Raw genomic sequence first — 57,145 nt, 5'->3', positions numbered from 1 at the left:
AACAAACATTTTAGTTCCATTAATTATACTTTCTTCTTTCAATGAAAACAAGAAATACAATAATAATTTCTACGCGTTAATTCTGTTAATGCAGTTTGGTTTAGTAGGTGTTTTCACCGCTTTAGACGGATTATTATTCTACGTTTTTTGGGAAGTAACTCTTATCCCAATTTGGTTCATCGCTGGACTTTGGGGAGATGAAGAAAAGAGAATTAAAGTTACCACCAAGTTTTTCGTATATACTTTTGTAGGTTCATTATTTATGTTCATTGGTTTGATTTATGTTTACAACCATGCTGCATCTTTTGAACTAACAGATTTATATAACGCTAACCTAAACGAAGTACAACAAGTAGTGGTTTTCTGGTTAATTTTCTTAGCTTTTGCTGTAAAATTACCGATTTTTCCACTTCATAATTGGCAACCAGATACGTATACCTTCTCTCCAACTCAAGGAACGATGTTGCTTTCTGGTATCATGCTTAAAATGGCTATTTATGGTGTTTTAAGATATTTATTACCTATTGCACCAACTGCTTTACTCGGAACTTCTGGGCAAGTCGTGATGATTCTTTCTATTCTAGGAGTGGTTTACGGAGCGCTTATTGCGATTGTACACCATGATATTAAGAAAATTATCGCTTACTCATCGCTTTCACACGTTGGATTAATGGTGGCAGGTATTTTTGCTTCTGCTATTCTTACTGCTCAAGGAAATTTCACTTTCGAAGGAGCGCAAGGAGCTTTAGTTCAAACTTTTGCACACGGTATAAATGTGGTAGGTTTATTCTACTGTGCTGATATTTTAATCAAACAATTTAAAACAAGAGACATCAGACAAATGGGAGGTTACGCTAAAGCGGCTCCTAAATTTGCTACACTTTTCATGATTTTATTACTTGGTTCTATGGGAGTTCCATTAACGAATGGATTCATCGGCGAATTTATTTTATTAAAATCTATTTTTGATTATGACAAAGTGGTAGTCGTTTTTGCAGGTCTTACTATTATTCTAGCCGCAGTTTATCTGCTAAGAATGTATGGAAAAGCCATGTTTGGAACCGGTGATGAAAGAGTGGTAAGTACCTTAAAAGACATTTCTAATGTAGAATTTGTAGTATTGGCAAGTTTAGCTGTTGTGGTAATTGTATTAGGAGTTTTCCCAAGCGGTGTTTTAGAAATGGTGAATAGTTCGTTGAAGTTTATCTACTCTTCTATTAAGGGTTAAAAAAATAATAAATTTTAGAATTTGTTTTTTGAGAATCTCAAATCTCAAATCTTAAATCTCAAATCTATAAATAATGAGTGTTTTAGTAGTTTTATTCCTTACGGCAGTATTAGCATTATTTTCTGGAGTTTATAATCAAGGAAAATTTGCAAGATATATCGGAATTTTGGGACTTTTGGTTGCACTTTGTGTAAGCTTCTCTCCTGATTTAGCATTTTTTAATCAATACAAATCTATGTTTGATTTTAATGAAAATGCGGCTTTATTTACCAAAATTTCTTTAGTGGTTACATTGTTAATTTTCTTCTTAGGAGGTTTTGCATTTAACAATCACCGTAGTCACCAATCAGAATTATATTCGTTAATGTTATTTTCATTAATTGGAGCAGTAATTCTTTTCAGTTTTACAAATTTAGTAACACTATTTTTAGGAATCGAAATCTTATCTATTCCGCTATATGTAATGGCTGGAAGTAACAAGACTGATTTACGCTCAAACGAAGCTTCAATTAAGTATTTTTTAATGGGAGCATTTGCTACAGGATTTCTTCTTTTCGGGATTGCATTAATTTATGGAAGCACAGGTAGTTTTGATGTTCTTGTAATCAATACTTTCAGCGTAGCAAATCCTAAAGATTTAATGTTTGTAATGGGAATTATGTTAATGTTGGTAGCAATGGCATTTAAGGTTTCTCTAGCTCCTTTCCACATGTGGAGTCCAGATGTTTACCAAGGTGCTCCATCATTAATTACAGCATTCATGGCTTCTGTAGTAAAAATTGCTGCATTCTTTGCATTCTTCAAGGTTATGAATCTTGCTTTTGCAGGAAGCATCAAAGAATGGATTAACATTCTAGGCGTTTTAGTTATCATCACGCTTTTATTAGCCAATGCAATGGGATTAGCACAAACCAATGCTAAGAGAATGTTGGCTTATTCATCTGTTTCTCATGCAGGTTATTTAGGTTTAATTTTCTTCGGAGCAAACAGCTTATCTGTATATAATTTAGCATTTTACTTATTCGCTTATTCACTCGCTACAGTTGGAGTATTTATGACTTTAATTTGGGTAGAAAAACTAAAAAGAGAAACTTCATTTGAAGCCTTCAAAGGTTTGGCAAAATCTGAACCTTTATTAGCAGTTGTAACAGCAGTTTCATTATTATCAATGGCAGGAATTCCATTAACAGCAGGATTCGTAGCGAAATTTAACATTTTTGCTCAAGCGATGAATGGAGCTGCTTTCCTAGTTTTGATTGCTGTAATTGGTTCTGCACTAAGTATCGCTTATTATTTAAAACTGATTATATCTATGTTTTTCCATACAGAAACTACATTTAAAAGTTCAGAAAAAGTAAGCATTACGTATAATATTATTGCAGTTTTCATCATTGTAGCAATTCTTGCAATAGGTATTTATCCAGACCTTTTCAAAGTACAATTCGGACTTTAATTAGCAAGTCTTAATCATAAAATAAACACAATTCAGAAATGGGTTGTGTTTTTGTTTTAATTTTATTAATATTAAAGTAAATAAAAAACTCTAGCGTATCAATATTTATATGAAATTCTTAAAAAAAATGATAATTACATTTACCATACTCATTGCAGCTATTGCAATAGGAACATCTCTTTTTATGCAAGGCAAACAATTTGGAGAGTTACCTTCTGGAAAAAGATTAGAAAGAATTCTAAAATCTCCTCATTACAAAAACGGAAAATTTCAAAACCTCAATCCCACTCCACAATTGGCAGAAGGAACTTCTATGACACAAGTTCTATTCAATTTTTTCTTTTCTAAAGTTGAAAATGCGGTACCAAAAAAAAAATTACATTTCACCAAAACGGATTTAAAAAATTTAAAACCAAACGAAAACATCTACGTTTGGATGGGACATTCCTCTTATTTTCTACAAATCGATGGCAAAAAAATATTAGTTGATCCTGTTTTCAGCGGTAGCGTTTCTCCTTTAAAAATCACCAATAAAGCTTTTGAGGGAACAGATATTTACACCGCAAATGATATTCCTGAATTAGACTATTTGGTGATTACACATGATCATTGGGATCATTTAGACTACGAAACGGTTACTAAAATTCGTTCAAAAGTAAAACAAGTCATCACAGGTTTAGGAACTGGCGCGCATTTAGAATCTTGGGATTATGAACCAACCAAAATTATAGAATTAGACTGGTTCGAAAGTTCTAACTTAGGAAACGGTTTTAAAATTAATGCAGAACCAGCTAGACATTTTTCTGGTAGAGGATTCAAAAGAGACCAAGCAATTTGGGCAAGTTTTGTTTTAGAAACACCAAATTCTAAAATTTATATCGGCGGAGATTCTGGTTATGACAATCACTTCAAAAAAATTGGAGAAAATACGGAAAACTTGACTTGGCAATCCTAGAAACTGGACAATATAACGCTGCTTGGAAATACATTCACATGCTTCCTGGTGAACAATTACAGGCGATGAAAGATTTAAATGCCGACAGAATGATTGCAGTTCATAATTCTAAATTCAAACTAGCGCTTCATTCTTGGTATGGACCTATCGAAAAACTCCACGAACTCAACAAAGAGAATTTACGAGTAATCACTCCAAAAATTGGCGAAAAAGTCTTTTGGCAAGATGACAACAAAATTTACCCAAAATGGTGGGAAGAATATAAATAAAAGAAACGCAATTCAGCAATGAGTTGCGTTTTTCTTTGAAAAAATTTCCGCTCGCTTCGCTCGCGCCAAAATTCAAAATAAATTTTAATCATATGATTAAATAATTTGTTTAAATCAAATATTTAATTGTACATTTGTTTTATGAAAAGTGAAAAACAGACGATTGAACAAGAACAAACCACTGAAGAAAAAATTTTAGAAGCAGCTTCAGAAGTCTTTACCGAAAAAGGATTTGCAGGAACCAGAACCAGAGATATTGCCGAAAAAGCAGGAATAAATCTAGCACTACTTAATTACTATTTCCGAAGTAAAGAAAAACTTTTTGAACAAGTGATGAAGATAAAAGTAGTGCTACTATTCGGAAAAATTTTCCCAATTTTAAGCAACGAGAAAACATCTTTAGAAGAAAAAATAGACTTGGCTTCAGAAAAGTATTTCGAAATTTTGTCTAAAAACCCTAATCTTCCTCTTTTTGTAATCAGTGAAATTCAGAAAAAAAACTCTAACATCACAAAAATTATTCCTGTCAATAAAATTTTTGAAAATTCTGTCATCATCAAACAAATCAAAGAAAAAAGACCAGAAATAAATCCATTGCATTATTTAGTCAATTTCTTAGCGATGACTATTTTTCCTTTTGTAGCTAAACCCGTTTTTAACGCTTTTGAACTGACTAATGAAGAAGAATACCACCAATTCATTAGCGAAAGAAGAAAACTCGTTCCAATCTGGATGAAACAACTTTTAGAAATAAAAACTGAAAATCTTTAACACGATGGAAAAACTTAAATACATTTTCCTCTTATTCATAGGGCTCATCAATGCCCAAGAAATCATTACCCTTGAACAATGTTACCAATGGTCACGAGAAAATTATCCTTTAATCAAAAAGCAAGAATTGATTAAAAAAGCAGAGCATTACACTACAGAAAATGCACTGAAAGGCTGGCTTCCTCAAGTCAACATTACAGCGCAAGCTACTTACCAAAATGATGTGACTCAATTTCCCGTGAAATTGCCAAACGTGAATGTAGAACCACTCAGCAAAGACCAATACAAAGTTTTTGCAGACGTTTCTCAAACCATTTACGATGGCGGAAACATTAGAAATCAGAAAAATTTAGCAAAAATCCAGTCCGAAGTTCAAACCATACAAACTGAAGTAGAATTAGACAAACTGAAAGAGCGAATTAATCAACTCTATTTTGGGATTCTTCAAACCAATAAACAATGGACTCAACTGCAATTCACAAAACTCGACATCAAAGCAGGCATCAAAAAAGCAGAAGCTCAATTGAAAAATGGGGTTATTTTCAGAAGTAATTTAGATGTTTTAAAAGCAGAATTGGTAAAAATTGAACAAAAAGAAGTTGAACTTCAAGCCATAAAGCAAAATTTCGTGCAAATGCTTTCTTACTTCATCAAGAAAAATATCGACGAAAATACTCAATTAGAAACTCCTGAAAAAATTCTATTAACGAAGAATAATAACCGTTCAGAACTAAAACTTTTTGATGCACAGAAACAACTTCTAGAAACGCAAAGAAAAATCATCAACACTAAAAACACTCCAAAATTAGGAGCATTTTTCCAAGGTGGATACGGAAAACCGGGCTTCAATATGCTGAAAAATGAGTTTGACATTTTCTATATTGGCGGAATTAGACTTAACATCCCGATTTCTGGATTTTACACTCAGAAAAACGATTTGGCTTTGTTAGAAAATCAGTCACAAGAAATCGAAATCCAAAGAGAAAACTTCTTGTTTAACCAAAATTTTATTGAAATCCAACAAAGAAATGACCTTGAAAAGATTCAAAATTTAATTGACAAAGACAATGAACTGATTGAACTAAGAAAAAACATCAAAACAGCTAGTCTTGCCCAATTAGAAAATGGTGTTATCAATACCAATGATTATCTGCGAGAAGTAACCGCCGAAGAACAAGCAATCCTCACAAAAATTACCCACGAAATTCAATATTTATTGACACAATATAATTTGAAAGCTCAATTGAATAATTAAGAATCCTGCAAAAATTTAAACATGAAAAAAACATTAATATTTTCAGCAATTGTTTTAACAATATTCTCTTGTAAAAGAGCAGACCAAGATTATGATGCTTCCGGGACTTTCGAAGCAGATGAAATCATCGTTACGGCAGAAGCTACAGGAAAAATTCTTGAACTCAATCTCAATGAAGGAGATGCATTAACAGCCAATCAAAACATAGGTCTTATTGACGGAAAAGGTGTAGAATTACAAAAAGAACAAGTTTTGTCTTCTATCAATGCCATCGAACAAAAAACCAATGATGCAGCACCTCAAATTGCAATTCTGCAATCTCAGTTGGCTACACAAAATTCTCAAATTGATGTGCTGAATGAACAATTAAACAATGCAGTGAGAGAAAGAAACAGAACCGCCAATCTCGTAAAATCAGATGCTGCAACTCGCAAGCAATTAGATGATTTAAACGGAAATGTTGTGGTGATTCAAAAACAAATAGCAACGGCAAAATCACAATCAGAAATTTTGAAACAACAGATTTCTTCTACTTTAGAACAAGTGAAAATCCAGAATAGGGCTATTTTAAGTGAAAAAAATCCTACCGAGAAGAAAGTTTTGCAAATAGATGAACAGCTAAAACATAATGTTATTTCTTCGCCCATTAAAGGAATTGTACTTACAAAATACATGAATAAAGGTGAGTTTGCCACCATCGGAAAACCAATTTATAAAATGGCGAATTTAGATGAAATGACTCTGAGAGCTTACATTACAGGAGATCAATTGGCAAAAGTAAAAGTTGGTCAAAATGTAAAAATTTTAGTTGACGCAGGAAATGGCGAAACCAAAGAAATGAACGGAAAAATCTACTGGATTTCACAAAAATCTGAATTCACTCCCAAAACCATTCAAACCAAAGATGAGAGAGCCAATCTAGTATACGCTACCAAAATACATGTTAAAAATGATGGCTTTCTAAAAATTGGAATGTACGGAGAAGTGAAACTTTAATTATGAATAGTGAATTTAAAAAATTTGTGGACTTTGCTAATCATCTTTGATGATTATTTGCAATCTTAAAAAATATTTTCAGAGTTGTAAAAATAATTCTTTGCGCACTTTGCGTTAAAAACAATGATAAAAGTAGAAAACATATCAAAATCTTACGGCGAAAAAAAACAAAAAATTCTGGCGGTAGATAACATTTCCTTTTCGGTAGAAAATGGAGAAATTTTCGGGTTGATTGGTCCCGATGGAAGTGGCAAAACCTCTATTTTCCGAATGCTGACTACCCTTCTTCATCCAGATTCTGGTTCTGCTGAAATTGAAGGACTTGATGTAGTTAAAGATTACAAAAAAATCCGAAAGATTCTTGGTTATATGCCAGGAAAATTTTCACTGTATCAAGATTTAACTATAGAAGAAAATCTAGAATTTTTCGCGAGTGTTTTCAATACAAGCATACAAGAAAATTATGATTTAATCAAAGATATTTATCAGCAGATTGAACCATTTAAAGACCGAAAAGCAGGGAAACTTTCTGGCGGAATGAAGCAGAAATTAGCCCTTTCTTGCGCTCTGATTCACAAGCCGAAAGTTTTATTTCTAGATGAACCTACAACAGGAGTTGACCCAGTTTCGAGAAAAGAATTTTGGGAGATGCTGAAACGCTTAAAACAACAAGGCATCACCATCGTGGTAGCAACTCCTTACATGGATGAAGCCACACTCTGTGACAGAGTCGCGCTCATGCAAAACGGAAAAATTTTAAAAATTGACACCCCACAAAACATTTGCGATAGCTTCCCTGAAGATTTATACGAAGTAAAAACCGAAAATATTCCTGCACTCATCAAAATCCTTAAAGAATACGAAACCACTAAAAACACATATGCCTTTGGCGAATTTGTACATGTGGTGATTAAAAAAGAAAAAGATTTTAAAAAGGAAACTCTTGAGAAATTCTTACAAGAAAAAAGATTTAACAAAATTGAAATCAACAGAATAGAAGCTACCATAGAAGATAGTTTTATTTTATTGCTTTCTAACAATGAAGAATTGAAAGTTGAAAATTGAAAATTATTTTTTTCACTTTCAATTATCAATCTTAAATTAAATAAGGTTTCCATTTAATAAAATTTTCAATTCTCCATTTTCAATTTTCAATTGATTAAAAAATGAACAATACCATAGCCATACAAGCCGAACAAATCACTAAAATCTTTGGAGATTTCACTGCGGTAGACCACATTTCCTTTGAAGTAAAAAAAGGAGAGATCTTCGGATTTCTAGGTGCAAATGGCGCTGGAAAAACCACTGCAATGCGCATGTTTTGCGGACTTTCTAAACCCACTTCTGGTAAAGCGATGGTTGCTGGATTTGATGTCTACAAAAACGCTGAAGAAATCAAAAAAAACATTGGTTACATGAGTCAAAAATTTTCTTTGTATGAAAACTTATCCATTTTAGAAAATTTAGAATTTTTTGGCGGAATCTATGGTTTAAGCATGAAGGAAATCAAACAAAAAAGCAAAGAACTCATTGAAAAATTAGGTTTAGAACAAGAAAAAAACAAGATGGTCTCCGAACTTCCATTGGGATGGAAACAGAAACTGGCATTTTCAGTCGCTATTTTTCATCAGCCAGAAATCGTTTTTCTAGACGAACCAACTGGTGGTGTAGACCCCATTACCAGAAGACAATTTTGGGACTTAATTTATGATGCTTCAGAACAAGGAATTACCATTTTTGTCACTACGCATTATATGGATGAAGCCGAATATTGCAACCGAGTTTCCATCATGGTTGACGGAAAAATTGCAGCAATTGATTCTCCTGAAAATTTGAAAAAAAGTTTTCAAGCCAGAACCATGGACGAAGTATTTTATCAATTAGCCAGAGGCGCAAAAAGAAGTGCTGATTAATGAAAAATTAATAATTAATAATAAAATAAACACTTGTCATTCTGAACGTAATTTAATAAATTGAAGAATCTGTTTAAATAATAGATTCTTCATTACGCTTCGCTTCATTCAGAATGACAAAATAAAAAATGAAACAGTTATTTCCATTTATCCGAAAAGAATTTTATCACCTTCTGCGTGATCGAAGAACTTTATTCATTCTTCTTGCAATGCCAATTATACAAGTATTGCTGTTCGGTTTTGCACTTTCTACGGAGATTAAAAACACCAAAGTAGCTGTTTTTGATCAAGATAAAAGCATCATTTCAGCACAATTGGTTTCTAAAATTCATGAAAATCAATATTTTGACATTGAAAAAAATCTGACTTCTAACAAAGACTTTGAAAACGCTTTTAAAGACGGAAAAACAAAGCTAATTCTCGTTATTCCTTCTGATTTCTCAGAAAATTTAACGCTAGGGAAAAAAGCAAAATTGCAGATTTTAGTTGACGGAACAGATGTAAACCTCGGAAATCAAATCGCGAATTATTTCCAAAATATTGTACTCGATTTCTATCAAAATCAACAAAAAGAAACGTTGCAAACGTTTTCTGTTTCTCCAGAAATTAGAATGCTCTATAATCCTCAACTTAAAGGAGCGCCTAATTTCGTTCCGGGAGTTGTTGCACTCGTTTTATTGATTGTTTGCGTGATGATGACTGCAATTGCCATCGTAAAAGAAAAAGAAACAGGAACGATGGAAATTCTATTGGTTTCACCTATGAAACCTCAATTTATCATTATTTCTAAGGCTATCCCTTACTTTATTTTAGCGATGGGAATTCTTGGAGTGATTCTACTTTTAAGTTATTTTTTACTGGATTTACCCATAAAAGGAAGCATTATTTTATTGTTTTTTGTGAGCACTATTTTCATCATCACCAATTTACTTATCGGGATTTTAATTTCTATTTTTTCAAAAACTCAACAACAAGCTATGCTTTTTTCGATGATGGGAACTATGCTTCCCACACTCATGTTGAGCGGATTTATGTTTCCAATCGAAAATATGCCCATTCCACTACAAGTGATGTCTAATATTATCCCTGCAAAATGGTATTATATCATGATTAAAAATATTATGATCAAAGGAACAGGACTCGCCGTAATCTGGAAATCTCTTTTAATTTTAACAGGAATGATGATGGTTCTTTTCACGATTGCTGTGAAAAAATTTAAAATAAGGTTAGAATGATGCAAAAAATTACATTTTGTCATTCTGAACGAAATGAGGAACGAATCAAAATGTTGAAATTGCAATAGCAAGAGAAAAACAACTCAAAGGTTGGACAAAATTAAAAAAGAAAATTTGATAAAAGATGTTAATCCTGATTGGAAATTTTTAAATAAAGAAATAGAATAGATTCTTCATTACGCTACGCTCCATTCAGAATGACAAAACGCTAAAATTTAAAATGAAACAGCTACTCTTCTTACTTCGTAAAGAATTCCGACAAATTTTTCGGAACAAATCTATATTGGCCATTATTTTCGTTGCACCGATGATGCAGCTCATCATCTTGCCTTTAGCTGCAAGTTATGAGATAAAAAACATCAATCTATCTGTGGTAGACCATGACCACTCTAGTTTTTCAAGGGAATTAATTCAAAAAATTACCTCAAGTAACTATTTCAAATTACAATATTACGGTGAAGACTACCAAAAAGCTTTTGAAACCATAGAAAGCGAAAAATCAGATATTATTTTAGAAATTCCACCAAAATTTGAACAAAATTTGGTGAGGGAAAATCAACAAAAAGTATTGGTTGCTATTAATGCAATAAACGGCACTAAAGCAGGTTTGGGAGTAAGTTATCTAGCACAAATTTTACAAGATTACAACCAAAATATTCAAACAAAACTCTCCCCACAATTGGTAGAATTTCAAAAAAATGCAGGATTAGAACTCAATGTTACCCTTTGGTTCAATAGATTTTACAACTACAGATTGGCTCTGGTTCCAGGTATTTTGGCATTTCTAGTGACGCTAGTTGGCGGAATGCTTTCTGCGCTAAACATTGTCTCTGAGAAAGAAATTGGCACAATTGAACAAATTAATGTTTCACCCATCAAAAAATCTACTTTCATCCTAGGGAAACTTATTCCCTTTTGGATTTTGGCAAATGTAGCTTTTACCATGGGACTTTTGGTTTCCAGATTTGTCTATGGGATAGAAATTTACGGAAGTTTACCACTGCTTTATTTCTTTGTAGGAGTTTATCTTTTAGCCATTTTAGGATTCGGCTTATTGATTTCCACCTATAGTGAAACGCAGCAACAAGCGATGTTTACCATATTTTTCTTCATGATGATTTTTATAATGATGAGCGGTTTATACACGCCCATTGAAAGCATGCCAGAATGGTCTCAAAAATTGACGCTTCTTAATCCGCTTACATATTTAATAGAAGTCATTCGATTCATTATGCTCAAAAATTCTGGATTCAAAGATTTAATTCCTCAGTTTATCTCCATTTTAGGAATGGCCGTTTTCTTTAACTCTTGGGCTGTTTGGAATTACAGAAAGACGTCCTAATTTGGGGAAAAATCTAGATTTTCTTACTATTTTTCATTTTTGGAGTTAAAGAATTCATCTTTTTAAAATAAAATTCAGTTTTAGCAATCATAATAACGATTAATTATTATTTTTGTTAAAATTTATTTGACTTATGAAGAAAATACTTGCACTTTTAGCAATTTTCAGTATTGTTTGGCTTTCTGCTCAAAACACTTTTGTAAAAGACAATTACACCAAAAAAGAAGTGTACATCACCATGAGAGATGGTGTAAAATTATTCACCTCCATCTACATTCCAAAAGATATTTCTTCTAAAAACAAATATCCTTTTTTAATGCAGAGAACGTGCTATTCTGTAGCGCCTTACGGTGAAGATCATTATAAAAGAAGCCTAGGTCCTAATAAATTTTTACAAAACGATAAATATATTTTCGTTTATCAAGACGTTCGCGGAAGATACATGAGCGAAGGTACCTTTACCAACATGACGCCTCAAGTAGACCATAAAACCAAGAAAGACGTAGACGAAAGTACCGATACTTATGACACGATTGATTGGCTCATCAAAAATATTGAAAACAATAACGGAAATGTAGGTCAATACGGAACTTCTTATCCAGGTTTTTACGCTGCAGTTGGTACTTTAGCAAATCACCCCGCTTTGAAAGCTTCTTCTCCTCAAGCTCCAATTTCTGATTTTTGGTTTGACGATTTTCATCACAATGGTGCTTTTATGATGGGATATTTTAGAACTTTCCCTGTTTTTGGAGTACAAAAATCTAAACCTGAGAATTCTGCTTGGTACACAGAACAAAGCAAAAATTTAGCTGCAAAATCTGAAGATGGTTCACTTTTCTTCAATGAAATGGGAACTTTAAAAGAAGGCATTGACAAATATTACGGAAGAGATAATTTTTTCATCAATGAAATTGTAGACCATCCTAATTATGATGATTTTTGGAAAAAAAGAGACCTTTTACCTCATCTCAAAAACATAAAACATGCCGTAATGACAGTTGGCGGTTGGTTTGACGCAGAGGATTTGAGAGGTCCGCTTCACATTTACAAAACCATTGAAAAAAACAATCCTAAAGCTAAAAACTCTATTGTAATGGGGCCTTTTTCTCATGGTGGTTGGTCTTATGAAATGGGAAAACATTTTCATAATGAAGTATATTTCGGGGATAGCATTGCAACTTTTTATCAAAAAAATATAGAAACTCCGTTCTTTAATCATCATTTAAAGAACACTAAATCTGCAGTTGACCTTCCTGAAGCCTATATGTTTGATACTGGTAAAAAGGAATGGAAACAATTTGCAGAATGGCCACCGAAAAATGCTCAAAAAACTGCTTTTTATTTAAGAGAAAACGGCCAATTTAGCTCAGAATCTCCAAGTTCTGCATCTTTCACAGAATATTATTCTGACCCAAACAAACCTGTTCCGAGCAGTACTAATTTGAAAGAATTCAATGGTTTTACGCCTAGAAATTACATGAGTGAAGACCAAAGATTTGCGGAAAATAGACCAGATGTAGCTTCTTTTACCACAGAAATCCTTGCAGAAGACCTTACTTTGGCTGGAGAAATTAAAATAAAATTAAAAATAGCAACTACAGGAACAGATGCAGACTTTTTCGTTAAACTCATTGATATTTATCCTGCAGACGAAAAAGGAATGAAAGAAAAACCGGGCGTAATCTACGGAAATTATCACCAAATGGTAAGAAGCGAAATCATGCCTGCGAGATTTAGAAATTCTTTTGAAAAACCAGAAGCATTGGTTCCTAATCAGGAAACAGAAGTGGTTTTTAACCTTCAAGATGTATTGCACACTTTCAAAAAAGGTCACAAAATCCAAATTCAAGTGCAGAGTACGGCTTATCCATTATTTGCTGTAAATCCACAGAAATTTTTAGAAAATCCTTACAAAGCAGAAAAATCTGATTATACCAAAGCTTTCCAAAAAATCTTCAACAACTCAGTAATTGAAGTGGAGATTTTAAAATAAGAAAAATGTAGAATTGGCAGAAGAAATCTTCTGCCAATTTATTTTCAATCAAAAAATAATAGCTAACTTGTCAAGAAAAATTGGTTATGCAACCCGAAAAACCTAAAAACCTTAATGACCACCTTGCTAATGAAAGAACTTTTTTAGCGTGGTTAAGAACGGGAATTGGAGTGATGGCGTTTGGTTTTGTAGTGGTGAAATTCTCTCTTTTTCTGAAACAATTTTCATTGATATTTGGAAACCAAAACATCATTCACAACAAAAGTTATTCGGCAGAAATTGGGATTTTACTGGTCGTTTTTGGACTTATAATTTCCATTTTTGGATACTTCCGTTATAAAAAAACCGAAAAACAGATTAATGAAGATTCATTTAAAAACAATTCTTTTTTAATCGGGCTTTCAACCATTATATTGATTGTTTTTACCTTGATTCTCATTTGGTATTTGATTACCAGCGTAGAATCTTATGCGAAATAATTAAACCGTTTTCTTAGCTTCTTCCCAAAGAATATCCATTTCTTCTAAAGACATTTCTGCAAGGTTAAGGTTCTTTTCTAAAGCCAATTTTTCTAGCGTTTGGAAACGTTTGATGAATTTAAGATTGGTTCGTTCCAAAGCAGAATCCGCATTAAGACCAGAAATTCTAGCATAATTAATCAGCGAAAAGAAAACATCTCCTAATTCTTGTTCCTTTTTTTCGGGATTGGTTTCGGCATGAAATTCGGCTAGTTCTTCATCTACTTTTTTCCAAGCATCTTCGGCAGAAGCAAACTCAAAACCTATTCCTTTTACTTTTTCCTGAATTCTGTATGCTTTGATAATCGGTGGCAAACTTTTCGGAACTCCTGCTAAAATAGACTTGTTGCCTTCTTTCAGCTTGAGTTTTTCCCAATTTTGTTTCACTTCTTCTTCGTCTTTCACTTCTACATTTCCATAAATGTGAGGATGACGGAAAATGAGTTTCTCGTTAAGTGAATTAATCACATCTGCAATATCAAAACTCTTCTTTTCGGAACCAATTTTAGCATAAAAAACCAAATGCAACAAAACATCGCCCAATTCTTTCTTAATTTCTGTAAGATTTTCTTCGAGCAAAGCATCAGAAAGTTCGTAGACTTCTTCTAGCGTCAAATGTCTCAAAGATTGTAAATCTTGCTTTTTATCCCAAGGACATTTTTCTCGCAAATCGTCCATAATATCGAGTAATTTAGAGAAAGCTTCTAGTTTTTGTTCTTTGGAATTCATACCATAAGTTTAAGGTTAAGGCAAAGGTAAAGATTGAACATAAAAAATCCCGCAGATTTCTTAGAAAAACACCAATAAAATGTCTTAATCTTTGAAATCTGCGGGAAAATATAAATTGTTATCCTTGTTTTCTTTGAGTAGATTTTACAGTAGTTTTAGCAGATGAAGATGCTTTAGCTTTTGGCGCAGCTGGTTTTTCTGCTTTTGGGGCCGCTTTTTTAGCTGCTGCTTTCTTTTCTACAGATTTTTCTTCTACTATTTCAGCGTCTTCTACTGCTGGTTCTTCTGCTTTTACAAAAGCTTCTGGCTTAATATATCCTGCTTTTTGCAATAAGTTATACCATTGTACCAATTTCTTGATATCTGAACCATAAACTCTATCTACGTCATAGTTTGGTAAAACTGAAGACATGAAAGATTTTAATTCATTATCAGAAGATTTGTGGTTAATGGCTTCTTTATAGTCAAATTTTTCAGCAATGTTTTTCATTACTTCAAAAAGTGGAACTTCTTGGTCAAAAGTATAAATAGCAATATTGTCTAATAAACTTACTTGAGAAGTATTAGAAATGCTTGCTTTTTTTCCTGTAGAAATATCTTCTACGATAAAACCTGATCTTAATTGCGTTACTAGGGTAAACAAACCTGGTTTCCCAGAAATCGAAATTATTTTTTCTAACTGCATTTTATTTTTATTTTTTTAAGTTCAATAGAGTTGTGTTCAAGATTTTTTGGTGATTCAATGAGTCTCGAACTTGAAGCGTTTGTTACTTCGGAAATCTCATTTTATATCCTACATGAATATCTCCTGAAGTAATTTTAGTTAATTTTCCTTTGATGATTTTTTTCTTTAGAGGACTGAGTTTATCTGTAAAAAGTACGCCTTCTATATGGTCATACTCATGCTGAATTACTCTGGCCCTAATATCTGAAAAAGTTTCGATATGTTTAACGAATTTTTCGTCAAAATATTCTATCAAAATCGTTTCTTTTCTGCTTACATCTTCTCTCACATCTGGAATCGAAAGACAACCTTCATTAAATTTCCATTCATTACCGCTTTCTTCTAAAATTCTAGCATTAATGAACACTTTTTTGAAATCTTTCAATTCATCTGCAATATCTTCATAATCTTCATCATCTGCTAATGGAGTTACATCTACGATGAAAAGACGAATGTCTAAGCCAATTTGAGGCGCAGCAAGACCTATTCCATGTGCTGCGTTCATGGTTTCGAACATATTGTCTATAAGTTCTTTAAGCTCAGGATAATCTGGCGAAATATCATGGGCTTTTTTTCTTAAAACTGTGTCTCCGTATGCTCTGATTGGTAAAATCATCTTTGTTTTTGTTCTAAAAAATTCTGTAAAATTATGGTAGCACTCACTTTATCAATAAGCGCTTTTTCTTGTCTCTGTTTTTTATTTTTCCCACTTTGAGAGATAAAAAACGAAGCCATTTTTGAGGTAAAACGTTCATCAAATCGATGAATTTCTACTTCGGGAAAAAGTTCTTTCACTTTTTCTATAAATTTTAAAATATCCGTCTCAATTTCTGATAAATTTCCCTTCAAATCAGTAGGTAATCCTATTACCAAAGTTTCAACTTTATTTTCTGAAAAATATTTTTCTAAAAAAGAAAATATATTTTTGGTTTCCACAGTAGTTAATGCACTAGCAATCAACTGCATATCATCTGTAGCTGCAATTCCGCAACGCACTTTTCCGTAATCAATAGCAACTACTTGACTCATAGTTTGCAAATTTACTAAAATTTTTCAGCTTGTAGAAATTCAAATTTTTGCTAATTTTAAACTCAGAAACTTTTCTACCCTATGAAAACACTTCTTTTAGTAAGACATGCCAAAAGTGATTGGCCAACGAACATAGATGATTTTGACCGACCACTGAATGAGCGCGGACACAAAGATGCCCCTAAAATGGCGAAATTCCTCAAAGAAATTTCTGTAACCATAGATGCATTTGTGACCAGTCCTGCAAAAAGAGCATTGACTACTTGCAGATATTTTGCCGAAGTGTTCGAGAATAAAAACATTCAAAAAATAGAAGAATTATACAATGCTTCGCCTACAGAATTTTTAGAAGTGATAGAACATCTGAACGATTCTTTAGATCATGTTGCCATTTTCTCTCATAATAACGGGATTACTTATTTTGCCAATTCTCTAACTAATGAAAATATAGAACACATGCCAACTTGCTCTGTTGTCGCTTTTAAAATTTCTGCCGATAGTTGGAAAGATTTTAAAAACGCAGAGAAAAATTTCCTATTCTTCCACACACCAAAAGAAATATAAAACATGAAAATTGCAGCAATAGACATAGGAAGTAATGCAGCGAGGTTGCTCATCAATGAAGTAAAAGAATCTAAAAAAGGAAAGCCAGAATTCGTAAAATTGAATCTTCTGAGAATTCCTTTTAGATTAGGGATTGATGTTTTTACCACTGGCGAAATTGGCAAAGAAAGAAAGGAAATGGTCATTAAATCTATGAAAGTTTTCTCTCAATTAATGGAGATTTATGGCGTAGAACATTACCGAGCTTGTGCTACAAGTGCGATGCGTGATGCCAGAAATGGCAAAGAAATTATAGATTTGGTCAAAAAAGAATCGGGCATAGAAATAGAAATTATTTCTGGAGACGAAGAAGCTACTCTTATCTACGAAAATCACGTAGCAGAAGGACTTGACAAAAATTTTGGATATTTATACATTGATGTTGGTGGTGGTTCTACAGAATTGACATACTACGAAAATGGCAAAATGAAATACGAACATTCTTTCAATATTGGTACGATTAGATTGCTGAATAATCTAGTCACCAAAGAAAATTGGGAAGAAATGAAAACCCAAATCAAAACCAAAATTGTGAGCAAAAAACCTATGGTTGCCATTGGTTCTGGCGGAAATATCAACAAAATTTTTAGCATGAGCAAAACTAAAGACGGAAAACCAATATCTGCGAATATGCTCAAAACTTTTTATAAAGATTTAAAAGAACTTACCGTAGAAGAAAGAATGCTGAAACACAACCTAAGAGAAGACAGAGCAGATGTAATTGTTCCAGCATTAGAAATTTTCAATAAAGTATTAGGTTGGGCAGAAATATCACAGATTTTCGTTCCTAAAATTTCTGTTGCAGATGGATTAATTCACAGCATTTATGATAAAATGAAAAAGAAATAGTTATAATTTTGCTAAATTAATATACATTTCTAAAATCATTTAAGAATTCTTTATACCTTTATTCTACCTTTCTGAAAAGAAAGGTTTTTTTCTTACAAAAATATAAAGAATGAATACTCAATTATCCTATGTTCACGGCGATTCTTCTATTCCACTTTTAGGAGAATCTATTGGCGAAAATCTAAAGAAAACAGTAGAAAGATTTCCTAAAAATGATGCTCTAATTTGTTCACATCAGAATTATAGAGCTACTTACGAAGAATTTTATGAGCAAACTTCGCAAGTAGCCAAAGCAATTCTACATCTAGGTGCAAAACCAGGGGATAGAGTTGGAATTTGGTCTCCCAATCGTTATGAATGGGTTTTATTGCAATATGCAACTGCCAGAATTGGGGTGATTTTGGTTAACATTAATCCTGCTTACAGAACCAGTGAACTGATTTTTGTATTGAATCAATCTCAAATCAAATATATTTTTGCTTCCTTGAGTTTCAAAACCAGCAATTATAAAAAAATGGTAGATGATGCTCGAGAATTTACCTCAACACTAGTAGATGAAGTCTTTTTTGATGAAAATTGGGATGATTTTCTAAAAGGGGCGGCTCACATTTCTGATGAAGAACTTCAAAATTATGAAAACCAAATTCAGTTTGACGACCCTGTAAATATTCAATACACTTCTGGAACTACAGGTTTCCCAAAAGGAGTTACGCTTTCTCATCATAACATTTTGAATAATGGATATTTCATTGGCATCAGACTTCATTATACCGAAAAAGATAGAGTTTGTATTCCTGTTCCGTTTTATCATTGTTTCGGAATGGTGATTGGAAATTTATGTTGTACCGCTCACGGTTCTACCATGGTAATTCCAAATGACAGTTTTGACCCAAAACTTACACTAGAAGTAGTAGAAAAAGAAAAATGCACTTCACTTTATGGCGTTCCTACTATGTTTATCGCTACTTTGCATGAACTGGATTTAAAAAATTATGATCTTTCGAGCCTTAGAACGGGGGTTATGGCAGGAGCAGTTTGTCCACCAGAAGTGATGAAAAGAGTAGAAAACCAAATGAACATGAAAGAAGTTACCATTTGCTACGGAATGACGGAAACTTCGCCGGTTTCTACTCAGACTAAAATTGGAACTCCTTTTGAAAAACAAATTCACTCAGTAGGAACCATTCATGACCATTTAGAAATTAAAATCATCAATCCAGAAACGGGTAAAATTGTGAACAGAGGCGAAAATGGAGAACTCTGTACTAGAGGTTACTCTGTAATGTTGAAATATTGGGATAATCCAGAAGCAACCCATCAAGTTTTAGACAGCGCAAGATGGATGCATACTGGCGATCTTGCCATGATGGACGAAGAAGGCTACATTCATATTTCTGGAAGAATTAAAGACTTGATTATACGAGGAGGGGAAAACATTTCGCCTAAAGAAATTGAAGATTTTTTATATCAATATCCTAATGTTTTAGACGCTCAAGTTATTGGCGTTCCGAGTGAAAAATTCGGGGAGGAAGTAATGGCTTGGATTAAAGTAAGAGAAGGATTTTCTTTAACCGAAGAAGAACTTGTCAACTTCTGCAAAGGACAAATTGCCCATTATAAAGTTCCCAAATACTGGAAATTCGTACAAGAATTCCCAATGACGATTTCTGGAAAAGTAAGAAAAGTAGAAATGCGCGAAATGGCAATTAAAGAACTCGGGTTAGGCAAAAAATAAATCGAAATATTCAAAAACAAAAGGCTGCAAAATTGCAGCCTTCATTTATTTTATTGTGAAAAAGATTACTCTACACTCACTACTTCTTTGATGCTTGGTACAAATTGTTTGATGGTATTTTCTACACCTAGTTTCATGGTAGAAAAACTCATAGGACAACCAGAACAGTTTCCTTGCAGTTTTACCATTACTCTATTATCAATAACATCTACCAATTCTATATCACCACCATCATTATTTAGAAACGGACGAATACTTTCCAAAGCTTCCATTACTTTGGTTACTATTTCTTCGTGAGTGAGTTTATCTTTATTCATAATTTATTCAAAATTTGTATTCAAAAATTGTAATTGCCCTAATTATTTCTTAGGCGAACAACCTGCCATTGTTGTAATTTTCACCGCTTCAGTTGGTGGTAGATTTTTATTTCTTTCCACTAAGCTTTCTGTCATTTTTTGTGCAGTTTCTTTATAGATTTCTGCAATTTTAGAACCTTCTTGCAGCGCTACTGGTCTACCAACATCTCCCGCTTCTCTGATGCTTTGAATTAAAGGGATTTCACCTAAAACTGGAATTCCTAAATCTTCCGCCATAAACTGAGCGCCTTGTTTTCCGAAGATGTAATATTTATTTTCTGGCAATTCTTCAGGTGTAAAATACGCCATATTTTCAATTAAACCTAAAACTGGAATATTAATGCTTTCCATCGTAAACATAGCGATTCCTTTTTTCACGTCTGCTAAAGCCACATGTTGCGGTGTAGAAACAATTACAGCACCCGTTACAGGAACTTCTTGAATAATCGAAAGGTGAATATCTCCTGTTCCTGGAGGAAGGTCAATCAATAAGAAATCTAGATTTCCCCAAGCTGCATCACGAAGCATTTGGTTCAATGCTTTACTTGCCATAGGTCCTCTCCACACTACTGCTTGATTCGCTCCAGAGAAATAACCAATCGAAAGCATTTTCACGCCGTAATTTTCGATAGGTTTCATCATATTTTTACCATCTACTTCTACAGAAATTGGCTTTTCTGCTTCGGTGTCAAACATGGTAGGAACAGATGGACCATAAATATCAGCATCAAGAACACCTACAGAGAATCCCATTTTTTGTAAAGTCACGGCTAAGTTTGCAGTTACCGTAGATTTTCCTACGCCACCTTTACCAGAAGCAATGGCGATAATATTTTGAATTCCTGGAATTTCTTTTCCTTTGATTTGGTTTTGTTGAACTTGTGAAGGTTCAGGTGAAGTAATTTTAAGTTTCAGCACTACTTGGTCACCAAATTCCGTAGCAAAAGCCTGCTTCATGGCTGCTTCTAGCTTCTTTTTTTCGTGCATTGCTGGAGAATGTGCAATCATATCAATGTACACATCATCACCCATTACTTGGAAGTTTTGTACTAAATCATCTACTTCTATTTCTTTCAGAAACTCCTGAACTCTGGTTTTCGTCAACATAATTTATTGAAATTTTTTGAGATACAAATTTACGTAAAAATAATTAATTTGGAATGAATAAAAATAACAATAATGGTAATTGATAGAATTGATTTACAATAAAAAAACTTCAGATAGTTCCGAAGTTTTTAATTTTATATTTAAATTTTTATAACTCACCACCGTGATTATCGAGCTGTCCTTCCCATTTAGAAACGGCAGAAGTTGCAAGTGCGTTTCCTAAAACATTGGTCATACTTCTTCCCATATCGCAGAAATGGTCAATCGGTAAAATTAAGGCAATTCCTTCTGGCGGAATTCCGAACATAGAACAAGTCGCCACAATAATCACCAAACTCGCTCTTGGAACGCCTGCAATTCCTTTTGAAGTGAGCATTAACACTAAAAGCATAGTAATTTGTTGACCAACTGTCATGTCGATTCCATAAATCTGAGCAATGAAAATAGAGGCAAAAGTCATGTACATCATGCTTCCATCTAAATTGAAAGAATATCCTAATGGTAAAATGAAAGATACAATTCTGTTATTACAACCGAAACGCTCTAATTCTGTTACCAATTTCGGGAAAACTGCTTCTGAACTGGTAGTAGAAAAGGCGATAAGTAAAGGTTCTTTGATTCTTCTTAATAATTCGAATAATCTATTTCCTAAAATGAGGTAACCTACAATACATAAAATCAACCATAAAATAGCTAGTGCAAAGAAGAAATCTCTCAAATAAATTGCGTAAACTTTGAAAATTTCGAAACCATTGGTGGCCACAACTGCTGCAATAGCTCCCAAAACACCAAGTGGAGCAAACCACATAATATAACCTACCATTTTTAGAATAGCATGCGCACAAACATCTAAAAATTTGATTACAGGTTTAGAATATTCATCTCCCAAATGAGAAAGGGCAATCCCAAACATGATAGAAAACAATACAATTTGCAAAACTTCATTGGTAGCAAAAGCTTCGAAAACGCTTTTTGGCACTACGTGTTTCACAAAATCTTCCAGAGAAAATCCTTTAGAATTATCCAAGATTTCTTTAGCAGAATTGGCATCTTGAATAGGCAATTTGGTAACGTGACCAGGTTCTAACCAATTTACCAAAACCAAACCTAACAAAAGCGAAACCAAAGAAGCGGTAATAAACCAGAGCATTGCTTTACCACCAACTCTGCCAATCATTGCAGTATCTCCCATTTTTGCAATTCCCACAACCAATGTAGTGAAAACCAATGGTGCGATAATCATCTGCACTAATCTAATGAAGATGGTTCCGAGAAGTTTTATATTTTTAGAAAAAGATTCTGTATTTTCTGGAAACTGAGTGTGAACTACTCCACCAATAATTACCCCTAAAACTAAAGCAATGATAATTGCAAAGAAAAGTTTGTTTTGTCCTTTCATATATTGATTTTCTATAGAATACAAATATAGTTTTTTTAATGAAATATTGGTAATTGTTTTGAAGCGGTATTTCTGGACAAGCGATAGCAGTGGAAATCCTTTTTCGGTGGCGGCAGCTTTGCTGCCGCCACCGAAAAAGATTGTAACGAATAGCGCGGTCCCGAAAATTTCTTGATTGGCAAAAGCTTTGGATAAATTTTCGGGATGGCCCAAAATAAAAAATCCCGAAAAAATTCGGGATTATAAATTTATATTCGAGACTTGAATTAAGCTCTTAAATATCTAGCATATGCGTAACCTTCTTCTCCGTCTTTGGTTTTAATTTTCCACCAATCACTAGAAGATTGTTCTACTAGAGTTACTACTTCGCCTTTTGCAGCTTTTCCTAAAATTACTCCTTCTATAGAAGGTTCCTGCCTGATGTTCAAATTAGAATTTTCTGTATCTACAGTTAATGGAGTTCCTTTAGCTAAACTTGTAATCTCTATATCTATATTAATATCAGAAGCTGAATAAGAGGCATCTATCTCTCCATAAGCATCCCAAACTTTATTTTTTGCAGCGCTTGTAGAAGTATTTCCAGAAATGTAAAGAATGCCATCTTGCTCCACTACCTTTAAGTCATTAATTTCAGCGGACTGTGCAGCCGAAACTACCTTTGAGTATTTATCTTGTAATGACATGGTAATTATTTTTTAACGTTATAATCATAATTTACTTTTCCTACTTTCAGGGCATCTACAGATATTTTAATTTTTCTTGCTTGTTCTGCTGTAACTTCTCCAGTTAAAGTAATTTCGCCATTCACCACGTCCATTTTTACCGATGGAAAATCCTTAATAGCATCTGCTACTTTTTGTTGGGTTTCTTGGTCAATCGCTGTAATCGTCTCCATTACAGGATCAGCAGCTTCTACACTTGCCATATCCATTACATCTCTTACTCCTTTAATATTTTTAATCGCAGCAATGGCAGCATCTTTATCTCCTTGAGAAACAAAAGTTCCGCTTAAATGTGCCACTCCATCTTTTACCTCAACGGAAGTTTCAGGATACGCAGAGATAGCTGTAGTAGATTGTGTAGTCAGTTCTGCATCTGAAACAGATTTTTGACATGAGATGGCTGCAAAAGAAACCACGAAAGCTAAAGCAGTGATTTTAATCGTTTTTTTCATAATGAGAGGATTTTAATGATTATTGTTTCCAAATGTAAAGATAAAAACTAGGTCTGCTTTATACAATTTTTATAAAGTTTTATAAAATTTTTAAAAATTCAAATGAGATTCCAACAAAAAAGCACCAGAATTCTGATGCTTTTTAAATTTATTTTGAATAAATCAATTTTTTATTTTTTTGTTTAAATGATATGATAGTAAACAAACATTTTATAGTACAACTTAGCTGCTAAAAACGCAGTAGGTTTCACGTAAGGAGAATCCATTAACTCTACAATATCAAAATTCTATTAACCAATTATTTATACCCTAAAAGATGCAATACATCTTCTGGTTTTTGCTCTTCGCTGAAAACTTCATATTGTAATTTTCCGTTTTTAGCTTTTTGGATGAGAATATGTTTTGGCTGAGGCAATAAACAGTGATGAACTCCACCAAAACCAGCAATACTCTCTTGATAAGCTCCTGTGTTAAAGAAACCGATGTATAATGGTTTGGTATCGCTGAACACTGGCAAATAAATCGCATTGGCATGTTGCTCAGAATTGTAATAATCATCTGAATCACAAGTTAATCCGCCCAAGAAAACTCTTTCGTAAGAATCTTCCCAACGATTCAGCGGAAACATAATAAAACGCTTTGAAATAGCCCAAGAATCTGGAAGTGTAGTCATGAAAGAAGAGTCTATCATGTTCCATTTTTCTCTGTCGTTTTGGCGTTTTTGAGAAATGATTTTGTATAAATTTCCAGCACTTTCACCTACGGTAAAACTACCAAATTCAGTATAAATGTTTGGTTCTTCTACTCCTTCTTCTTCACAGAATTTTTTGATTTGATACACAATTTCATTTGCCATGTATTCATAATCATAATCAAATTGAAGAGAATTTTTAATTGGGAAACCACCACCAATATTTAGTGAATCTACTTCTGGAGCAATTTTTTTCAATCTTGCATACACTCTCAAACATTTGAAAAGCTCATTCCAATAATACGCAGTATCTTTAATTCCGGTATTGATGAAAAAGTGAAGCATTTTCAACCTTGCATTCGGGTGTTCTGCAATTTTTTGGCTGTAATAAGGGATAATATCTTTGTACCCAATTCCTAATCTGCTGGTATAAAATTCGAATTTCGGTTCTTCTTCCGAAGCAATTCTAATCCCAATGTCAAAGGTAGTATCTATACTTTCGGTTAATTTATCTAATTCTCTGTAATTATCTAAAACAGGAATCACATTTTCAAAACCATTATTGATTAAATCTGAAATTTTAGCCAAATAATCATCGGTTTTGAAACCATTACAAACCACTTCTATTGTCTTATCAATTTTCCCTGTTTCGAATAGGTTTTTAACAATATTCATGTCAAAAGCAGAAGACGTTTCGATAGAAATATCATTCTTAAGTGCTTCTTCTAATACGAAAGAAAAGTGCGAAGATTTGGTACAGTAACAGTATCTGTAAGAATTTTTATATCCATTCTTTTTGATGGCATCTTTAAACCACGTTTTTGCACGCTGAATGTTTTGCGAAATCTTAGGTAAATAACTGAATTTCAACGGAGTTCCGAATTTTTCTACCAAGTCCATCAAAGGAATATCATGAAAGTACAACTGTTGATCCTCATACTTAAATTCCTCTTGCGGAAAGTAAAGTGTTTGGTCAATAAGTTCAGCATATTTTATCTTCATTTATTGCAAAAATTTAAGACTACAAAAATGCGAAAAAAGATTGGATTTTTTGAGTTAAAAATTCACAAATTTAGTTTCCGATAAAAATCAATACATCACCATTTTCATACGTGATTTCTACGGTGTTTTCTCGGGCAAAATTTCGGGTTCCTACTCTTCTGGTTAAGCTCAATTCTTCGTTAAAGAGCTCCCAGTTAAGACCTTTAGTCGAAATTTTTTCTGCAAAAGGAAATGGCAAAAGCGAAATCATCTTTCCTTCTACCTCGTGAATTTTAAAATTTTTTGGAATGAAAAAATATCTGGAAAACTCGTCAAAAAAAGTGATTTCCATTTCATTTTTAAAGAGAAAAGCTACGTGAAGATTTCCTAAAAAGTGGTCTTGTTCACCACCGCTTCCTCCGTAAACGTCTACTTTTTTTACTCCATTTTTTTTGAGAATATCTAAAGCTTTTTGAAAATCTGTAAAATCTTGGTCTGGAGTATGAATGAATTTTTCGTGGTAAATATTTTCGTCACTGCCTTCATGAGAATCAAAATCTCCTGAAATAAAATCAAGTTTATCCAGAGGGAAATTTTTATCTTTTAAATAATGAAAAGCTCCATCGCTACAAGCCATCACATCATAACCTTCCAAATGAGGAAGTTCATTAGGAGGCGTTCCGTTGATGAAAAGTAGGGCAGATTTTATCACAGATTTTATAATTGTTTAGAGCGTTTTACTTAGCTCTTTCTGAAGGATTCCAGTATTCTTCTTTTTCTCCAGAAATTTTAGAAATATATCTTGCCAAAATAAACAGATAATCAGACAATCTATTGAGATATTTGATGAGTTCTGGTCTTACTTCTTCGGTTTCATTGAGATGAACCATAGCGCGTTCTGCTCTTCTGCAAACCGTTCTACAAACGTGAATACATGCAACAGCTTTTCCACCGCTTGGTAAAATAAAGAATTGTAAAGGTTCTAATTCTGCATCTAAATCATCCATCCAGTGTTCTAATTCTGATATTTCTTCTTCAGAAATCATTAAATCTAAACGATTTTTTCCGTTGGCTAAAATCAGTTTATCTGTTGGTGTTGCTGCTTCTGAACCTACAGTAAACAAATCAAACTGAATTTTTTGCAGCTGATTCAATACTTTTTCATCAGAAATTTCGGCTTTTGCCAAACCAATAAAAGCATTGAGTTCGTCTAAAGTCCCGTAAGATTCTACTCTTGCAGCAGCTTTAGAAACTCTAGTTCCTCCGTATAAAGAAGTTTCGCCTTTATCGCCAGTTTTGGTGTAGATTTTCATAAAATTGATGGATGTTGAAAGTTAGATGATGGATGTTTAGAATTTTTCAAATCTAAAATTCTCACCCAAATAAGCTTGTCTTACTTGTGGATCATTGGCTAAATCTTCTGGAACACCTTCTTTTAAGATGTTTCCTTCGAACATGATGTAGGTTTTATTGGTAATCGCTAAAGTTTGTTGTACGTTGTGGTCGGTTATCAAAACACCGATGTCTTTTTTCACCAAACTTCTAATGATTTTCTGAATATCTTCCACAGCAATTGGGTCTACTCCTGCAAAAGGTTCGTCAAGAAGAATAAAATCTGGGTCTGTTGCGAGACATCGCGCGATTTCGGTTCTACGTCTTTCACCACCTGAAAGTAAATCTCCACGGTTTTTGCGAACGTGTTCTAAAGAAAATTCTTCGATGAGTTCATTGGTTCTGCGGATTTGTTCTTCTTTAGATTTATTGGTGAGTTGTAAAACTCCCAAAATATTATCTTCTACTGACAATTTTCTAAAAACAGATGCTTCCTGAGCCAAATAACCAATTCCTTTTTGCGCACGTTTATACATGGCATCATTGGTAATATCTTTTCCGTCAAGCGTAATTTTGCCAGAAGTAGGTTTTACCAATCCCACAATCATGTAGAAAGTTGTAGTTTTTCCCGCACCATTTGGTCCAAGTAAACCTACAATTTCTCCTTTTTTTACTTCTACGGAAACGCCTTTTACTACTTTTTTGGGTCCGTATTCTTTAATTAAATTTTCGCCACGTAAAATCATAGAGACAAAGATATGAAAAAAGTCAGAAGTATGAAGTTGGAAGTTGGAAGTCTTAAAATTGCAAATCTTAAGTTAAAAAAATGGAAGTTTTCAAATTACGAAACCCTTTCTGCGTTTTTTGTATGTACATAAAACGCAGAAAGGGTTGGTTATATTTTTTACTGTAAGTTATTTTTAGAAAAATAGGTTCTAAAAAATCCTGAACTTGCGCCCCGACTTGAGTGGAGCTCTTTTTGTTTTTTATAGATTCTTCGACTTCGCTCAGAATGACAAAAAAACAAAAAAGCGGGAACGGAAGGCGGATTAAGGCGCCCTATTGATTTAAAAGAATAGCAGCTTCTTTGGCAGCATAAGTGAAAATCATATCTGCACCAGCTCTTTTAATACAAGTAAGGCTTTCTATAATGGCTTTGTCATTATCTAACCAACCATTTTGAGCAGCCGCTTTCAACATTGCGTATTCTCCGCTTACATTATAAACTGCGATTGGCAAATCTATCTCTTGACGAACTTTTGCTACAATATCTAAATACGGAAGACCCGGTTTTATCATAATAATGTCTGCACCTTCTTCGATGTCTTTGTACACTTCATTTAAGGCCTCTCTAGAATTATGAAAATCCATTTGGTAACTCTTTTTATCCTTTGGAATTTCCTGAAAATCTTTTGGAGCAGAATCTAACGCACTTCTGAAAGGTCCGTAAAATGAACTTGCATATTTTGCAGCGTAGCTCAAAATTCCTACGTTGGTATGACCTGTTTCTTCTAAAGCTTGACGAATTGCAGCAACTCTACCATCCATCATATCACTTGGCGCTACAACATCTGCACCTGCTTCTGCGTGAGAAACAGACATCCTTGCCAAAGCATCATTAGTGGCATCATTATCTACTTGTCCGTTGGTAATAATTCCGTCGTGACCATAGATTGAATAAGGGTCTAAAGCAACATCTGGCATTACAATCATCTCAGGAATAGCATTTTTAATTTCTCTGATGGTTCTTTGCATCAAACCATGCGGATTCCAAGCTTCGGTTCCGAGATTGTCTTTTAAATTTTCTGGAACTTTCATGTATATGTTCACCGCTTTCACTCCCAGTGAAAAAAGTTCTTTACATTCTTTCACCGTTAAATCTACTGTTCTGCGGAAAATTCCCGGCATTGATGGAATAGCTTCCTGTGCGTTTTCGCCTTCCATTACGAACATGGGCATTACAAAATCATTGGTAGTGAGTACTGTTTCTCTCACAAGACTTCTGATGCTTTCGTTAGTACGTAATCTTCTATTTCTTGAAAAAATTATCATTTTTGGAACAAAGTTTGTTTTATACTTTGCAAATTTAGTTATTTATAACTATTGTGTATATCAATTCGTTTAAATAAATTTGTATATTCTTTGAGATAAGAATGAATTAAGTAAAATGAAAAAAACTTTATATTTTATATTATTTTCGGTAGGTCTATTAATGTTTTCGGGCGAAGCAAAAGCTCAACAAACATTAAGAGAACCTCTTTCTGATTCTCAAAAATCTGATGATGGAGTTTTAGTCGCTTATCCTAATCCTACAAGAGATTTTATCATTGTAAAAGCTAAAAACCCAATGCTAAAGGTAAAATCCGTAACTTTTTACTCTATTATCGGGACTCAAGTTTCAGAAACAATGGTGAACATGAACACCGCCGAAATTAGATTAGACAAACTGAAACCTGGCAAATATTTAATGAAATACACTTTGTCAGACAATACCCAAAAGGTAACGCAAGTAGTAAAACAGCAATAATTTTTTAAATCATAAAAAAGAAAAACCATCGAAGTTCGATGGTTTTTTATTTTTGGAAATTTCTAAAGATTAGTAACCTCCAGAAACTTCTTCGTTTTTAATTAATGCTTTTGCAGAAGATGTTCCTATTCTTTTTACGCCTAGGTTAATCATATATTCTGCTTCTTCTGGTGTTCTAACACCACCTGCAGCTTTTACAGGAAGTGAACCTGCGTTTTCTAGCATGATTTTAATTCCTTCTACAGTTGCTCCATTTGGTTTTCCGCCTTCAGTTTGGTAGAAACCTGTAGATGATTTCACAAATATTCTGTGTAAATCTTCTGCTATGAAGTTTTCTTCAGCCCAAGTTGAGATTTTTTTGGTAATATCTGCAATTTGCTCATCGGTAAGCGCTGCGATTTCAATAATCCATTTTGCAATTTTACCATTATCTAAGCAAAGTTTTGTACAATCTACAAATTCTGATTTCACAGCATCTACTTCACCATTTTTGTACGCTTCATAATTGATTACGAAATCTAATTCATCTACTCCATCTTCGATTGCTTTTTGAGCTTCAGCTAATTTATGTTCTTTAGAATAAGTTCCTTCGTGGAAACCGATTACAGTACCGATGACTACGTTAGAATTTTGTTCTGTAAGGAATTGCTTCATTTTTTTAACATAATCAGGTCTTATCATTACTGCAAAAATGTCATTTTCGATGGCTTCTTTGGCAAGATTAATTACCGTTTCTAGCGTTTGTTCTTCGGTAAGACCAGATTGAGCTGGAGTTTTTAGATAAGTAGAATCTAAATAAGTGTTGATTTTCATAACGTTACACTTTTAATTGTCTGTTAATACTTTGCTCCAAAGATATGAAAGTTTCTGTTCTTGTAACGCCTTTTAGCTTCTGTATTTTGCTTAAAATTTGCATGAGATGATCATTATCAATACAAAGTACTTTAAGGAAAACCGTCCAATTACCTGTAGTATAATGAGCTTCTACGATTTCATTAATTTCGTTCAGAGATTTAATCAGTTCTTGGAAATGACTTGGTTGATCCATGTAAACGCCGATGTAAGAAACTACTTTGTAACCTATTTTTCTTGGATTAAGAAAAGATACAGAATTTTCTATTACGCCTGCGGTTTCTAGTTTTTTTATTCTCTGATGTACAGCAGTGGTAGAAATACCAATGTTTTTAGAAATTTGAGCCAAAGATGTTTTGGCATTGTCCATGAGCATATAGATTATTTTTTTATCTATTGCATCTAGCTTGTAACCTACTTCTGTAACGCTTTTCATTTTTAATTTAATTGTCTTTTGTTTCTAAAATTGTATAAACGGGATAATGATCACTATACCCACCAAGATATCTGGTCCCTGCAAAAGTTCTAAAAGGCCTTCCTTTAAACTTTTTGTCCCAATTACTTAATTTTTCTGAATTAAAGACTACAGCACTTTTAAATGCTAATGAAGAAATAGGCAAAAAGAAATGATTAGAAAATAGAATCTGATCGAACAACAGTCCCTGGTTGTAGTGAAACGTAGAATAGATTTTATTATTGTACAATTCTATGTATGGATTCACTAAGATTTTATCAACTCCATTGTCATATAATAAATTATTTAGATTTTCTTCAATCGGGTCATCGTTAAAATCTCCACAAATTATTACAGGTTCTTCTTTTTCTAATAATGTGAGAACTCTTTCTTTAATTGAATGAAGAATGTAATCTCTTTTGGGTTTGTTTACATCTTTTTCTCTTTTTGAAGGAAGATGTGCCACAAAAACATTGAGCAATTCATCATTGTATTTCAATTTACAAAAAAGAACATCTCTTGTCGTATCATAATACTCATCTTGCTCTTCATTCACTCCCTCGAAAATAAAAGAAATAGCTTCAGAATCTACTAATTCTATTTTTCTCTTATCATACAGAAGCGCTGTGTCTACGCCTCTTTCATCTAAAGAATTATAATGAACAAAATCATAATTTTGAAGGGGTTCTTGTTGAATTAAATCTTGTAAAACTTCTTCATTATTCACTTCACACAAACCTACAATCATTGGAAGCACCGCTTCTTTTTCTTCGATTAGCCTAAAAACATTGGCAATTTTTCGAAGTTTATTCTGATACTTTCTTTCGTCCCAATTCCTTAATCCAGAAATGGTAGGATCTAAAAAATGTGTTGGTTTAGGGTCTGGAGAAAACAAGTTTTCTACATTATAGAACATGACAAGTTCTTTTTTCAAAAAATTCTCCATAGCCTTGCCTCAATTTTTCGGATTGTAAATTTAGTAAAAATAATTTATTATGATTAGAAATCTTTTAATAAATCTGGTCTTTTCTGCTGGGTAATTTCTATTGCTTTCTGATGTCTCCATTCTTCAATTTTCCCAAAATTACCGCTTAAAAGTATTTCTGGAACTCGCATTCCTTTATAAACCTCTGGTTTGGTATAAATAGGCGGAGAAAGCAAATCATCTTGAAAACTATCCGTCAAAGCAGATTGTTCATCATTTAAAACGCCTGGCAAAAGACGAATAATTGCATCAGCAACCACACAAGCTGCCAGTTCGCCGCCAGTTAGCACAAAATCACCAATCGAAATCTCTCTGGTAATGTGTAAATCTCTAATTCTTTGGTCTATTCCTTTATAATGACCACAAAGCAGAATTAAATTTTTCTTCAGCGAGTAAGAATTCGCTATTTTTTGGTTAAAAGTTTCTCCATCTGGAGTTAAGTAAATAATATCATCATACTCTCTCTCAGATTTTAACTGAGAAATACATAAATCTAATGGTTCACACATCATCACCATTCCAGCGCCACCACCATACACAGTATCATCTATTTGACGATGTTTGTTAAATGCAAAATCACGAACATTATGAAAATGAACTTCTGCCAAACCTTTTTCCATTGCTCTTTTCAAGATGGAAGTTTTGAAAGGACTTTCTAATAAATCAGGAACTGCACTTATAATATCTATTCTCATTGTTCGGTTTTATTTTTTTTATTCGGGATAATGATTAAGCGAAGCGATGAATCTCTATTAATGTAACTCCACATCCAATTGAAGAAAATGGCAAGTTTATTTCTCACACTTAAAATCAACATTAAATGAAGAAACATCCAAAAATACCACGCAAAAATACCTTGAAATTTAAATTTCGGCAAATCTACTACCGCTCTATGTTTCCCGATGGTTGCCATGCTTCCTTTGTCATCATATTCGTAGGGTTGCCATTCATTCTCTGATTTTTTCAAGAAATTTTTAGCCAAATTTTTTCCTTGATTAATCGCTACATTCGCCACTTGAGGATGACCATTTGGATATTTCGGGGTTTCCATGTAGGCAATATCTCCTATCGCATAAATATTATCAAATCCTACTATTTTATTATATCGGTCTACAATGTACCTGTTGTTTTTAATGGAATTTTCGGTTAATCCTTCAATAATATTCCCAGTTACACCAGCTGCCCAAATCACATTATTACTCGGAATGATATTCCCAGAACTTAGATAAACTCTATCGCCATCATAATCCGTAACTCTATCATTTGAGATAAATCTCACGCCCAAATCTTTCAAATATTGTTCAGATTTTTCCTGAGATTCTTCGCTCATTACCGCCAAAGGTTTTTCGGTAGAACTCACCAAAATAATTTCTAAATCATCAAAATTCATTCTAGGATAATCTCTCGGCAAGATTTCTCTTTTCATCTCAGCAAAAGCTCCCGCCAATTCCACACCAGTTGGTCCAGAACCTACGATTACGATGTTCCAATTGCCATCATCACTTCTACTTTTTTCAATGATGAGTTTTTCAAAAGTGAGCAAAACATGGTTTCTTATAGAAATTGCTTCTTGTGTATTTTTCATACCAAAAGCCAGATTTTCCATTTTTTGATTTCCAAAGAAATTCGTTTTACAACCAGTTGCAATCACCAATTTATCATAGTGAAAAACATGGTCTTCTGTAATAATTTTATTTTCCGAAGGAATAATCCGTTTCACTTCCGTCATTCTAAACTGAATATTTTTAGAACGCTGAAAAATCTTTCTAAAAGGAAACGAAATATTAGAAGGCTCAATTCTTCCGCAAGCTACTTGATAAAATAACGGTTGAAACATATGATGATTCGCCTTGTCAATCATCACCAATTTCTTGGTACGATTGCCATTAAGTTTTTTAGCGAATTGCAATCCTGCAAAACCACCACCGATGACGATTATTTTATCTCTAATTTCCATAAGATTCTGGCAAAATTACTGAATTTATTTTCTAAAAATTTTACTTTTGCAAAACTTATGTCAAAAACCAATCCAAAAGCTACTAAAAGAAAAAAAATCCATAAAACCAGACGAAAAAATTATCTTTTTCGCAGATATATTTTGTTAGCAATTTTAGGATTGACCTTGCTCGGAACTGGACTTTACCTCAGAGACAAAGTGGCATTTTATTACGCCATGTATTTTGAGAAATTTGTACATAAAAATTTAAAAAATTCCGAAGAAGAAACCGCCAGAATCAATAAAATCATCACTGAATATAATGACAAAATTTTTGGTTTCGATATTTCTCATTATCAGCACAAACGAGACATAAAATGGGACAGCCTCACTATCGCCAATGGTTCTATCCCATTGGAATTTGTGATTATGAGAGCTTCAATGGGAAATCGAAAAAAAGATAAACATTTTGATGATTTTTGGGAATTAGCCAAAGAAAATAATCTTACAAGAGGTGCTTATCATTTTTATCGTGCAGACGAAGACCCTATTTTACAAGCCAATAATTTCTTAGAAAGTGTAAATCTAGAAAGCGGAGATTTACGACCTGTTTTAGACATCGAAAGAATTCCCAGAAGAAAATCTAAGGAAAAACTAATAGAGGATTTAAAGGTTTGGTGCAAAATCATAGAAGAAAAATATGGTGAAAAACCCATTATCTATACTTACTACCATTATTACAAAGATTACTTGCGAGGCGAGTTTGACGATTATCCACTTTGGTTAGCCAACTACAATGATGTTTTAGTTCCTTCGGAAGAAGACTCGTGGAAAATGTGGCAATTCACGGAAAAAGGCATCGTAAAAGGAATTAATGTAAAAGTTGACCTTAATATTTATAATGGAAATTCTTGGAGTTTCAGCGAATTAAAACTTGATTAAAGAAAAATAGAATGATAGTAGAACAATTAAAAAACACACCAGAAGAATTGGCTTTCAGCAACGTAATCGCCTATATAGATGAACATTACGAATTTACACCCACCAAATTCACCAATGGAAATACGGTAAACGAAGCCAATCAAAATAATGGCTCTTGCAAAGTTTTCAGTTTTGCCAAAATCAACCAACTTTCTAAAGAAAAGACGCTTTTATTATTTAGCGAGTTTTACAGAGAAGACGTTTTGAAAAATCCAGAAGGAACAGACCATCAAAATATTAGAAATTTCATGAAATTTGGCTGGGAAGGAATTGTTTTCGAAGGAGAAGCTTTGAAGAAAAAATAAATCTTTCCACAATAAAATTTATTCCCATTTCATTTTTTGTACTTTCGCAATCTCAACCTTAACCTTTTCCTCAACCTAACATGAACTACGTTTCCGCAGAAAATCTGACCAAATCTTACGGCATCAAAACGCTTTTTAAGAATATTTCTTTCCACATCAATGAAGGAGACAAAATTGCGATTGTCGCCAAAAACGGCACTGGAAAATCTACGCTTTTGAAAATCCTTTTAGGAAAAGAAATTGCAGATTCTGGCGAAGTAGTGATTAATAAAGATGTTCAGGTGGTTTTGTTCGACCAAGAAATTGAGTTTGAGTCTCAACTTTCTGTGGAAGAATTCATGATGACACTAGATTCTAAGCCTATTCAAGCGCTTAAAAATTATCACAAATCGCTTCATTCTACTGACCAAAAATTCATAGAAAAAGCTTTGGCAGAAATGGAAATTCACAAAGCTTGGGATTTAGAAACCGAAATGAAACAAATTCTTTCGCAGCTAAAAATCACCAATTTAGAGGCGAAAATGGGAACGCTTTCTGGAGGACAAATCAAAAGAGTTGCCCTTGCAAAACTCCTTACCGAAACCAGAGCAGAACACAGACACGTCTTGCTGATTATGGACGAACCTACCAATCACCTAGACGTAGAAATGGTAGAATGGTTAGAAAATTATCTTTCAAAGGCCATGATTACGTTACTTTTGGTAACGCACGACCGTTATTTTCTGGATTCTGTTTGCGACACCGTTTGGGAAATGGAAGACCAAAATCTGTATGTTCATAACGGAAGTTACGCAACTTATCTGGAAAACAAGATGATTCGTGAGGATAATTTGAACGCTACAATTGACAAAGCCAATAATCTTTACCGAAAAGAATTAGAATGGATGCGCCGTCAACCAAAAGCGAGAACTACCAAATCAAAATCTAGAATTGATGCGTTCTATGACACCGAAAAAGTTGCGAAAACCAATACCAAAAAGCAATCTCTGGAACTCGATTTTGAAATGAAAAGATTGGGAAAAAAGATTTTGGAACTCAAAAACATCAACAAAAGTTATGGAGATTTGGTTTTGCTCAAAGATTTTTCATATTCATTTCAACGAGGCGAAAAAGTAGGAATTGTAGGAAAAAATGGAGCAGGAAAATCTACACTTCTCAATATTATTCAAGGTTTAGAGCCCAAAGATTCTGGCGAAATAGAAACGGGAGAAACTATAAAATTTGGTTATTTTTCGCAAAAAGGGCTACAATATAATGAAGAAGAAAGAGTAATTGATTTCATCAAAAATATTTCTGAAAATTTCCCTTTAGCAAACGGAAGAACCATTTCTGCATCGCAGTTTTTAAGAATCTTCTTATTTGATGACCAAACGCAATATTCACCGATTTCTAAACTTTCTGGTGGCGAAAAACGAAGACTGCACTTAATGTATGTGTTGTATCAGAATCCGAATTTCTTGATTTTTGATGAACCTACCAATGATTTAGACTTGCCAACATTGACGGTTTTGGAAAATTTTTTACAGAATTTCGCAGGTTGTCTCATCATCGTTTCTCACGATCGTTATTTTATGGATAGAATTGTAGACCATGTTTTGGCGTTTGAAGGTGATGGAAAAATCAAAGATTTTGTTGGGAATTTTTCGGAATATAGAGAATGGAAAAAGACTGAAATTGGAAGTCCAAAGTCTGACACTTCGACTCCGCTCAGTGTGACAAACCAACAACAAACAACCAACAACCAGCAACCAAAAAAGAAACTGTCTTTCAAAGAACAGCGCGAACTTGAAACGATAGAAAAAGAAATGCCTGAATTAGAGAAAAAACGTGCTGAAATTCTTGAAAAACTCAATAATGAAGCTGATTACGAGAAAATAGCAACACTTTCTGCAGAGCTGGAAAAGGCTTCTGAAAAACTAGAAGAATACGAGATGCGTTGGCTGGAATTACAGGAAATTTTGAATTAATTTTTCTTCTTCAAAAAGAAATTCCAAAGTAATCTGATTTCGTGAAATTCAAAATCTTTTGGCAAGACTTTTAGCCAATCTTTCAATTCTTCTTGAGGATTTTCATCAAAAACTTTCTTGAATGTTTCTATTTTTTCGATAGGATAAATTCTTTTCATATCTTCAAAATCCAGAACTCCCTGTTCTGCAATTTTTGCCATGTGTGAAAAAATAGTAGACACTAAAACTCCCTTTGACAAAGCGATTTCGTTAAGCGTTTTTCCTTGTTCAAATAATTGATAAGATAAAACATGAGAAGGAACTTTGGCAATTTTCACCGAAATTTTTTCGTCATTTTTTTCGTCAAAAAGAGGTTTTTCTAACAAATGAACCTGCTTTAAATCGTTCAAATAATCTTCTAAATCATCTAGAAAAACTCGCGTGTCTTCATTGTATTGCTTCATTCCTTTTACGCCTTTTGTTTCAGCATAAAATTCTCTAAATGGTTTGAAAATCTCTTCATTTACCTTGGTAAAAAAGAAATTTACCGCTCCAGATGATTTGGTTTCTATTTCTTCCCAATTTTCTTGCGTTTGGATGAATTTTCTGGTTTTTGGCCAAATAAATTTTTCAAATTTCAGGTAAATATCTGTGAGATTTTCCACCGATTTTTTGATGAGAAAATATAAATTTTGAGTTTTTTCTTTGTCTACAAATTTGCTTTCTTTAGAAGCCTGATTCCAAGTTTCCAAAGATTCTTTAGCCCATGAAATATCTAAATAACGAAGCACTTTTCTGATGCTGTAATCGTATTTTTCGGCATGCAAAATTTCTTCTAATCGGTCATTTGCATGAGTCGCATCTTGAAATTCAGCCACTCTTCTGTCGCTGAAAATCACATCGCTAGAAATTTTAGATTTCAAAACAATTCCTTCTAAAGTTCTACAGCGCGAAAGTGCCACATAAACCTGACCAGAAGCGAAAGATTTCCCAGCATCTACAATTAATCGGTCAAAAGTAAGTCCTTGAGATTTATGAATCGTCACCGCCCAAGCCAAACGAATGGGATATTGCTCGAAACTCCCTAACACTTCTTCTTCGATGTTTTTTTCTGCATCAAGAGAATATTTTTTCTGTTCCCAGTTTTCTTTTTTGAGTTTATAATCTTCATCATCTCCATCTATTCTTACCCAAATTTCATCAGCAGACAAGTCTACCACTTCTGCTAATTTTCCGTTGAAATACTTTTTTTCTTGAGTAGCATCATTTCTAATAAACATGACTTGCGCACCTACTTTCAGCTCTAAAACTTCTTCATTCGGAAATTGAGATTCCTTGAAATCACCAACAATTTTAGCTTTAAACTGATACGTTTTTCCACCTAATTCATTGAGCTTTTTCGTGTTAATATCATCTGCAATTCTATTGTGAGAAGTGAGATAAACGTAGGGTTCCTCTTTTGGTTCAAAATCTGGAATGTATCTTTCATGAAGTTTTTCGTAATGTTCTCGCGAAAGATTTCCGTCTCTGATTTCATTTAAAATTTCTAGAAAATCTTCATCTTTTTGTCTGAAAACTTCGGTCAATTCCACCGTGAGAAGATTGGTATTTTTTAAAACAAAAGCATCGAAAAAAAATGGAGAAGCATAAAATTGCTTCATAATGTATTCATTTTCGTCTCTTACTACAGGCGGAAGTTGGTACAAATCACCAATAAAAAGCATCTGAACACCTCCGAATTTTTCTTGATTTCTTCGAATATGGCGCAGCGAAAAATCCATCATATCCAACACATCAGCTCTTAGCATAGAAACCTCATCTACAATGATGACTTCTACTTCTCTGAGCAATTTTAGTTTATCTTTTCTGTACTTAAAATGCTGCATTAAATCTGGAATATTCATCGCCAGATTTTCATTAATTCGCTCTAAAGTTGGGATAAAAGTTCTGAGCGGAAACCCGAACATAGAATGAATGGTTACACCACCTGCATTGATAGCAGCAATTCCAGTTGGCGCTACTACAATGTGTTTTTTACGTGTTTTTTTAACGAAATTATTCAGAAAAGTGGTTTTACCGGTTCCTGCTTTTCCTGTGAGGAAAATATTTCGTGAAGTGTTTTCTACGAGGTCAAAAAGTTGGTTATTCATTCTAAGCTCAAAAATAGTGAAAAAAAATCAAGATGTGATGATTTGAGAATTTAGCATTCTGAAGATTTTAAATCTAATTTTTTAAAATTATTGATGTAAAAAATGGAGAAAGATTTAACGATATATAAAAACTATCAAGTTAATAGATGACATAAATCATAAAAAAGATATTGACCAAGAAATTAACTTTGCACCAGAATTTTTAAGAAAAATATTATGAAATCGCCATGATTAGAAAACACCAATGCTAATAATGATTAAGCGATTGCATATGACCTCTAAAAAAACAATAAATATCTACATATGAAAAAGATATGGATTTTTTTGACGCTCTTTTTTGCGTTTGCCACATATTCTTCTTGGATTTATACAGGCGCAACAGACTACGGAACCGTAATGACCACCCGACAAAAATTGGGTAAAAAAATATATCAAGAGTACAATTGTCAATCTTGCCATCAAATTTTTGGTTTAGGAGGATATTTAGGTCCAGAACTTACCACTGCTATTTCAGATAAAACTCGTGGAGAAGCCTACGTAAAAGCTTTTATAGAAAATGGAGGCGGAACCAGAATGCCTAATTTTCATTTCAGTAAAGAACAAACAGAAGCATTGGTAGATTATTTAAAATATGTAGACGCAAACGCTTTTTCTTATAAAAACACTACACCAAATGAAACTGAAAAATAACATCATCGGAAGTTGGTTCATTATCATTGCCATTTTTTCGCTTTTTTTAGGACTTGTTTTTGGAGTTTTAGGAGGATTGCAACATCTTTATCCTAATTTATTGAAAGATACATTGTCTTTCCAAAAAATGAGACCGCTTCACACTTATCTTTCTATCAACTGGATTTTTACAGCAGCTACAGGAATTATTTATTACTATTTACCAGAAGTTTCAGGTAGAAAAATTTATTCTGAAAAACTGGCGAAATTACAAATCGCTTTACAAATTTTAATATTGGTTTTGGTAACAGTTTTCTTTGTCTTGGGAAAATTCGGAGGAAGAGAATATTTAGAATTCCCTCCATATATCGTGATTTTAATTGTGAGTTCTTGGTTGATTTTCATGTATAATTTCTTCATGACGGTAAAACCTAATTACAAAACAGTCCCTGTCTACATCTGGAGCTGGAGTACGGGTTTAATTTTCTTTTTGATTACTACAATAGAGGCTCAACTTTGGCAATTATCATTTTTTAATGACAATATCATTCGAGATGTAACCATTCAATGGAAAGCAATGGGTTCTATGGTTGGTTCTTGGAACATGCTGGTGTACGGAACTGCTATGTTTGCTATGGAAAAAATCTCTGGAAACCAAAAAATTAATCAATCTAAAATTGCATTTTTCTTTTACTTCCTTGGCTTAACGAATCTTATGTTCAACTGGGGACACCATACTTACATTGTTCCCGCTTCACCAATTGTGAAACTGATTGCTTATAGCATTAGCATGACGGAATTGCTTATTTTGGCGAATATTATTTACTCTTTTAGAAAAACTTATCTAAAAGCGAACCACCAAAATCACAAGCTTTCATTTAAGATTCTTACTTATGCAGAAATCTGGATTTTACTCAACTTGGTACTTTCTATTTCTATATCTATCCCTGCTATAAATTTCTATACGCACGGAACACATATTACAGTGGCGCATGCAATGGGTTCTACAATTGGCATTAATACTTTACTGTTATTAGCTTCAATCACTTTAATTGTAGATGATGTGGCGCCGCATTTTTTAAATTGGAAAAGATACAATTGGAGTCTTTTAGTCTTCAATTTATCATTGGTTATATTTTGGGTTTGTTTAGTCGGAATGGGACTACAAAAAATTTCTGAAAAATTGCAAAACAAGAGTTTTTATGACATGATTAACGCCTTGAGCATTTATTTCAAAATTTTCACCAGTTCCGGCGCTGTACTTCTTTTGGCACTGATAGCGCTACTCTATCCTTTGTTCAAATTTAGTTGGCACTCTGTGACAAAGAAAATACAGTAAAAAAAGCCTGATTCTCCACGAGTCAGGCTTTTGATTTATTGTTCTGAATTTAAATATTTTTCTTGAAAAATAGCATATCGGTGTAAATCTAAAAATTGACCATTCTTAAGAACTTCTTGCTTCAAAATTCCTTCAAATTCAAAACCGTTTTTCTGCAAAACTTTTCCCGAAGCAGGATTGTGCGGAAAATGAGAAGCATAGATTTTATTTAGATGTAACTCTTCGAAACCAAATTGTAGAATTCTTTGTAATGCTTCAGAAACATAGCCTTTGTTCCAAAAAGATTTCCCGAGCCAATATCCAACTTCTGCTTTTCGATTTGCCAAATCCACATGAAGACCAATCGCACCAATTAATTTTAAATTTTCTTTTTCACGAATAGCAAAAATGTAAGCATCTTTTTTCGCAAAACCGTCTTCAGCCATTTTTAGCCAAAAATGAGCGTGCTTTTCTTCATAAGGATAAGGAAAAGTAATCGTGTTTTCTGCAATTTCCGAAGTAGAATTGGCATGAAAAACAATGTCCTTCAAATCTGAAATTGTAGGCTGTGAAAGTATGAGTCTTTTTGTGGACAGTATGGGTAAATTATTGTCCATCTTTATACCAAGAAGAATATTTCACATAATTATTCGCAATTCTGTCTATTTCGCCAGAAATCAGTTCTTGCGAAACGTCTTTAATTTTTTTGGCGGGAACTCCTCCCCATAATTCACCTGCTCTAATGTGTGTTCCTTGTGTAACTACAGAACCTGCCGCCACAATAGAATTGCTTTCTATCACACAATTGTCCATTACTACAGCACTCATCCCAATCAATACATTATCATGAATCGTGCAACCGTGTACACAAGCATTATGCCCAATAGAAACATTATTGCCTATCACTAAAGGAAATTTTTCATACGTACAATGAAGCATCACATTATCTTGTACATTTACTTTGTTTCCTAATTTTATATAGTGTACATCTCCTCTAATTACCGCATTATACCAAATACTACAATCTTTTCCCATTTCTACATCACCTATGATGACAGCAGTTTCTGCTAAAAAAGTATTTTCCCCGATTTTGGGAGTTTTTCCTAAAAGTTCTCTTACTAAAGCCATATTTTAATTGAAAATTAAAAGTTGAAAATTGAAAATGTATTTAAAAAATTCTATAGATAGAGAAAATCTAACATCTGATTCTTAAAACCTAAAACCTAATCCCTATTTTTGTACTCTCAAATTTAAGTAAAAAATGCATACAATTATTATAGAACCTACTGCAAACCCAAATGTAATGAAGTTTGTAGCTGATTATACCCTGATTCCAGGTTCATTAGAACTTGATAGAACTTCTGATATTTCTGAAATTCCATTGGCTCAAGAACTTTTCAATTATCCTTTTATTTCTAAGGTTTTTATCTCTGCTAATTTTGTAGCAGTTGCTAAAGAAGACCACGTAGAATGGGAGCATATTGCAGAAAGTCTTAAAAATGTAATCGAAGACGAGCTTCTAGCAAATCCTAGAATTTATAGACAAAAGCCTCAACAGAGATATGAAATCTTTGCTGAAACGACTCCGAATCCTTCGGTAATGAAATTCGGAGGAAACAGATTATTATTAGACGGTTTCGTAGAAGTAAAATCTAAAGAAGAAGCAGATGAAGTTCCTTTAGCAAAAGTGCTTTATGATGAATTTAAATTTGTAAAAGAAGTTTTTGTTTCAGAAAATTTTGTGGCAGTAACCAAAGATGATTCTGTACAATGGCATGAAGTGATGACTGTAGTGAGAAATGTTATTGCCGAGTTTTTACAAAATGGCCACAAAATCACCAATAAAGAACCTCAGAAACACGAAAGTCCTGTAGAAAAAATCATCAATAGAGAGTATACAGATGTTGAGCAAAAAATTTCTGATATTTTAACTGAATACGTTTCACCAGCTGTAGAAAACGATGGTGGGAAAATTTCACTTTTAGAGTATGATGCAGAAAATAAAACCGCAAAAATGCTTTTACAAGGTGCTTGTAGCGGTTGTCCAAGTTCTACAGCTACGTTAAAAGGAGGAATAGAACAAGTGCTTAAAAATTTCTTGCCAGATTTAGTAGAAAAAGTAGAAGCTGTAAACGGATAAAAAGAATTGCGAAATTCGAAAAAAATTGAACTTCGTTTAAAAAATTAAAAAAATTAAAAATTTTGGAAAATAATATCGCTAAAAACTCGAGAAAGGGAATTTTACTCGTAAATCTTGGTTCGCCGAAATCTACAAAAGTAGAAGACGTAAAAGAATATCTAGATGAATTCTTGATGGACGAACGTGTGATAGACTATCCATGGTTCTTTAGAGCGCTTTTAGTAAAAGGAATTATCCTTAATACTCGTCCTAAAAAGTCTGCAGCAGCTTACAAAACCGTTTGGACTGATGAAGGTTCGCCATTGATTGTCATCACGAAACAGATTCAACAAAAATTGCAGAAATTAGTTGATATTCCTGTAGAAATTGGGATGAGATACGCTGAACCAAGCATTGAAATCGGAATCAGAAATTTGGTAGAAAAAGGCGTAGAAGAAATAGTTCTTTTCCCTCTTTATCCTCAATATGCGATGAGTACTACAGAAACCGTAGTAGAAAAAGCGAAAGAAGTTCAAGCGAAATTTTTCCCAAATATCAAAATCAATTATGTAAAACCTTTCTATAATAGAGACCTTTACATCAATTGTTTGGCTGAAAGCATTAAAGAAAAATTGCCAGAAAATTTTGATTTGCTTCAGTTTTCGTATCATGGAGTTCCAGAAAGACATATTTACAAAACAGACCCTACCAAAACTTGTAAAATAGACGATTGTTGCTTCAAAGAAGATCATCCTTCACATCAATATTGTTATAGACACCAATGTCTGAAAACCACCGAATTGGTAAGACAAAAATTAGGTTTGGAAGACAATCAAGTGAAATCTACTTTCCAGTCTAGATTAGGAAAAGACAAATGGATAGAACCTTACACAGATGAAACTTTAGAAAATCTACCTAAAAATGGCGTAAAAAACCTAGCGATTGTTTGTCCAGCTTTTGTAAGCGATTGTTTAGAAACCTTAGAAGAGATTTCTGTAGAAGGAAAAGAAGAATTTTTACATGCAGGTGGAGAAAACTTCCACTATGTTCCTTGTCTTAACGACGAAGATAGATGGATAGAAGTCGTAAAACAACTTTGCGAAGAAGAATTATAAAAATAAATACATTTTTTAACAAATACCCATAAAAAAATAGGGGTATTTTTATTTTATTACATTTTTTATTCATAATTTTGACTAAAAATAAGGGGTAATAAAAAAATTAATAAAAATGGAAAATAATTTAGATTCTTTAAAAAGCAAAATCAACTCACTTCCTGCTGAGTTTTTAGAAATGATTTCAAATTACTTTGAAAACCTAGAACCTAAAAAAAATTCAGGGATTTGCACTTACCAAATAGACGAAGTAAAAGAAAGGTTAGAATTTCATAGAGAAAATCCTAAAAGTAGACTAGATTTTTTTGAAAACATAAAAGAACTAGAACATTCTCTTTACACATCATTATGAAAATACAACTTTCATCTATCGCCAAAAACGACATTTTACTTTACGCCAGAAAATATAAATCTGATGATTCTTCATTAGGTCAAAAATTTCTGGAAGAAATAAAACTAAAAGCCATCCAAATTTCTGAAAATCCAGAACAATCTGAAATCATCTACGAAAACATCAGAATCATAGAACTCGACAGTTTTCCTATTAATTTACATTACACTTTCGAAAAAGAAACAGATACCGTTTTTATCACTGCAGTTTTCGTCAAGAAAAATATAGAAAATTAAACAAATTTATCTTTTTCTAGTTTCACCGTAGCCAATTAAACCGTCATAATTTCTATCAAAAGGAGCGTAATATAAAAATGCCTGATATAAATTTTCGGTTTGCCAAAAATTACCATTAATTTCACCTAAATCAATGAAGCCTGTCGCATCTTTGGTAGCCAAAATATAATTGTAAAAACCTTGTTTCAAATAAATTCTGGCAATATATTTTTTAGCATTTTCATCATAAGACATTCTATTTTCTTCTGAAGGAATGAAATCATTAAAAGCGCCTAAAACATAAATTTCCTTTTCTGTTTTTTCTGAATCCAAAGAAAAATACACCCAAGAATAATCCGCTTCTGTATCTGCATTTCTTTCAATTCCTAAATCATTTCTTCTGAAATAAAAAGCTCCGTTTACATCTGGCTGATATTGATAGTTAAGCGGAAAAGCCCAAACCGAATGCAAATAGGTATGATTTCCTTCGTCATTACTATTGGCTGCAGCTACCATATCAAAAGGTTGATTAATATTTTTATTATCAAAGTAATAAAACTCATTATTTCCCGGAAAAACCAAATTCATCTGCTGAAAAAGCAATTTATTCCCCATCGCTGCATTAGGTTTCTGATTATAAATTCCCAGTCCAAAATTATTATTTTGAATCACATTCAGACTAATGGAATTGAGGTTAGAAAACAAACTTGCTTGATTAGAAGTCGCAGAAACTTCTATTCTTTGATTAAGATTTGGCGCTTTGCTATCTGCAAATCTGGTTACATTAATCCCTAAATTTGCGCCATTTTCTACTACACAAAACCTTTTCTTAAAAAGCGGTTTATTAACCGATTCATCAAAAACGATGATTTCATAATTTCCAGAAATTTTCAGTTGCGACTTCTCATTCGGGAATTTTAAAGTGTAGTGTGTATACTTTTGAACCGTATTAAAAGAGTATCTAAAATCTTGAATATAAGAATTCACAGGACCTTTTGCATATTCCGTAAAAAACAAACCGTCATCTTTCCAATTTCTATCAAAATGTTTAAATGTATATCGATAAACCGTAGATTTATTTTCTAAATCATCAAAATTCAAAACCAATTGTTCCCCAAATTTAATGACAGGTGTTTCATCATTGGTTTGAGGATTAAAAAGCTGAACACTTTTGATTTTTTGACCAAAAACCAAAACAGAAAGCAATAAAAAAGTAAATTTTAGAAATTTCATATCACTAAGATAACGAAAATCGAGCCAAAATATTGAAAATTAAAACGCTGAAAATGATTAAATTTGAAAACTTAAAATCTAAACTTCAAAACATGCTTCACATTCATATTTTTCGGTTCAATCCTTTTTCAGAAAACACTTACGTATTGTTTAATGACCCAAAAAACGGCGTCATTATAGACCCGGGAAACTGGAACGAAAAAGAAAATGAAATTCTAGAAAATTTCATCAAAGAAAAAGAAATTTCTATTCAAAATATTTTACTGACTCATGCTCACATAGATCATGTTTTAGGCTTACAATGGGCTTTCGACACCTATAAAGTTGCCGTAAAAATGCATGAAGAAGAAAAAGATGTTCTCAACAGAAATCCAATGTCTGCCAGAAATTATGGCTTTGATTTCAAACCATTTGTTGGCGACATCGAACTTTTAAACGAAGGCGAAAAATACTTTATAGACGAAGATTCTTTTGAAATTTTCCATGTTCCGGGACATTCTCCAGGAAGCATAGCTTTCTATAATGAAGCGCAGAAATTTGTAATTTCTGGCGATGCACTTTTTCAAGGAAGCATTGGCAGAACAGATTTATACAGAGGAAATCATGAGCAATTGCTAGAAAGCATTCGTACAAAACTTTTTACTTTACCCGAAGAAACAGAAGTATATAGCGGTCACGGAAACACAACACAAATAGGCTTTGAGAAAAAACACAATCCGTTTTTCTAAAAAATAAAAAAGAGTCAAGTTTAGCGCTTGACTCTTTGCTTTTTATGAGGTAATTTTAATTATTTCCATTTGATATTACAACCCATGCTTGGTTTTTGTAATTCTTCCTGTGGATTTCCTGACAATAGATTTTCGAAGGCAATAATCAAATCTTCACCTGTGATTTCTTTTTGATTTCCTGGTCTAGAATCATCCATTTGACCACGGTAAACCAAGTCTAATTTTTCGTCAAAGAAATAAAAATCTGGTGTACAAGCTGCGTCATAAGCTTTTGCCACTGCTTGACTTTCGTCAAACAAATAAGGGAATTCAAATTTTCTTTCGATTTGAAATTCTATCATTTTTTCTGGAGAATCTGCTGGATATTTTTCTACATCATTCGCATTAATAGCGATAAATTCTATTCCTTGCGTATGATAATCTTCGTATAATTCTGTCAATTTATCGATAACATGTAACACAAACGGACAGTGATTGCACATGAAAATCACCAATGTTCCTTTTTCGCCTTTTAAATCTTCTAAAGATTGAATTTCATTGCTATGAGAAGGATTTGGTAATTCAAAAAAAGGTGCTTTAGTACCTAAAGCGAGCATATTGGAAGGTGTATTTGCCATAACTATGGATTTATCATTAATTTATTGACTGCAAAATTACGGAATTTATTTTTCTATCTTCGATAAAATCTCATGAAGCTGCTCTACTGAATAATCATACGGAAGCCAAGTCACATTTTCTACTTTTCTATTCCACGTTTCTTGACGTTTTGCATACCTGCGAGAGTTTTTCTTGATTTCTTCAATGGCAAAATCTAAATCCCAAGTTCCTTCTAAATATTTAAAAATTTCGGTGTAACCTACGGTTTGTAGCGGAACAAGTTTTTGATATTCCGTCAAAGATTTTACCTCATCTATCAACCCATTTTCCAGCATTTTATCTACTCGAAGATTAATTCTTTCGTACATAATTTCTCTGGGTGCGGTAATTCCTATTCTTATTACTTTAAAATCTCTTTTATGCTTAGGTTCTGCAATAATTTCAGAATATTTTCTGCCGGTTTGCCAAATCACATCTATAGATCGTAATAATCTTCTGGGATTTTCTTTATGAACTACATTATAATATTCTTCGTCTAGATTTTTGAGAATATCTTGGAGTTTTCCCAGACCTTCTTCGTCCAAAATTTTCTGTAACTTTTCTTGATTTTCCGCATTAGCTTCAGGTAAATCGTTCAGTCCTTCTACAACTGCTTTTTCATACATCATACTTCCCCCAACTAAAACTGCGAAATCATTTTTCTCAAAAATTTCTTCAATTTTTTCCAAAGCATCTTCTTCATATTGACCTATGGAATAGTAATCTTGAACCGAAAGATGACCAATAAAATGATGTTTAGCTTGTGCTAATTCTTCATCTGTAGGAGTTGCAGTTCCTATTTTCATTTCTTTGAAAAACTGTCTAGAATCACAAGAAATAATCTCTGTACCGAAATGTTTTGCCATTTCTATGGCCAGTTTTGTCTTGCCAATTCCTGTAGAACCAATGATAGAAATGAGTGTTTTCTGCATAGTGCAAATTTATTCAAAAAAAATCGTCCCAAGAAAATCTCGGAACGATTTAAAAAAACACAAATGAAATTATTTTATTTACTCTATTATTTCTGCATCAATAACTTTATTATCTTTTTTTACCGCATTTTTTTCTTTTTCCCAAATGATAAATCGATCTACTTCTTTTAAAACCATCGGTAAAACCAATGCCAGAATTCCTAAATCATCTAAGAAAATTCCCGGTAAAAAATCTAATGGCGAAATGATATATACAAATGCTGCCAGTGGAATGATTACATTCTTAAGGTCCATTTGAAATTCGCCTTTTTTGTACGCTTTAAACATTTTTAAAATTTTAGGAAACTTCGAAATTAATCCGTCTTTTTTAAATGCTTGAAACAACAATGCTATTTTTTTCATTTTAATATTTTGAGTTTTTAGGTGTGTTGACATTTATATTTCAAAATCTTTGCCAATTTAAATTAAAAACTCTTTGCTTATTTTATTTTAATAGATTTTAACTTTATTTAATAATTCTTAAGGAGCTACAGAATCCAAAAACTGATGAACAGACTCAGAATTCCAATCTTTTGCAGCATCTTCTTTCATCAAAATCCTTCCATTTTTGCCCAAAATAAAGGTCGTAGGAAAAACTTTTGGCAACATTTTTTCAGAAAGTGGCGACTTCGCAAAATAAACCGGTGTTGTGTAATTGTTATCTGCTAAGAATTTTTTCACTTTTTCTTCTTCATCTTGCATAGCAATCAGTACGAAAGCCACTTTATTTTTTTTGGCTTCGTACAATTTTTGAATACTCGGATATTCTGCTCTACAAGGAGGACACCAACTTCCCCAAAAATTTAAGAAAACGACTTTGTCCTTAAAATCTGCCAAATTCGCATCAGGAACATTCACTCCTTTCAGTTGAATATTCATTTCCTCAGCTGTAAAAGTGACGTCTTTTTCTACTTTTTCTAAAGAAGGTTTCATCAAAATTTGTCGCTGAACAAACGCTCTAAAATCTGGAAACAGAAACATAGAAACCAGAAACACCGAAAGCAATAATGTCAGCCAGTTTTTTCTTAAAAAGTTCATAAATTGATGTGTTGATGTGATAATTTGTTGATGTGATAATATTTATTTTGACACCCCGACTTCGCTTTGCGAAGCCACCCCTCTAAAAGAGGGAAACCCTTCTAACTACAGTAGTTCTAAAATTTCTTGAATCGCGTCTTTTCCTTTATTTTTAGCGTAATACACTTGTAAATCGTTATAAAACTCTTCACGAGGATATGTTTCTGGATTTTCCTTGAATTTTTTCAGCAAATCTGTTCCATATTGCGGTCTTGGTCCCCAAACATTTTTCAGAGAAAAATCTTCATTCAAGATTAAAATTTTAGGAATAGATTGCGTTCCGTTCGTTAGGAATTGGTCAATTAAAGAAGTATCAGAATCACGGTAAAAAATTCTCACGTCATTATGTCCTTCAAAAAATTTAGAAACCGCAGGAACGGTTGCGCTTGCATCTCCGCACCAAGGTTCTGTAATGATAAGGATTTTACCATTGAAGTTTTTAGATTTCAGCGTTTCTAATTGCTCTTCATCTGCTTTATAAGTTTTCAAAGTTCTGTTCATTCTCTGAAGCCCCAATTCATAATATTCATTATGATCGTCTTCAGGATTTTGAACTTCAATTCTGCGTTCAGTTTCTTTAATATATTCGTCAAAAGTGACTGCGTTTTGCCAGTAATTTTTCATTTTTAAGTTTTAAATTTTTCTAATCTGATTCATCAAAAATAAGTCCGCAAGAACAAATGCTGCCAAATTTTCCACTACGGGAACTGCTCTTGGCAAAACACAAGGATCGTGTCTTCCTTTTCCTTCTACAATAACTAAATTTCCGTCTTTATCTACACTTTCTTGAGGTCTAAGAATCGTAGCAATTGGCTTAAAAGCTACTCGGAAATAAATGTCCATTCCGTTGGAAATTCCACCTTGAATTCCGCCAGAAAGATTGGTTTTCGTAGTAAAATCTTCATTGAACAAATCATTATGCTCTTTTCCAGTCATGGTTGCTCCACAGAAACCGCTTCCGTACTCAAAACCTTTTGCAGCATTGATATTCAGCATGGCTTTTGCCAATTCGGCTTGTAATTTTAGGAAAACAGGTTCGCCAATTCCTACAGGAAGATTTTTGATAACACAAGTAATGGTTCCGCCGATGGTATTTCCTTCTTTTTTGATTTCCTTGATTTTAGAAATCATCTTTTCGGCAGTTTCTTCATCTGGACAACGAACATCATTGCTTTCAATTTTAGAAAAATCTAAATCCTGATAAGGTTTCATACAAAAAATATCTCCCACCGAAGAAACATAAGCATGAATTTCTATAGTTGAGGGTAAAATATGTTTCGCCAAAGCTCCTGCAGCAACCCAGTTGATGGTTTCTCGCGCAGAAGATTTCCCGCCACCTCTGTAATCTCTGATTCCAAATTTTTGGTCGTAGGTAAAATCTGCATGAGAAGGTCTGTAAGCAGCGGCAATATGTTCGTAATCTTTCGATTTTTGATTTTCATTATAAATCACAAAACCAATCGGAGTTCCTGTAGATTTCCCCTCAAAAGTTCCTGAAAGAAACTGTACAGTATCACTTTCTTTTCTTTGGGTAACGATAGAACTTTGACCAGGTTTTCTGCGGTCAAGTTGATGCTGAATTTCTTCAAAATTAATTTCAATTCCTGCTGGAAAATTGGTGATAATTCCACCATAAGCTATTCCGTGACTTTCGCCAAAGGTAGAAAGTGTGAGAAAATTTCCTAAATTGTTCATAAAAGCAAAGTTAGTGAAAAGGAGTGAGGTGCGAAGTGCGAGTTATAATATTTTTATAACATAAGAACTTGTATCACGTAACTCGTATCAAAATTTAGAGATAATTCCCTTCAATTTTTCTTTATCTTTAGTTGACAGTTTCTTCCAAACGAAACCATTTTTTATGTTCTTTGATATTTTTTGCGGAAAAATTCCTGCTTCGTAATATTTTTTTACTGAATATGGAGCAATCGATGGATGTGGCGTATCATAAGCCAAATGATGATGTGGTATGTAAAATTTAAGGTTACCTATTTTAAACTCAGAATATTTAAAAGCCGTAAAAGAAGCTGGTCTATATATCTGTTTCTGAGTAAAGCCTTTCATATAATATCCTGATTTAAAAGAAATAAAATTATTCTGCAACAATTTAGGAAATGATAATGATATAATTATTAAAAAAATTTCTAAAGAAAAACCAATATAAGATATTTTTTCTTGGATAATAGATTTGAAATTAATGAGAAAAAAGACAAAAAACACTCCCATGAAAAAACGGTATTGCGCAGAGAACATTAGCACTAAAAAACTTTTTATAACTATAGAAGCAAATAAAGCAGTAGTTAATCTATCTTTTTTAATAAAAGTAAACACAACGAATGATAGCATCACCAAAACAAATGCAAAATGGATATATTTTTTATATGAATTTATTGTGAACCAATTGTAAACATAATCCCAAACTGTAAATTTTTCAATTTCTGAAATAGAAAATTTTAAGTCATATGCTTTCATTATTGCAAGCTCTGCAGATTCTTTTAGAACCTCGCTGTGTGGCATCCAATAAAGTTTTAAATCACCAATCTGAATAGGAAAAAAAGGATAACCAAAGACTAGAATATTCTTAAAAATATAAATCCCGAGAACCACAATCCCTAATCCTGCATATTTAAAATTCTCCTTTTTAAAAAAATATATAGCAACAAATAACAATACCCAAACAATAGTAGGTTTTATGGTAAAAACAAAAGCAGAAAAAGCAAAAAGTAATTTAACATTTTTATTTCCACTCATTACTTCATTTAAAATAACAAGCGATAATGCAATAGCAGGTAAGTCTGAGTTGGGAGACTGTATAAAAAATAAAAATATAGGCAAAATAAACAACATTGACCAAGCTTTTTTCTCTAAAATATAAAGTAAAAAAACTAGTAAAAAAATAACATTTATTCTTAGAAAAACATCTGAAAAATTAGAGAGTCCTGATTGAAATATATGCCAAACAGACATTTGTGCATATATCAACTCAATATTAGCCAAACCCTTTGTGAAACCAAACTCTCTTAACCAGTGAATACTTGGAACGTAATACCCAAAATGATCAATAATGAAAGGATAATAAGTTCCTGCAAAAATTATAATAAGACTAGGAATCGAAAATTTTACAATCTCTTCTTTTCTGTAATTAAGAAAATCTTTATAACTTCTAAAGTAAAGAAATGACAAGACCCCAATTAGGATACTTATACTTTCTATCCAAATATTTAAAGGAACAAAAAAAGCTAATACTTGCCAAATTATTGCTAGTAAAAACATCCCTGAAAAAAGCTTTGCAGAAAGACCAGACCAAATCCTCCCAAACAACTTTTGGAAAATCTCACCAAAACCCATTAAAACAGGAAAAATAATCAATAAAGAAAGTAAAATTTTAAACATTATGTGAATAAAAAAATAAAAAAAAATCCTGAAAATTTTAAATTTTCAGGATTTGTGTTGTTGTTTGTTGAGGTACCTAGCGGATTCGAACCGCTGTAGATGGTGTTGCAGACCACTGCCTAGCCGCTCGGCCAAAGTACCATGTGTTTCGGAGTGCAAATATAGGGATTTTTCAGATTTTTAAAAATTTTAGAAATAGATTTTTTAAAAATTTTCTTCAAATTCTACACTTACGCCTTTCATTTCGCTTTTCATTGGCGGTTTTGTTTTGGTAATTTTTACTTTAACCTTCTGAACTTGAAGAAATTCTGATTTTATTTTTTTGATAATTCTTCCTGCTACATGTTCTAATAATTCTGAAGAAATTTTCATCTCTGCATGAATAATATCGTTAATCAAAGCGTAATTAATGGTATCATTCAAGTCATCTGTCTCAGCAGCTTTGGTAATATCTGCTACAATCTCTGCGTTCACAATGTAATATGTTCCCAGAATTTTCTCTTCTGGCAAAACTCCGTGATAAGCGTAGATTTTAATATCTTCTAAAAGGATTTTACTTTTCATTTTAATAAATTTTGGCTAAAGCCAATTAGATTTTCGTTTTTTCTAAAACGGACTAAAGTCCGTTCCTATTGATTTTCGACAACTATCCACAAATGTAAAGAAAAACGTTCAGAAAATTTCCTGAACGTATTATTATTGTCTAAACTTTGTCAAAGATTTTGAACTTTGACGAAGTGAAAATTACTTAATCGTTTTACTTAACTCCAGCATAGCTTCAATAGGTTTTAAAGCTTTTAAGCGAAGTTCTTCGTCCATAGTAATCTCTGGCAATTCGTATTTCATGCACAAATACAACTTTTCTAAAGTATTTCTCTTCATGAAGAAACATTCTGAACAGTTGCAACTTTCGTCAAAAACCAAAGCTGGAATCAGTTCTTTATGAGGAGCACGTTTTTTCATTTCGTGAAGAATTCCTTCTTCTGTAGCGATGATAAATTTCTGACAATCATCTTTTTCCACATAATTTAGCAAAGCTGAAGTAGAACCAATAAAATGCGCCAATTCTAGTACTGGAGTTTCAGATTCTGGGTGTGCAATTAATTTAGCATCAGGATTTTCCGCCAATTGTTTTGCAATTCTTTCCATAGAAAATGCTTCGTGAACGATGCAACTTCCGTCCCACAAAATCATATCTCTTCCTGTTTTTTTCATCAAATATCTTCCCAAATTTTTATCTGGCGCGAAAATAATCGGTTGATCTTTTGGCAATGCATTGATAATAGTTTCTGCATTAGAACTGGTGACAATAATATCAGATTCTGCCTTGGTTTCTGCATTACAATTGATATAAGTTGCCACCAAAGCTCCAGGATGCTGTTCACGCATTTTCTGAAGACCTTCTCCACTGCAACCATCTGCAAGTGAACAACCTGCCAAAGTATCTGGAAGAACTACTTTTTTAGTAGGATTAAGGATTTTTGCCGCTTCAGCCATAAAATGCACCCCACAAAAAGCAATCATATCTGCATCAGTATCTTTTGCAGCTCTTGCTAGTTGCAAAGAATCCCCTAAATAATCAGCAATATCTTGAATCTCACCCGGCTGATAATAATGCGCCAAAATCACGGCATTTTTTTCTTTTTTGAGCTTTAAAATCGCATCAATTAAATCTTGACCTTGAGGAATTTGAATATCTTTCAAATCCAAAAATCCTTTTACAGGAAGGTTATTTTTTGCTATATCTAATGCTTGTTCCATTTGGTAATCGTATTTGGTGTTGGTTTTATTCTTCAATAAAATTTCTTACAATTCGCTCAATTTCTTTCTGAGCGGTTTCTAAATCATCATTAATGATAATTTGGTCAAATTCTTCAGCATAAGTCATTTCTTCTTTGGCTTTTGCCACTCTGGTTTTGATGGTTTCTAAATCATCTGTAGCTCTAGATATCAATCTTCGTTCCAATTCGTCTATAGAAGGCGGTGCAATAAAAATAGAAAGGGCATTTTCTCCGAAAATTTTCTTCAGATTTACGCCACCTTTTACATCTACATCGAAGATGACCACTTTTCCTTCTTGCCAAATTCTTTCCACTTCAGATTTTAGAGTTCCGTAGAATTTATCTTGATAAACTTCTTCATATTCTACAAAAGCATCTTTTGCAATCAGATTTTTAAATTCTTCAACCGAAAGAAAAAAATAGTCTTTCCCATGAATTTCTTCACCTCTCAATGCTCTAGTTGTAGCAGAAATGGAAAATTGAAGTTCAGGGAAAACACCTAAACAATATTTTACCAAAGTGGTTTTTCCACTTCCTGAAGGTGCTGAAAATATAATTACTTTGTTCATTTTTAATAGTTATGAGTGATGAATTATGAATGATGAGTTATTTAGAGACTAAAAAACAACTTATAACTCATGACTTATAACTCATCATTACAATACGTTTAACGTTTGTTCTTTAATTTTTTCTAAATCGTCTTTCATCATCACTACCAGTTTTTGGATTTCGTGGTGATTGGCTTTAGAACCTAATGTATTGATTTCTCGACCGATTTCTTGAGAGATAAATCCTAATTTTTTCCCGTTGAAAGTTTCGTTTTGCATCACTTCAAGATAATATTTCAAGTGCTGAGTTAAACGTACTTTTTCTTCGGAAATGTCTAATTTTTCGGTGTAATATGCCAGTTCTTGATAGAATCTGGTTTCGTCTACATTCTCAAATTCTTTCAAAGTACTCTGATAACGTTCTTTTACCGCTACCATTCTGTCGTCTTCGTAAGGAATGACTTTGAGAAGATTTTCTTCAATTTTTTTAAGATTTTTAGCCAGTTCTTCGTGTAAAATTGCGCCTTCTGTCTTTCTGAAATCTACAAATTTTGCTAAAGCTTCTTTAATCAAGTTTTCCAAAGATTTCCACTCCTCTTCATTTAATTCTGCAGGTTTTCCGTTAATTGCTTCAGGCATTCTGATAGCCATTTTCAAGTATTCGAACTCTTCTGCATTGGGAGAAATCTCACGCAACTGATTCATGTATGCTTTTACAATGTCTTGGTTGATTTTTACATCATTGCAGTCATCGATGGTTTCGCAATTGATATAGCAATCTACTTTTCCTCTGAGAATGGTGTCATTCAACAATTTTCTTACTTCGAATTCTTTCTCTTTATAACGAAGCGGAATTCTTAGATTCAAGTCAAATGATTTGCTGTTAAGCGATTTGAGTTCGATGCTAATTTTTTTTCCTTCAAAAATACCTTCGGCTCTTCCGAAGCCTGTCATTGATAAAATCATAATGTGTATATGTAAGCACAAAGATAAGAAAAGATGCTGAAAGTTAATTTTTTCTTAAAACTTAAAACCGATAAGACTTCTCATTGTTAATAAGTAGATGAAATAGTCCCAAAAAATCCTTAAAAATTTCGTAAATTTGCCCCTTGATTAAATGGCGAATTTTAGTCGTCAGAAAGAAAATTTATTGCATGAAAAGATGGTATCTCTACCCTTTTTCCTTGGTTTATCATTTTGTTACTGCCCTCAGAAACAGAATGTACGATTGGGGAATTTTTTCTTCTACGAAATTTAAAACTCCTATGATTGGCGTAGGAAATTTATCTGTAGGTGGCAGTGGAAAATCGCCTATGGTAATGTATTTGGCAGATTATCTTGCTAAAAATTTTAGAACAGGCGTTCTATCTCGTGGTTACGGAAGAAAAACCAAAGGTTATGGTATTGTAAATTACGATAGTAATTTTAAAATGGTGGGTGATGAAGCCATGCAACTCTTCGAAAGATTTAAAAACAGATTTGTCATCGGCGTTTGTGAAGACCGCGTTTTTGGGGCAAAAAAAATCATCGAAGACATGGATTTAGATGTACTTTTATTAGATGACAGCTACCAACACCGCAGAATAAAACCCGGTTTTAATATTCTTTTGACGGATTATAATGACCCGTATTTTAAAGATTTTGTTTTACCTGCAGGAAATCTTAGAGAATCAAGACGTGGCGCAAAACGTGCTGACATCATCGTAGTAACCAAGTGTCCAGAAAATATTACAGAAGAAAAAAAACAATTCTATATTTCTAGAATTAAACCTAGATATTACCAAAAAGTGTTCTTCTCAACCATCAATTATGATGAAGAAATTTTTTGTTTTGACCCCAAATTGAAACTTCCAGATAACAACATGAGTTATTATGACATTCTCCTGATTACAGGAATTGCCAACCCAAAAACCTTTGTGGAAGAAGTAAAAAGATACAGCTCAAATGTAAAACACTTGCGATTCAAAGATCATCACAGTTTCACAACAGAAGACATTTCTCTCATCAAAAAAGAATATGAAAAACTTGGAGAATATAAATTGATTTTGACCACAGAAAAAGATTATGTTCGCTTAAAAGGTTTCGATTATTTAAGAGAAAAATTATATTATTGGCCGATTAATGTAGAAATAGACCGCGAAGAAGAATTTAATCAAATCATTCAAGATTATGTTAGAAAAA

61 protein-coding genes, 1 tRNA gene and 2 pseudogenes (3 of these 64 cut by a window edge) are annotated in these 57,145 nt (G+C 33.1%); 28 read left to right on the top strand and 36 right to left on the bottom strand.

All coding sequences use genetic code 11. The annotated features are described in order from the left end of the window. From QO190_RS04215 to QO190_RS04160, 12 genes and pseudogenes are all read left to right on the top strand, one after another. Positions 1-1,228: the 3' portion of a NuoM family protein gene (locus QO190_RS04215; protein WP_069797194.1), read on the top strand. It extends 257 nt beyond the left edge of the window; 1,228 of the gene's 1,485 nt are visible here — the last part of the coding sequence; the start codon falls outside the window, past its left edge; it ends in the stop codon at positions 1,226-1,228. A gap of 73 nt (positions 1,229-1,301) precedes the next feature. Continuing rightward, on the top strand, positions 1,302-2,681 hold the full coding sequence (locus tag QO190_RS04210; protein WP_371461937.1) for an NADH-quinone oxidoreductase subunit N: 1,380 nt from the start codon (positions 1,302-1,304) through the stop codon (positions 2,679-2,681). Between the two features lie 109 nt (positions 2,682-2,790). Beyond that, positions 2,791-3,905: pseudogene (locus QO190_RS04205) on the top strand (MBL fold metallo-hydrolase). Between the two features lie 141 nt (positions 3,906-4,046). After that, complete coding sequence (locus QO190_RS04200; RefSeq protein WP_371461936.1) at positions 4,047-4,676, top strand: TetR/AcrR family transcriptional regulator; 630 nt, start codon at positions 4,047-4,049, stop codon at positions 4,674-4,676. A gap of 4 nt (positions 4,677-4,680) precedes the next feature. Then, the gene (locus tag QO190_RS04195) at positions 4,681-5,931 is read left to right on the top strand and encodes a TolC family protein (protein WP_371461935.1); all 1,251 of its coding nucleotides are present in this window, start codon (positions 4,681-4,683) and stop codon (positions 5,929-5,931) included. A 21-nt stretch (positions 5,932-5,952) separates the two neighbouring features. Beyond that, positions 5,953-6,927 (top strand): HlyD family secretion protein, encoded by a 975-nt coding sequence (locus QO190_RS04190; protein ID WP_371461934.1) that lies wholly within the window; start codon positions 5,953-5,955, stop codon positions 6,925-6,927. Positions 6,928-7,050: 123 nt separating this feature from the next. Further along, on the top strand, positions 7,051-7,992 hold the full coding sequence (locus tag QO190_RS04185) for an ABC transporter ATP-binding protein (RefSeq protein ID WP_371461933.1): 942 nt from the start codon (positions 7,051-7,053) through the stop codon (positions 7,990-7,992). A gap of 101 nt (positions 7,993-8,093) precedes the next feature. Continuing rightward, positions 8,094-8,840, top strand: coding sequence for an ABC transporter ATP-binding protein (locus QO190_RS04180; RefSeq protein WP_371461932.1), 747 nt, complete (start codon positions 8,094-8,096; stop codon positions 8,838-8,840). A 128-nt stretch (positions 8,841-8,968) separates the two neighbouring features. Next, on the top strand, positions 8,969-10,075 hold the full coding sequence (locus QO190_RS04175) for an ABC transporter permease (protein WP_371461931.1): 1,107 nt from the start codon (positions 8,969-8,971) through the stop codon (positions 10,073-10,075). A gap of 220 nt (positions 10,076-10,295) precedes the next feature. Next, complete coding sequence (locus QO190_RS04170) at positions 10,296-11,417, top strand: ABC transporter permease (RefSeq protein ID WP_371461930.1); 1,122 nt, start codon at positions 10,296-10,298, stop codon at positions 11,415-11,417. 133 nt (positions 11,418-11,550) lie between these two features. Beyond that, positions 11,551-13,410, top strand: coding sequence for a CocE/NonD family hydrolase (locus tag QO190_RS04165; RefSeq protein ID WP_371461929.1), 1,860 nt, complete (start codon positions 11,551-11,553; stop codon positions 13,408-13,410). Between the two features lie 86 nt (positions 13,411-13,496). Next, complete coding sequence (locus QO190_RS04160; RefSeq protein WP_371461928.1) at positions 13,497-13,889, top strand: YidH family protein; 393 nt, start codon at positions 13,497-13,499, stop codon at positions 13,887-13,889. Here the strand turns inward: QO190_RS04160 and mazG are convergent, their stop codons facing one another. From mazG to ruvX, 4 genes are all read right to left on the bottom strand, one after another. Then, a complete protein-coding gene (gene mazG / locus QO190_RS04155) occupies positions 13,890-14,657 on the bottom strand; it encodes a nucleoside triphosphate pyrophosphohydrolase (protein ID WP_371461927.1) in 768 nt (255 codons plus the stop codon). It abuts the gene before it with no gap. Positions 14,658-14,775: 118 nt separating this feature from the next. Next, the gene (locus QO190_RS04150; RefSeq protein ID WP_371461926.1) at positions 14,776-15,342 is read right to left on the bottom strand and encodes a DUF5606 domain-containing protein; all 567 of its coding nucleotides are present in this window, start codon (positions 15,340-15,342) and stop codon (positions 14,776-14,778) included. A gap of 82 nt (positions 15,343-15,424) precedes the next feature. Further along, entirely contained in the window at positions 15,425-15,997 is a 573-nt protein-coding gene (gene def, locus QO190_RS04145; RefSeq protein WP_371461925.1) for a peptide deformylase, read from the bottom strand. Continuing rightward, positions 15,994-16,410 (bottom strand): Holliday junction resolvase RuvX, encoded by a 417-nt coding sequence (gene ruvX, locus QO190_RS04140; RefSeq protein ID WP_213196672.1) that lies wholly within the window; start codon positions 16,408-16,410, stop codon positions 15,994-15,996. Before ruvX ends, def begins: the two co-directional genes overlap by 4 nt. An 81-nt stretch (positions 16,411-16,491) precedes the next feature. On the opposite strand from ruvX, the gene QO190_RS04135 reads away from it, so the two are divergent. The 3 genes from QO190_RS04135 (at position 16,492) to QO190_RS04125 (ending at position 19,597) form a co-directional block, all read left to right on the top strand. After that, the gene (locus QO190_RS04135) at positions 16,492-16,974 is read left to right on the top strand and encodes a histidine phosphatase family protein (RefSeq protein ID WP_371461924.1); all 483 of its coding nucleotides are present in this window, start codon (positions 16,492-16,494) and stop codon (positions 16,972-16,974) included. Between the two features lie 3 nt (positions 16,975-16,977). Then, the gene (locus QO190_RS04130; protein ID WP_371461923.1) at positions 16,978-17,862 is read left to right on the top strand and encodes an exopolyphosphatase; all 885 of its coding nucleotides are present in this window, start codon (positions 16,978-16,980) and stop codon (positions 17,860-17,862) included. 109 nt (positions 17,863-17,971) lie between these two features. After that, complete coding sequence (locus QO190_RS04125; RefSeq protein ID WP_371461922.1) at positions 17,972-19,597, top strand: AMP-binding protein; 1,626 nt, start codon at positions 17,972-17,974, stop codon at positions 19,595-19,597. A gap of 65 nt (positions 19,598-19,662) precedes the next feature. On the opposite strand, the gene QO190_RS04120 is transcribed toward QO190_RS04125, so the two are convergent. The 11 genes and pseudogenes from QO190_RS04120 to hemB form a co-directional block, all read right to left on the bottom strand. Further along, positions 19,663-19,914: a NifU family protein gene (locus tag QO190_RS04120; RefSeq protein ID WP_371461921.1), complete on the bottom strand. Its 252-nt coding sequence runs from the start codon at positions 19,912-19,914 to the stop codon at positions 19,663-19,665. Between the two features lie 42 nt (positions 19,915-19,956). After that, positions 19,957-21,060 carry an Mrp/NBP35 family ATP-binding protein gene (locus QO190_RS04115; protein ID WP_371461920.1) on the bottom strand — a complete coding sequence of 368 codons (1,104 nt, stop codon included), beginning with the start codon at positions 21,058-21,060 and terminating at the stop codon, positions 19,957-19,959. 148 nt (positions 21,061-21,208) lie between these two features. Continuing rightward, on the bottom strand, positions 21,209-22,459 hold the full coding sequence (locus tag QO190_RS04110; protein ID WP_371461997.1) for a dicarboxylate/amino acid:cation symporter: 1,251 nt from the start codon (positions 22,457-22,459) through the stop codon (positions 21,209-21,211). 266 nt (positions 22,460-22,725) lie between these two features. Further along, positions 22,726-23,142, bottom strand: coding sequence for an SH3 domain-containing protein (locus QO190_RS04105; RefSeq protein ID WP_371461919.1), 417 nt, complete (start codon positions 23,140-23,142; stop codon positions 22,726-22,728). Between the two features lie 5 nt (positions 23,143-23,147). Then, the gene (locus QO190_RS04100) at positions 23,148-23,633 is read right to left on the bottom strand and encodes a BON domain-containing protein (RefSeq protein WP_371461918.1); all 486 of its coding nucleotides are present in this window, start codon (positions 23,631-23,633) and stop codon (positions 23,148-23,150) included. A gap of 182 nt (positions 23,634-23,815) precedes the next feature. Then, positions 23,816-23,917: pseudogene (locus QO190_RS04095) on the bottom strand (agmatinase); the annotation flags it as partial. Positions 23,918-23,931: 14 nt separating this feature from the next. After that, positions 23,932-25,326 (bottom strand): arginine decarboxylase, encoded by a 1,395-nt coding sequence (locus tag QO190_RS04090; RefSeq protein ID WP_371461917.1) that lies wholly within the window; start codon positions 25,324-25,326, stop codon positions 23,932-23,934. A 70-nt stretch (positions 25,327-25,396) separates the two neighbouring features. Further along, positions 25,397-26,017 (bottom strand): thiamine diphosphokinase, encoded by a 621-nt coding sequence (locus tag QO190_RS04085; protein WP_371461916.1) that lies wholly within the window; start codon positions 26,015-26,017, stop codon positions 25,397-25,399. A gap of 25 nt (positions 26,018-26,042) precedes the next feature. Next, a complete protein-coding gene (locus QO190_RS04080) occupies positions 26,043-26,618 on the bottom strand; it encodes a cob(I)yrinic acid a,c-diamide adenosyltransferase (RefSeq protein ID WP_371461915.1) in 576 nt (191 codons plus the stop codon). 36 nt (positions 26,619-26,654) lie between these two features. Further along, positions 26,655-27,383: an LPS export ABC transporter ATP-binding protein gene (lptB, locus tag QO190_RS04075; RefSeq protein ID WP_069799466.1), complete on the bottom strand. Its 729-nt coding sequence runs from the start codon at positions 27,381-27,383 to the stop codon at positions 26,655-26,657. 313 nt (positions 27,384-27,696) lie between these two features. Then, positions 27,697-28,689: a porphobilinogen synthase gene (hemB, locus tag QO190_RS04070; protein WP_371461914.1), complete on the bottom strand. Its 993-nt coding sequence runs from the start codon at positions 28,687-28,689 to the stop codon at positions 27,697-27,699. Positions 28,690-28,804: 115 nt separating this feature from the next. On the opposite strand from hemB, the gene QO190_RS04065 reads away from it, so the two are divergent. After that, positions 28,805-29,164 carry a T9SS type A sorting domain-containing protein gene (locus tag QO190_RS04065; RefSeq protein ID WP_371461913.1) on the top strand — a complete coding sequence of 120 codons (360 nt, stop codon included), beginning with the start codon at positions 28,805-28,807 and terminating at the stop codon, positions 29,162-29,164. 69 nt (positions 29,165-29,233) lie between these two features. On the opposite strand, the gene deoC is transcribed toward QO190_RS04065, so the two are convergent. From deoC to QO190_RS04040, 5 genes are read right to left on the bottom strand one after another with little or no spacing between them, the layout of a single operon-like run. Continuing rightward, positions 29,234-29,977 (bottom strand): deoxyribose-phosphate aldolase, encoded by a 744-nt coding sequence (deoC, locus tag QO190_RS04060; protein WP_371461912.1) that lies wholly within the window; start codon positions 29,975-29,977, stop codon positions 29,234-29,236. A gap of 4 nt (positions 29,978-29,981) precedes the next feature. Further along, positions 29,982-30,452 (bottom strand): Lrp/AsnC family transcriptional regulator, encoded by a 471-nt coding sequence (locus QO190_RS04055; RefSeq protein WP_069799474.1) that lies wholly within the window; start codon positions 30,450-30,452, stop codon positions 29,982-29,984. A 7-nt stretch (positions 30,453-30,459) separates the two neighbouring features. Then, complete coding sequence (locus tag QO190_RS04050) at positions 30,460-31,416, bottom strand: endonuclease/exonuclease/phosphatase family protein (protein WP_371481261.1); 957 nt, start codon at positions 31,414-31,416, stop codon at positions 30,460-30,462. A gap of 53 nt (positions 31,417-31,469) precedes the next feature. After that, a complete protein-coding gene (trmD, locus tag QO190_RS04045; RefSeq protein ID WP_371461910.1) occupies positions 31,470-32,150 on the bottom strand; it encodes a tRNA (guanosine(37)-N1)-methyltransferase TrmD in 681 nt (226 codons plus the stop codon). Then, positions 32,147-33,412, bottom strand: coding sequence for an NAD(P)/FAD-dependent oxidoreductase (locus QO190_RS04040; protein ID WP_371461909.1), 1,266 nt, complete (start codon positions 33,410-33,412; stop codon positions 32,147-32,149). Before QO190_RS04040 ends, trmD begins: the two co-directional genes overlap by 4 nt. A gap of 57 nt (positions 33,413-33,469) precedes the next feature. Between QO190_RS04040 and QO190_RS04035 the strand changes: the two genes are divergently transcribed. The 3 genes from QO190_RS04035 to QO190_RS04025 all read left to right on the top strand — a co-directional run bounded on the left by QO190_RS04035 (position 33,470) and on the right by QO190_RS04025 (position 36,644). Further along, entirely contained in the window at positions 33,470-34,333 is an 864-nt protein-coding gene (locus QO190_RS04035) for a GH25 family lysozyme (protein ID WP_371461908.1), read from the top strand. Positions 34,334-34,344: 11 nt separating this feature from the next. Next, complete coding sequence (locus tag QO190_RS04030; protein WP_371461907.1) at positions 34,345-34,677, top strand: HopJ type III effector protein; 333 nt, start codon at positions 34,345-34,347, stop codon at positions 34,675-34,677. 80 nt (positions 34,678-34,757) lie between these two features. Further along, positions 34,758-36,644: an ABC-F family ATP-binding cassette domain-containing protein gene (locus QO190_RS04025; RefSeq protein WP_371461906.1), complete on the top strand. Its 1,887-nt coding sequence runs from the start codon at positions 34,758-34,760 to the stop codon at positions 36,642-36,644. Here the strand turns inward: QO190_RS04025 and QO190_RS04020 are convergent. Further along, positions 36,641-38,773, bottom strand: coding sequence for a helix-turn-helix domain-containing protein (locus QO190_RS04020; RefSeq protein WP_371461905.1), 2,133 nt, complete (start codon positions 38,771-38,773; stop codon positions 36,641-36,643). The genes QO190_RS04025 and QO190_RS04020 overlap by 4 nt on opposite strands. Positions 38,774-39,076: 303 nt before the next feature. Between QO190_RS04020 and QO190_RS04015 the strand changes: the two genes are divergently transcribed. Beyond that, on the top strand, positions 39,077-39,463 hold the full coding sequence (locus QO190_RS04015; RefSeq protein WP_371461904.1) for a cytochrome c: 387 nt from the start codon (positions 39,077-39,079) through the stop codon (positions 39,461-39,463). Beyond that, entirely contained in the window at positions 39,447-40,781 is a 1,335-nt protein-coding gene (locus QO190_RS04010) for a cbb3-type cytochrome c oxidase subunit I (RefSeq protein ID WP_371461903.1), read from the top strand. Before QO190_RS04015 ends, QO190_RS04010 begins: the two co-directional genes overlap by 17 nt. A gap of 35 nt (positions 40,782-40,816) precedes the next feature. Here the strand turns inward: QO190_RS04010 and QO190_RS04005 are convergent, their stop codons facing one another. Together QO190_RS04005 and QO190_RS04000 are read right to left on the bottom strand one after the other, a co-directional pair. Continuing rightward, positions 40,817-41,377, bottom strand: a complete 561-nt coding sequence (locus QO190_RS04005; protein WP_371461902.1) for a GNAT family N-acetyltransferase — start codon at positions 41,375-41,377, stop codon at positions 40,817-40,819. After that, positions 41,367-41,888 carry a gamma carbonic anhydrase family protein gene (locus QO190_RS04000; RefSeq protein ID WP_371461901.1) on the bottom strand — a complete coding sequence of 174 codons (522 nt, stop codon included), beginning with the start codon at positions 41,886-41,888 and terminating at the stop codon, positions 41,367-41,369. The genes QO190_RS04005 and QO190_RS04000 overlap by 11 nt, the downstream gene beginning before the upstream one ends. 133 nt (positions 41,889-42,021) lie before the next feature. On the opposite strand from QO190_RS04000, the gene QO190_RS03995 reads away from it, so the two are divergent. From QO190_RS03995 to QO190_RS03980, 4 genes are all read left to right on the top strand, one after another. After that, positions 42,022-42,900 (top strand): NifU family protein, encoded by an 879-nt coding sequence (locus tag QO190_RS03995; protein WP_371461900.1) that lies wholly within the window; start codon positions 42,022-42,024, stop codon positions 42,898-42,900. Positions 42,901-42,962: 62 nt separating this feature from the next. Further along, on the top strand, positions 42,963-43,994 hold the full coding sequence (gene hemH / locus QO190_RS03990) for a ferrochelatase (RefSeq protein ID WP_371461899.1): 1,032 nt from the start codon (positions 42,963-42,965) through the stop codon (positions 43,992-43,994). 115 nt (positions 43,995-44,109) lie between these two features. Beyond that, a complete protein-coding gene (locus QO190_RS03985; RefSeq protein WP_104794359.1) occupies positions 44,110-44,346 on the top strand; it encodes a hypothetical protein in 237 nt (78 codons plus the stop codon). Then, positions 44,343-44,621 carry a hypothetical protein gene (locus QO190_RS03980; RefSeq protein WP_371461898.1) on the top strand — a complete coding sequence of 93 codons (279 nt, stop codon included), beginning with the start codon at positions 44,343-44,345 and terminating at the stop codon, positions 44,619-44,621. The genes QO190_RS03985 and QO190_RS03980 overlap by 4 nt, the downstream gene beginning before the upstream one ends. Positions 44,622-44,627: 6 nt before the next feature. Here QO190_RS03980 and QO190_RS03975 read toward each other — a convergent pair whose 3' ends face one another. Further along, positions 44,628-45,833, bottom strand: coding sequence for a DUF5103 domain-containing protein (locus QO190_RS03975; RefSeq protein ID WP_371461897.1), 1,206 nt, complete (start codon positions 45,831-45,833; stop codon positions 44,628-44,630). Between the two features lie 92 nt (positions 45,834-45,925). Between QO190_RS03975 and QO190_RS03970 the strand changes: the two genes are divergently transcribed. Next, the gene (locus QO190_RS03970) at positions 45,926-46,561 is read left to right on the top strand and encodes an MBL fold metallo-hydrolase (protein WP_371461996.1); all 636 of its coding nucleotides are present in this window, start codon (positions 45,926-45,928) and stop codon (positions 46,559-46,561) included. A gap of 59 nt (positions 46,562-46,620) precedes the next feature. Here the strand turns inward: QO190_RS03970 and QO190_RS03965 are convergent, their stop codons facing one another. From QO190_RS03965 to QO190_RS03910, 12 genes are all read right to left on the bottom strand, one after another. Next, on the bottom strand, positions 46,621-47,178 hold the full coding sequence (locus QO190_RS03965) for a thioredoxin family protein (RefSeq protein WP_104794362.1): 558 nt from the start codon (positions 47,176-47,178) through the stop codon (positions 46,621-46,623). 45 nt (positions 47,179-47,223) lie between these two features. Further along, positions 47,224-48,129, bottom strand: coding sequence for a tRNA (adenosine(37)-N6)-dimethylallyltransferase MiaA (gene miaA / locus QO190_RS03960; protein ID WP_371461896.1), 906 nt, complete (start codon positions 48,127-48,129; stop codon positions 47,224-47,226). Between the two features lie 78 nt (positions 48,130-48,207). After that, entirely contained in the window at positions 48,208-48,531 is a 324-nt protein-coding gene (locus QO190_RS03955; RefSeq protein ID WP_371461895.1) for a YkvA family protein, read from the bottom strand. 117 nt (positions 48,532-48,648) lie between these two features. Continuing rightward, positions 48,649-49,206, bottom strand: a complete 558-nt coding sequence (locus QO190_RS03950; RefSeq protein WP_371461894.1) for a TlpA family protein disulfide reductase — start codon at positions 49,204-49,206, stop codon at positions 48,649-48,651. Positions 49,207-49,311: 105 nt separating this feature from the next. Further along, on the bottom strand, positions 49,312-49,869 hold the full coding sequence (locus QO190_RS03945) for a thioredoxin family protein (protein WP_371461893.1): 558 nt from the start codon (positions 49,867-49,869) through the stop codon (positions 49,312-49,314). A gap of 9 nt (positions 49,870-49,878) precedes the next feature. Next, the gene (gene aroC, locus QO190_RS03940; RefSeq protein WP_371461892.1) at positions 49,879-50,940 is read right to left on the bottom strand and encodes a chorismate synthase; all 1,062 of its coding nucleotides are present in this window, start codon (positions 50,938-50,940) and stop codon (positions 49,879-49,881) included. A gap of 87 nt (positions 50,941-51,027) precedes the next feature. Beyond that, on the bottom strand, positions 51,028-52,635 hold the full coding sequence (locus tag QO190_RS03935) for a hypothetical protein (protein ID WP_371461891.1): 1,608 nt from the start codon (positions 52,633-52,635) through the stop codon (positions 51,028-51,030). 70 nt (positions 52,636-52,705) lie between these two features. Further along, positions 52,706-52,776: transfer RNA gene (locus QO190_RS03930), tRNA-Cys, on the bottom strand. Between the two features lie 63 nt (positions 52,777-52,839). Then, positions 52,840-53,199: a dihydroneopterin aldolase gene (folB, locus tag QO190_RS03925; protein WP_371461890.1), complete on the bottom strand. Its 360-nt coding sequence runs from the start codon at positions 53,197-53,199 to the stop codon at positions 52,840-52,842. 180 nt (positions 53,200-53,379) lie between these two features. Continuing rightward, complete coding sequence (gene nadA, locus QO190_RS03920; protein WP_371461995.1) at positions 53,380-54,396, bottom strand: quinolinate synthase NadA; 1,017 nt, start codon at positions 54,394-54,396, stop codon at positions 53,380-53,382. Between the two features lie 25 nt (positions 54,397-54,421). Beyond that, a complete protein-coding gene (gene gmk, locus QO190_RS03915; RefSeq protein WP_371461889.1) occupies positions 54,422-54,985 on the bottom strand; it encodes a guanylate kinase in 564 nt (187 codons plus the stop codon). An 87-nt stretch (positions 54,986-55,072) separates the two neighbouring features. After that, positions 55,073-55,930, bottom strand: coding sequence for a YicC/YloC family endoribonuclease (locus QO190_RS03910; RefSeq protein ID WP_371461888.1), 858 nt, complete (start codon positions 55,928-55,930; stop codon positions 55,073-55,075). 188 nt (positions 55,931-56,118) lie between these two features. On the opposite strand from QO190_RS03910, the gene lpxK reads away from it, so the two are divergent. After that, positions 56,119-57,145, top strand: the 5' portion of a protein-coding gene (lpxK, locus tag QO190_RS03905; RefSeq protein WP_371461887.1) for a tetraacyldisaccharide 4'-kinase. It continues 5 nt past the right edge of the window; 1,027 of the gene's 1,032 nt are visible here — the first part of the coding sequence; the start codon lies at positions 56,119-56,121; its stop codon lies off the right edge, out of view. Continuing rightward, positions 57,134-57,145, top strand: partial view of a purine-nucleoside phosphorylase gene (locus QO190_RS03900; RefSeq protein ID WP_371461886.1) — the 5' portion only. 804 nt of this gene lie beyond the right edge of the window; 12 of the gene's 816 nt are visible here — the first part of the coding sequence; it begins with the start codon at positions 57,134-57,136; its stop codon lies beyond the right edge, outside the window. Before lpxK ends, QO190_RS03900 begins: the two co-directional genes overlap by 17 nt.

It is taken from the genome of Cloacibacterium sp. Arc13, assembly GCF_041431305.1.
In the GTDB taxonomy this organism is placed as follows: Bacteria; Bacteroidota; Bacteroidia; order Flavobacteriales; family Weeksellaceae; genus Cloacibacterium; species Cloacibacterium caeni_B.
The sequence above is the reverse complement of the archived record's forward strand: the minus strand, read 5'-3'. Positions and strand labels throughout refer to the sequence as shown.

What these genes read in the sequence shown, in the direction of transcription:
- QO190_RS04210 (WP_371461937.1), top strand. Translation starts at nt 1,302, where the DNA reads ATGAGTGTTTTAGTAGTTTTATTCCTTACGGCAGTATTAGCATTATTT.
- QO190_RS04200 (WP_371461936.1), top strand. Translation starts at nt 4,047, where the DNA reads ATGAAAAGTGAAAAACAGACGATTGAACAAGAACAAACCACTGAAGAA.
- QO190_RS04195 (WP_371461935.1), top strand. Translation starts at nt 4,681, where the DNA reads ATGGAAAAACTTAAATACATTTTCCTCTTATTCATAGGGCTCATCAAT.
- QO190_RS04190 (WP_371461934.1), top strand. Translation starts at nt 5,953, where the DNA reads ATGAAAAAAACATTAATATTTTCAGCAATTGTTTTAACAATATTCTCT.
- QO190_RS04185 (WP_371461933.1), top strand. Translation starts at nt 7,051, where the DNA reads ATGATAAAAGTAGAAAACATATCAAAATCTTACGGCGAAAAAAAACAA.
- QO190_RS04180 (WP_371461932.1), top strand. Translation starts at nt 8,094, where the DNA reads ATGAACAATACCATAGCCATACAAGCCGAACAAATCACTAAAATCTTT.
- QO190_RS04175 (WP_371461931.1), top strand. Translation starts at nt 8,969, where the DNA reads ATGAAACAGTTATTTCCATTTATCCGAAAAGAATTTTATCACCTTCTG.
- QO190_RS04170 (WP_371461930.1), top strand. Translation starts at nt 10,296, where the DNA reads ATGAAACAGCTACTCTTCTTACTTCGTAAAGAATTCCGACAAATTTTT.
- QO190_RS04165 (WP_371461929.1), top strand. Translation starts at nt 11,551, where the DNA reads ATGAAGAAAATACTTGCACTTTTAGCAATTTTCAGTATTGTTTGGCTT.
- QO190_RS04160 (WP_371461928.1), top strand. Translation starts at nt 13,497, where the DNA reads ATGCAACCCGAAAAACCTAAAAACCTTAATGACCACCTTGCTAATGAA.
- mazG (WP_371461927.1), bottom strand. Translation starts at nt 14,657, where the DNA reads ATGAATTCCAAAGAACAAAAACTAGAAGCTTTCTCTAAATTACTCGAT.
- QO190_RS04150 (WP_371461926.1), bottom strand. Translation starts at nt 15,342, where the DNA reads ATGCAGTTAGAAAAAATAATTTCGATTTCTGGGAAACCAGGTTTGTTT.
- def (WP_371461925.1), bottom strand. Translation starts at nt 15,997, where the DNA reads ATGATTTTACCAATCAGAGCATACGGAGACACAGTTTTAAGAAAAAAA.
- ruvX (WP_213196672.1), bottom strand. Translation starts at nt 16,410, where the DNA reads ATGAGTCAAGTAGTTGCTATTGATTACGGAAAAGTGCGTTGCGGAATT.
- QO190_RS04135 (WP_371461924.1), top strand. Translation starts at nt 16,492, where the DNA reads ATGAAAACACTTCTTTTAGTAAGACATGCCAAAAGTGATTGGCCAACG.
- QO190_RS04130 (WP_371461923.1), top strand. Translation starts at nt 16,978, where the DNA reads ATGAAAATTGCAGCAATAGACATAGGAAGTAATGCAGCGAGGTTGCTC.
- QO190_RS04125 (WP_371461922.1), top strand. Translation starts at nt 17,972, where the DNA reads ATGAATACTCAATTATCCTATGTTCACGGCGATTCTTCTATTCCACTT.
- QO190_RS04120 (WP_371461921.1), bottom strand. Translation starts at nt 19,914, where the DNA reads ATGAATAAAGATAAACTCACTCACGAAGAAATAGTAACCAAAGTAATG.
- QO190_RS04115 (WP_371461920.1), bottom strand. Translation starts at nt 21,060, where the DNA reads ATGTTGACGAAAACCAGAGTTCAGGAGTTTCTGAAAGAAATAGAAGTA.
- QO190_RS04110 (WP_371461997.1), bottom strand. Translation starts at nt 22,459, where the DNA reads ATGAAAGGACAAAACAAACTTTTCTTTGCAATTATCATTGCTTTAGTT.
- QO190_RS04105 (WP_371461919.1), bottom strand. Translation starts at nt 23,142, where the DNA reads ATGTCATTACAAGATAAATACTCAAAGGTAGTTTCGGCTGCACAGTCC.
- QO190_RS04100 (WP_371461918.1), bottom strand. Translation starts at nt 23,633, where the DNA reads ATGAAAAAAACGATTAAAATCACTGCTTTAGCTTTCGTGGTTTCTTTT.
- QO190_RS04090 (WP_371461917.1), bottom strand. Translation starts at nt 25,326, where the DNA reads ATGAAGATAAAATATGCTGAACTTATTGACCAAACACTTTACTTTCCG.
- QO190_RS04080 (WP_371461915.1), bottom strand. Translation starts at nt 26,618, where the DNA reads ATGAAAATCTACACCAAAACTGGCGATAAAGGCGAAACTTCTTTATAC.
- lptB (WP_069799466.1), bottom strand. Translation starts at nt 27,383, where the DNA reads ATGATTTTACGTGGCGAAAATTTAATTAAAGAATACGGACCCAAAAAA.
- hemB (WP_371461914.1), bottom strand. Translation starts at nt 28,689, where the DNA reads ATGATAATTTTTTCAAGAAATAGAAGATTACGTACTAACGAAAGCATC.
- QO190_RS04065 (WP_371461913.1), top strand. Translation starts at nt 28,805, where the DNA reads ATGAAAAAAACTTTATATTTTATATTATTTTCGGTAGGTCTATTAATG.
- deoC (WP_371461912.1), bottom strand. Translation starts at nt 29,977, where the DNA reads ATGAAAATCAACACTTATTTAGATTCTACTTATCTAAAAACTCCAGCT.
- QO190_RS04055 (WP_069799474.1), bottom strand. Translation starts at nt 30,452, where the DNA reads ATGAAAAGCGTTACAGAAGTAGGTTACAAGCTAGATGCAATAGATAAA.
- QO190_RS04050 (WP_371481261.1), bottom strand. Translation starts at nt 31,416, where the DNA reads ATGGAGAATTTTTTGAAAAAAGAACTTGTCATGTTCTATAATGTAGAA.
- trmD (WP_371461910.1), bottom strand. Translation starts at nt 32,150, where the DNA reads ATGAGAATAGATATTATAAGTGCAGTTCCTGATTTATTAGAAAGTCCT.
- QO190_RS04040 (WP_371461909.1), bottom strand. Translation starts at nt 33,412, where the DNA reads ATGGAAATTAGAGATAAAATAATCGTCATCGGTGGTGGTTTTGCAGGA.
- QO190_RS04035 (WP_371461908.1), top strand. Translation starts at nt 33,470, where the DNA reads ATGTCAAAAACCAATCCAAAAGCTACTAAAAGAAAAAAAATCCATAAA.
- QO190_RS04030 (WP_371461907.1), top strand. Translation starts at nt 34,345, where the DNA reads ATGATAGTAGAACAATTAAAAAACACACCAGAAGAATTGGCTTTCAGC.
- QO190_RS04025 (WP_371461906.1), top strand. Translation starts at nt 34,758, where the DNA reads ATGAACTACGTTTCCGCAGAAAATCTGACCAAATCTTACGGCATCAAA.
- QO190_RS04020 (WP_371461905.1), bottom strand. Translation starts at nt 38,773, where the DNA reads ATGAATAACCAACTTTTTGACCTCGTAGAAAACACTTCACGAAATATT.
- QO190_RS04015 (WP_371461904.1), top strand. Translation starts at nt 39,077, where the DNA reads ATGAAAAAGATATGGATTTTTTTGACGCTCTTTTTTGCGTTTGCCACA.
- QO190_RS04010 (WP_371461903.1), top strand. Translation starts at nt 39,447, where the DNA reads ATGAAACTGAAAAATAACATCATCGGAAGTTGGTTCATTATCATTGCC.
- QO190_RS04005 (WP_371461902.1), bottom strand. Translation starts at nt 41,377, where the DNA reads ATGGACAATAATTTACCCATACTGTCCACAAAAAGACTCATACTTTCA.
- QO190_RS04000 (WP_371461901.1), bottom strand. Translation starts at nt 41,888, where the DNA reads ATGGCTTTAGTAAGAGAACTTTTAGGAAAAACTCCCAAAATCGGGGAA.
- QO190_RS03995 (WP_371461900.1), top strand. Translation starts at nt 42,022, where the DNA reads ATGCATACAATTATTATAGAACCTACTGCAAACCCAAATGTAATGAAG.
- QO190_RS03985 (WP_104794359.1), top strand. Translation starts at nt 44,110, where the DNA reads ATGGAAAATAATTTAGATTCTTTAAAAAGCAAAATCAACTCACTTCCT.
- QO190_RS03980 (WP_371461898.1), top strand. Translation starts at nt 44,343, where the DNA reads ATGAAAATACAACTTTCATCTATCGCCAAAAACGACATTTTACTTTAC.
- QO190_RS03975 (WP_371461897.1), bottom strand. Translation starts at nt 45,833, where the DNA reads ATGAAATTTCTAAAATTTACTTTTTTATTGCTTTCTGTTTTGGTTTTT.
- QO190_RS03970 (WP_371461996.1), top strand. Translation starts at nt 45,926, where the DNA reads ATGCTTCACATTCATATTTTTCGGTTCAATCCTTTTTCAGAAAACACT.
- QO190_RS03965 (WP_104794362.1), bottom strand. Translation starts at nt 47,178, where the DNA reads ATGGCAAATACACCTTCCAATATGCTCGCTTTAGGTACTAAAGCACCT.
- miaA (WP_371461896.1), bottom strand. Translation starts at nt 48,129, where the DNA reads ATGCAGAAAACACTCATTTCTATCATTGGTTCTACAGGAATTGGCAAG.
- QO190_RS03955 (WP_371461895.1), bottom strand. Translation starts at nt 48,531, where the DNA reads ATGAAAAAAATAGCATTGTTGTTTCAAGCATTTAAAAAAGACGGATTA.
- QO190_RS03950 (WP_371461894.1), bottom strand. Translation starts at nt 49,206, where the DNA reads ATGAACTTTTTAAGAAAAAACTGGCTGACATTATTGCTTTCGGTGTTT.
- QO190_RS03945 (WP_371461893.1), bottom strand. Translation starts at nt 49,869, where the DNA reads ATGAAAAATTACTGGCAAAACGCAGTCACTTTTGACGAATATATTAAA.
- aroC (WP_371461892.1), bottom strand. Translation starts at nt 50,940, where the DNA reads ATGAACAATTTAGGAAATTTTCTCACACTTTCTACCTTTGGCGAAAGT.
- QO190_RS03935 (WP_371461891.1), bottom strand. Translation starts at nt 52,635, where the DNA reads ATGTTTAAAATTTTACTTTCTTTATTGATTATTTTTCCTGTTTTAATG.
- folB (WP_371461890.1), bottom strand. Translation starts at nt 53,199, where the DNA reads ATGAAAAGTAAAATCCTTTTAGAAGATATTAAAATCTACGCTTATCAC.
- nadA (WP_371461995.1), bottom strand. Translation starts at nt 54,396, where the DNA reads ATGGAACAAGCATTAGATATAGCAAAAAATAACCTTCCTGTAAAAGGA.
- gmk (WP_371461889.1), bottom strand. Translation starts at nt 54,985, where the DNA reads ATGAACAAAGTAATTATATTTTCAGCACCTTCAGGAAGTGGAAAAACC.
- QO190_RS03910 (WP_371461888.1), bottom strand. Translation starts at nt 55,930, where the DNA reads ATGATTTTATCAATGACAGGCTTCGGAAGAGCCGAAGGTATTTTTGAA.